This is a genomic window from Mesorhizobium sp. M7A.F.Ca.MR.245.00.0.0 (assembly GCF_003997415.1).
GTDB lineage: Bacteria > Pseudomonadota > Alphaproteobacteria > Rhizobiales > Rhizobiaceae > Mesorhizobium.
Window position 1 is genome coordinate 128,512 of sequence record NZ_RZTE01000005.1, and the last position, 56,139, is coordinate 184,650.

Genomic DNA, 56,139 nt, shown 5'->3' on the forward strand with positions numbered 1-56,139 from the left:
GACAAGCGCAAGATCGGCGACGGCGCCCGGCTTCAGCGTGCCGCCGGGCAGGCCGAACAGTTTTGCGGGAGCGGTGGACAGGGTTTCGATCAGCCGGAGCAACGGCACATCGCCATTGTGGTAGAGCCGCAGTGCGGCGCCCAGCAGCGTCTCCAACCCGATGGCGCCGGCCGCCGCATCGGCGAAGGGCAGGCGCTTGGTGTCGACATCCTGCGGATCATGCGAGGAGACGATGATGTCGATCGTGCCGTCCCTGACCGCTTCGATCATCGCCAACCGGTCTTCCTCGGCGCGCAATGGCGGCGTCAGGCGGAAGAAGGTGCGGTATTCGCCGACATCGTTTTCATTCAGCGACAGATTGTGGATCGCCACGCCTGACGTCACCGTCGCCCCGTCGGCTTTCGCACGCGTTATGGCGTTTGCCGCCATTGCCGTCGAGATCTTTGCTGCATGGTACGAGCCGCGTGTCAGCCGGGCCAAGGCCAAGTCGCGTTCCAGCGGGATGGATTCGGCTTCGCGCGGAATGCCGGAGAGGCCGAGCCAGCTGGCGTAGAGGCCTTCATTCATCACGCCGGATGAACCCAGGTCCGCATCCTGCGTCTCATGCACGATGGTGGCGCCGAAGTCGCGCGCATAGGTCAGCGCGCGGCGCATCACCAGCGCGCTCGATATGGTGTGGCGGCCATCGGTGAAGGCGACGGCGCCTGCTTCGCGCAGCAGGCCGAACTCGGTCATTTCGCGCCCGTCGAGGCCCTTGGTGATCGCCGCAGCAGGAAAGACGTTGACGATGGCCGTGTCCTTGGCGGTGCGCAGCACGAACTCGACCAGCGCCACATTGTCGATCACCGGGTCGGTGTCGGGCATCATGACGATGGAGGTGACGCCGCCGGCCGCCGCCGCGACACTTGCCGACGCGATGGTTTCGCGATGCTCGCCGCCCGGTTCGCCGATGAAGACGCGGCCGTCGATCAGGCCTGGAATGATCGCCTTGCCGGCGCAGTCGGCAACGGTGGCGCCCTCGGGCGCGCCCTGGTTTAGCGCCGCCCTGCCGGCGGCAACGATCTTGCGGCCGTCGACGACGACGGCGCCGACTTCGTCGATGCCGCGCGACGGGTCGATAATGCGGACGCGCTCGAAGACCGTTATGCTCATGCGCCGCGGCCTTCATGATTGCGGCGCGGGTCAAGCAGCGCTTCCATGACGGCCATGCGCACGGCGACGCCCATTTCGACCTGTTCCTGGATGACGCTCTGCGGACCGTCGGCGATTTCCGAGGCGATCTCGACGCCGCGGTTCATCGGCCCGGGGTGCATCACCAGCGCATCGCCCTTGGCCGCCTTCAGTTTTTCCGCATCGAGGCCGAAATAGCGGAAATACTCGCGCACCGAAGGCACGAACGCGCCTTCCATGCGCTCGCGCTGCAGGCGCAGCATCATCACCACATCGGCGTCCTTGAGGCCCTCGGCCATCGAGCGGGTGACGATGACGCCCATCTTCTCGATGCCGGTGGGCAGAAGCGTCGACGGTGCGACGACGCGCACCTGCGCGCCGAGCGCGTTGAGCAGCATGATGTTGGAACGTGCCACGCGCGAATGCAGGATGTCGCCGCAGATTGCCACGATGAGCTTCGACAGCGGGCCCTTGGCGCGACGAATGGTCAGCGCATCGAGCAGCGCCTGTGTCGGGTGTTCATGCGCGCCGTCGCCGGCATTGACGACGGAGCAGCCGACCTTCTGCGCCAGAAGCGCGGCCGCACCGGCCGATTGGTGACGGATGATCAATATGTCGGGCCGCATCGCATTCAGCGTCATCGCCGTATCGATGAGCGTTTCGCCCTTCTTCACCGAAGAACTCGCAACCGACATGTTCATCACATCGGCGCCGAGCCGCTTTCCGGCCAACTCGAACGACGACTGCGTGCGCGTCGAGGCTTCATAAAAGAGGTTGATCTGTGTGCGGCCGCGCAGCGTCGAGGTTTTCTTCTCGGACTGCCGCGAGATCGCGACCGCTCGGTCCGCCCTGTCGAGCAATAGCTCGATGTCGGCGGGGGAAAGGTCGCGGATGCCCAGAAGATGGCGATGAGGATAGGGGGACGAAGCGTCGGTCATCTCAAGGCGCTGCTATAGGGTGGAGACTTTGCGGCTGCAAGCGCCAGCTTTGCATTGCAGCCGTTCTCCTCAATTTTTTGGTATAGATGGCCGATTGTATCGGCCGGTATTTTCATCGCGCGCGCTGCATGGCTTGGCTATATCTAGCCGACAGCCTCGGATTCGTGGCTTTCTGACGATAGAAGGATTGGGCGTGACCGACGACGTGACGAACCAGCCGCCGCCGCTGACGGGCGGCAACGCCTGGCGGGGCGATCCGTTGCTGATCCAGCTCGCGGAGCGTTTTTCCGATCCGGTGCGCAAAGATCTCGACGGTCTCGGCCGCTTCGTGCTGACGCAGGAGGCGCAGGAACTGGCGCGCCTCGCCAATGTCGAGACGCCGAAGCTCAGGACGCATGATCGCCAGGGACGGCGCATCGACGTGGTCGAGTTCCATCCCGCCTATCACGCCTTGATGCGCCGCTCTGTGGCCAACGGGCTGCATTCCTCGGTGTGGGAGAACGGCGACACCGAGATCGGCCGCCGCCATCAAGTCCGTGCCGCCCGGTTTTATCTGACGGCGGAGCTGGAGACCGGGCATCTGTGCCCCATCACCATGACCAACGCTTCGCTGGCGGCCTTGATGGCCAGCCCGAAACTGTTTCGCGAATGGGCGCCGCGCGTGACGACGCGCAAATACGACCAGAGCCAGAAACCGCCGGTCGAGAAGACCGGGCTGACGCTCGGCATGGGCATGACCGAGAAGCAGGGCGGCACCGATGTGCGCGCCAATGTGACGAGGGCGGAACGCGCCGGCAGCGGTTTTTATCGTCTGACGGGGCACAAATGGTTCATGTCGGCGCCGATGTCGGATGCGTTCCTGGTGCTGGCGCAGGCGCCGGAGGGGCTGTCGTGCTTCCTCGTGCCGCGGGTTCTCGGTGATGGTTCGGGCAACGGCTTCCGCTTTCAGCGACTGAAGGACAAGCTCGGCAACCGTTCCAACGCCTCCTCCGAAGTCGAATTCGTCAATGCCATCGGCGAGATGGTCGGCGAACCCGGTGCCGGTGTGAAGACGATCATGGACATGGTCACCCTGACCCGGCTCGATTGTGCCATCGCCTCGTCGGCGATCATGCGCGCGGGCCTCGCCGAGGCCGTTCACCACGCCCGCCATCGCCAGGTGTTCGGTTCGACCCTGATCGAGCAGCCGTTGATGCAGCGCGTTCTGGCCGACATGGCGCTCGACGTCGCCGCCGCCACCGCGCTGTCGTTCCGGTTGGCGCGCTCCTTCGACGAGGCGGCCAGCGATCGCGGCGAGGCGGCGTTTGCCCGGGCCATGACGCCGGTCGTCAAATACTGGGTCTGCAAGATCGCGCCCCCGCTGCTCTATGAGGCGATGGAGTGCCTCGGCGGCAACGGCTACGTCGAGGAGGCGCCACTCGCCCGCTACTATCGCGAGGCCCCGGTCAACGCGATCTGGGAAGGCTCGGGCAATGTCATGGCGCTTGATGTGCTGCGCGTGCTCGGCCGTGCGCCCGGCCTGTTCGAGGATGTGCTGGCCGGCATCGACCGTGATCTCGGCGCCGGCGGACGCGGCACGATCGGCGTTCTGAAGGCGGCGATGCAGGTTGCTTCAACCGACGAAGGTTCGGCCCGGCTGCTGACCGAGCAGCTGGCACTGTCGGCTGCGGCGGCGGAATTGCGCCGTTTGGGGGCCGGGCGGATCGCCGACGCTTTCGTCGAGACGCGTTTGGCCGGCCAATGGCGCAACACCTATGGCATGGTCGACTCGCGCCACGATGCACGCATGATCATCGACACGCTCTATCCGCCGGTGAACTGAGCGGCGAGCATCGCAAAAACCGGCGCCATCCACAGTTTTGACGCGTTGGCGGGCATCCTCACGCGTATGGCTGATCACCGTTAACCTTAACAAATGGTTTCCGTTGCGATGGCGGACGGCAAGGCCCACTGTCCCGGCGCGAGCAGGGAATGGTTCAGATTGGCCGTCTCTTGCTTTGCGAAGCAGGAACACCGATGCGACAGGTACTGACCTCTTTTCTGGCCTTGCACTGGGCGATTGTTTTCGCCCTGCTTGCGCTCATCTGCATCGACGGAAACCGCGGTGTGGCGGCGGGACTCGGCGTGCTGGGCACCACAATCGAGGGTACCCGCTTCGTCGACCTCGACAATTTCGTTGTCGTGGCGCCGCTCGCCACCGCATTGCTTGTCGTCGCGGTTCTGTTTTTCTGGGCCTTTGTCGAAGCCCTGGTCAACGACGCGACCAGTCCCGGCGCCGACAGCGTCGCCCGCATCGCCTTCATCAGCGCGTCCGGCATGTTGTCGCTGATCGTCATCGGAGGTGCCGCGCAAGGCATCAACGGGCTGTTCATGGCAGTTGCCGTGCAGCTGACGGCACTTCTGGCGTCCTACGTCGCCATGCTTGCCGAGCGGCGGTCCGTGGTTGCGGCAGCGGCTTCCGGCGAAAGCGAGATCCATGCCGTCGCGCATGACATGGCAAAAGCCGCGGCTCACAATTCGCTGCTCTCACTCATATCAGGCCGAACGGTCTCCAAGACCGGCTCCAATCACAGGGGAGGCCGCTGATGCGTTACATCTTCGGGTTCTGGGCGGCGCCGATGGCGATTTTCTGGGGCTGGTTCTATCTGTCGGCCAATGACATCAATTTCGGCTACACGATGCTCAGCCGACAGATGCACGACTTCTTCTTCCAGCTCTATGGTCAGATGCTCGGCATCGATCCGGCGATCATTCCCGGCATGGTGGCGAAGACGTGCGTCTTCGACGGGTTGCTGCTGATGGCGCTTTGGGCTTTCCGCCGTCGCCGCGAAATCGCCGGCTGGGTCAAACAGCGGTGGGCGGGTCCGGTTCCGTTCGAGCGGATGCGTGGAGCGACTGAAGCCGGTCCAAAACTCCCTGCAGAATAAACGCGGCTGCCGCCGAATCGATCTTGCCGGCGCGCTTGCGGCGCGAGAAATCCATCTCGATCAGCGTCCTTTCGGCCGCGACCGTCGATAGTCTCTCATCCCAGAGCACGAAGGGCAGGTCGCTCATCTGGGCCATGTTGCGAACGAAGGCGCGCGATTTCTGCGCACGCGGACCTTCCGAACCGTCCATGTTGATCGGCAGCCCAATCACCACCGCGCCGGCATTCTCCTTATGCAGCAAGGCGAGCAGCACCGCCGCATCGAGCGAGAATTTCCTTCGCATGATGACCGGGCGCGGATGGGCGAAGGAAAATCTCTGGTCCGAGACCGCGACGCCGATCGTCTTGTCGCCGAGGTCAAGTCCCGCCAGCGTCTTGCCGCCGGTCAGCCGCGCCGGCAATTCCTCGATCGTGATAATGCCCACCGGCCGTCCTTCGCATTTCACCACCACGTGTTTTGTCAAACGCGTGGTGGACACAGTAACCCTTTGATCTCGGGGCCGTCGGCGTTCTATCCTTTGGCAAGATAAAAATCGAGGAATGCATTCATGAAACTGACCTGGTACGGCCACTCGGCCTTTCGCATCGAGACCGCTGATGCCAAGATCCTCATCGATCCTTATCTGATCGGCAATCCGTCCTGGAAGGGCGGCTGGGAGGGACCGGCGGAGGGAATCACGCATGTACTGCTGACGCATGGCCACAGCGACCACATCAGCGGCGCGCTGGAAGTGCTTGGCAAAAGCGGCGCCCAGCTAGTCGCCAATTTCGAGATCTGCATGTACCTGGTCGGCAAGGGCGCCAGCGACAAGAAGATCAACCCGGGCAACATCGGCGGCACCGTCGATTGCGGCGGCTTCACCACCACTTTCGTCCAGGCGCTGCATTCATCCTCGTTCCCCGGCGAAGGTGGCCAGAACACCTATCTCGGCAATCCGGGCGGCCTCGTCCTGCATTTCCCGGAAGACAAGACGCTCTACCACATGGGCGACACCGACATCTTTTCCGACATGGCGCTGATCAACGAGTTGCACGAGCCGAAGATCGGCATTGTGCCGATCGGCGACCGCTTCACCATGGGAGGCGCGGTGGCCGCACTTGCCTGCCGGCGCTTCTTCAAGTTCGACACCGTGGTTCCCTGTCACTTCGGCACCTTTCCGATGATCGACCCGACCGCCGACAAGTTCGAGGCCGGCCTGGAAGGATCCGGCATCAAGGTGGCTTTGCCCAAGATTGGCGAGACGATTACGATTTAGAAGCAGCCAAAATGGAATAAAACCATGGCTTTGAGGCAATCTTTTTGCGTTTCCATACTGGTCGCGGCGTCGCCCGCGCTCGCCGCGGATGATTTCATCGAAGGCGTCTACCTTCAGTCCGAGGAGCTTTGCAAACAGGCCAAGAAGGACACGCTGCAAACGCTGATCGACGCCGGCAACATCGTGCTTTCGGCATACGGCCTGCAAAGCGTCGAATACAATTGCGAGTTTCTGCAGATCAGCAAGGCGACGGCTTCGCCGAGCTGGGCGGTGACGGCCATCTGCCAGGAACCGGGTTATGTCTTTCCCGACGTTCTCTCGGTGACGCAAATGAACGCGAAGCAGATCGATCTCGTGTCGGTTCGGCCCGTCGACGACGAAAGCGAAGCAAGCGGCAACAGCGGCAGCTACTATCTGTGCGAAGGCGTTGCCCTGCCATAGACGTATTCTGAGCCGATGAGCGGGCCGTCGGCACAGCCTGGTCTCTCGCACGATGCATGTTGCGCAGCGCGCGCGGCGCCGCTATAGCCCGAACTGGTTTTCCCCGAGGCAAAAACATGTCCGTAGATCTTCAGACAGTGAAGCGCGTCGCGCATCTCGCCCGCATCGCGGTGAGCGAAGAGGATGCCGAACGGATGACCGGCGAGCTGAACGCCATTCTGGGCTTCGTCGAGCAGCTGAACGAGGTCGATGTTTCCGGTGTCGAGCCAATGACCTCGGTGACGCCGATGGACATGAAGAAGCGCAGCGATGTCGTCACCGACGGCGGCAAGGCGGCCGACATCGTCGTCAACGCGCCGGCGACCGAAGAGAATTTCTTCCTCGTGCCGAAGGTCGTGGAGTAAGTCCGCCGATGGCAATCGAGATCGCCATTGAGACGCCGCTCCAGGACGACCTGCGCGGGCTGGTCACCGAACTCAACGAGACCTTGCTCGAACTGACGCCGCCGGAGCATTGCTACCATTTGACGGTTGAGCAGATGGCCGGTCAGGACACGACGGTTTTCATCGCCCGAGATAAAGGCCTGGCCATTGGCTGCGGCGCGCTGAAGCGTCATGACGGCGCCATTGGCGAGGTCAAGCGCATGTATATCAGGCCGTCGCATCGCGGCCAGAAGATCGGCGCGAAAATCGTCGAGCGGGTCGAGGCGCTGGCGCGCAACGAGGGACTGAAGCGACTGGTGCTGGAGACGGGCGATCGTCATCCCGCGGCGTGGACAGTCTACGAACGCGCCGGGTTTTCGCGTTGCGGCCCGGTGCTGGATTATCCCGATTCTGAGTGGTCGGTGTTTTACGAAAAGAGCCTTTGATGAGCGACCTGACCCAGCTGACGATTTCACAGGCCCGCGCCAAGCTGCGCGGCAAGGAAATCACCGCGACCGAGATCACCGAGGCCTATCTCGGCGCTATCGAGCGCGCCAATCCGGCGCTCAATGCCTATGTCGCCGTGACCGGCGACAAGGCGCGCGACATGGCCAAGGCGTCCGACGCCAGGCTGGTCAAGGGCGAGGGCGGTGCGCTGGAAGGCATTCCGTTGGGGATCAAGGACCTGTTCGGCACCGAAGGCGTCCACACGCAGGCTTGCAGCCATGTGCTCGACGGGTTCAAGCCGCGCTACGAATCGACCGTTACGTCAAATCTGTGGGCCGACGGCGCCGTTATGCTCGGCAAGCTCAACATGGACGAGTTCGCCATGGGTTCGTCCAACGAGACGTCCTACTATGGTCCGGTCATCAATCCGTGGCGGCGCTCGCGCCTCGATACTGCGGTGATGCCGACGACGCATCAGGGCGACGGCGGCTTCGTCTCGGCCGGCGGCACGAGGACCGTGCGCAGCCTGGACAATGCGCAGTTGGTGCCGGGTGGCTCTTCTGGCGGGTCGGCCACGGCAGTCTCCGCCTTCCTGTGCGCCGGCGCGACCGCGACGGATACTGGCGGCTCGATCCGCCAGCCGGCCGCCTTCACCGGGACGGTCGGCATCAAGCCGACCTATGGCCGCTGCTCGCGCTGGGGTATCGTCGCGTTCGCCTCGTCGCTCGATCAGGCCGGCCCGATCGCGCGCGACGTACGCGATGCCGCGATCCTGTTGCAGTCGATGGCCTCGGTCGATCCGAAGGACACGACGTCGGTCGACCGGCCGGTGCCGGACTATGAGGCCGCGATCGGCAAGCCGATCAAGGGCATGAAGGTCGGCATTCCCAGGGAATACCGCGTCGACGGCATGCCCGAAGAGATCGAGGCGCTGTGGCAGAAGGGCATTGCCTGGCTGAAGGACGCCGGCGCCGAGATTGTCGACATTTCCCTCCCGCACACCAAATACGCGCTGCCCGCCTATTACATCGTGGCGCCCGCCGAGGCTTCGTCCAACCTCGCCCGCTATGATGGCGTCCGCTACGGCTTGCGCGTGCCGGGCAAGGATATCGTCGACATGTATGAGAAGACCCGCGCCGCCGGTTTCGGCCGCGAGGTCAAGCGCCGCATCATGATCGGCACCTATGTGCTGTCGGCCGGCTACTACGACGCCTACTATCTGCAGGCGCAGAAGGTGCGCAATCTGATCAAGCGGGATTTCGAGACGGTCTTCGCCGCCGGCGTCGATGTCATCCTGACCCCGGCAACGCCGTCCGCCGCCTTCGGCGTCGCCGATGAGGACATGGCTGCCGATCCGGTCAAGATGTACCTCAACGACATCTTCACCGTCACCGTGAACATGGCCGGCCTGCCGGGCATCGCCGTGCCCGCCGGGCTCGACGCCAAGGGCCTGCCGCTCGGGCTGCAGCTGATCGGTCGGCCGTTCGACGAGGAAACCCTGTTCCAGACCGCCGCCGTCATCGAGCAGGCCGCAGGCACGTTCCAGCCGGAGAAGTGGTGGTAGGGACGTCGCTCGTCTAGCGGATGCCCTGAAAGTCGGAATCGATTTTCGGAAGGATGCTGCGCAAATCAAAGTGTTAGCGTCCTTTGAGCGCCCACGCCCGCGCGGCGCTGCAATGGGGTGAGCGATGTTCTTCTACCTGTCCAAGATATTCTGGTTCTTCATCCAGCCGCTGAACCTGGCGATCTTCCTGCTGCTGGCGGGATTGCTCGCGGCCATGATAGGGCGCCGGCGGCTGGCGGCCACCGGCAGCGTGCTGGCATTTCTGGTCCTTGCGTTGTTGGCGTGGACGTCGCTCGGCGCCATGATGCTCAATCCGCTGGAAGAGCGCTTCGCGCGCCCGCCGCTGCCGGCAAAGGTCGACGGCATCGTCGTGCTCGGCGGCGGCTTTGAGGGCGCCATCAATCTGGCGCGCGGCGGCTATGAGTTGAACAGCAGCGGCGATCGGATGGTCGAGACCGCAGTTCTGGCCCGGCGCTTTCCCACCGCCAAGGTGGTCGTCTCCGGCGGCACCGGCGCGTTGTTTCTCGATGGCGAGGGCGATGCCGCAACCGCGCCGCGCCTGCTCACCGCGCTTGGCGTGGCCGCCGATCGTCTGATCCTGGAGAACAAATCCCGCAACACCTATGAGAACGCGGTCTTCACCAAGGAGTTGGTCACGCCGAAGCCCGGCGAGACCTGGCTGCTCGTGACCTCAGCCTTCCATATGCCGCGCGCCAAGGCGCTGTTCGACAAGGCTGGCTTCGCCACCGTTCCCTGGCCGGTCGACTATCGCACCTCGGGCAAAGAAGGCATCGGGCTGTTCCGCGATAATCCGGCCGACTCACTGCAGGCCACCACCATGGCCATCCGCGAATGGATCGGGCTTTTTGCCTATTGGCTGTCTGGCCGGATCGATCAGCCTTTTCCAGGCGGCTGACCGATCACCGCCTGCCTGGCGGCCGAGAAGAACTGGCGCCGCACCAGAACGGCCAGCAGCAACAGCGTCGACAACACGAACACCATGGGGTCGACGAACCAGCCGAGATAACCGATCGAGAAGAACACCCCGCGCAGGCCGGAGTTGAAGTGCTTTCCGGCCAGCATGTTCATTTGCGCCGCACGCCACACCGCCGTTTCGGTGACCGGATTGCGTGAGGCTTCGCCATGCGGGATCGGCACGGCGCCGATCAGGATCGTGCAATAGTTGAACAGCCGGTACGCCCAGCCGAATTTGAAGAACGAAAACGCCAGGATCAGCACCAGTCCGAACACCTTTATCTGAAAAGCCGCGCGCGACGGCGCGCCACCCAAGGGCAGGTCGCTGAGCACTTCAAGAACCCGGTCGGACGCGCCGAGCGAGGCAAAGCAGCCGCCGATCGCGATCAGCGAGCTGGAGGCGAAGAAGGCGGTGCCTTGCTGCAGCCCGCTCATAATGGCGGTGTCGACGATGCGGATCTCGCGCTCGGCCATGGTCCGCATCCAGGCTTGCCGCTGTGCATTCATCGCCGTCGTCAGCGACATGCGGCTGACCAGCTTGCCGTCGGAGGCGAACGTGTGCAGCAGCCACGCGACGAGGAAGAAGGCCAGCGCCGCGAGATCGGCTGTCGAAAGATCGAGGGAATCGCCCATGGACTGAATTTATCACATTCAGCGCAATCGCTTCGATGTCCGCATACAGCGATCGTACCAATGTCGCTGCCGGAGCAAACAAGGTCGGCGGGTGCAGCGCCGCGATTTCCAAAAGAGCGGAAACATCGTGGGAATTCCTATATGTAGTCCTCGACCTGACTCCAGGAGACAACGCCGCGTGTTCCTTTCGGTTTTCGACCTGTTCAAGATCGGCATAGGACCGTCGAGTTCGCACACGATGGGGCCGATGACCGCCGCTGCGCGGTTTCTCGACGAGGTCGCGGGAAATGACTGGCCGCGTCCGGCGGGCGTCAAGGTTGACCGGCTTGGCGCAAGCCTGCACGGGTCACTCGCCTACACCGGTATTGGCCACGGCAGTGATCGCGCCGTCATGCTCGGCCTTGCCGGCCTGACGCCGCAGACGGTCGATCCCGACCAGGCCGATGGCATTGCCAGCCGCATCGCCGCCGAAAAGCGCATTTCGCCTCCCGGCCATCCCTCGTATCGCTTCGATCCGGCCACCGATCTGGTGCTGGACCGCAAGACGCCGCTCACCGGCCACGCCAACGGCATGGCGTTCTACGCCTATGACGCCGGCGGCCGCCTGCTGCTCAAGCGGATCTATTATTCGATCGGCGGCGGCTTCGTGGTTTCCGAAGAAGAACTGCAGCGGATGAAAGCCAAGGGTTCGGTGACAACCGAAGGCAAGAAAGTGCCTTATCCATTCAAGAATGCGGTCGAGATGCTGGCCATGGCCGGCAAAAGCGGTCTTTCCATCGCCGACATGAAACGCGTCAACGAGGAGACGCAGATGACGCGCGAGGAGCTCGACGCCGGCCTCGACGGAATCTGGAGCGCCATGAAGGGCTGCATCGACCGTGGCCTGTCGCAGGATGGCATCATGCCGGGTGGGCTGAAGGTGCGCCGCCGTGCCCGCATGCTGCACGATAAGCTGCAGGAGCAGTGGCAGCAGAACAAGCCCAATCCTTTGCTCGCCAATGACTGGCTGTCGATCTACGCCATGGCCGTGAACGAGGAAAATGCCGCCGGCGGCCGCGTGGTCACCGCGCCGACCAATGGCGCTGCCGGCACGCTGCCGGCGGTGCTGCGCTACTGGCTGCATTTCCATCCCGAGGCGGACCAGCCGAGCATTCGTGATTTCCTGCTGACGGCTGCCGCCGTTGGCGGCATCATCAAGACCAACGCATCGATCTCGGGCGCCGAGGTCGGCTGTCAGGGCGAGGTCGGGTCGGCATCGGCGATGGCGGCGGCCGGCCTGTGCGCCGTCATGGGCGGTACGCCCGAACAGGTCGAGAATGCCGCCGAGATCGCGCTCGAACATCATCTAGGCATGACCTGCGATCCGGTTGGTGGTCTGGTTCAGGTGCCGTGCATCGAGCGCAATGCGCTGGGCGCGGTCAAGGCGGTGACGGCCGCGTCGCTGGCCATCAAGGGCGACGGCATCCATTTCGTACCGCTCGATGCGGCGATCGAGACCATGCGCCAGACCGGCCTCGACATGAACGAGAAGTACAAGGAAACCAGCCTTGGCGGGCTTGCAGTCAACGTCGTGGAGTGCTGAAGGCTGGCCTAAACCGCCACTGTGGAGAAGTCGATCCGGTCGTTGACGCGTTCGCGTGCGGGACTAACCTTAAGCGATGTCTCTCAATCTCATAAAACTCTGTGTCGGCTGCGACAGCGTCGAGGATCTCGAAGAGTGGATCGCCTTCCGCCTCGACGAGCGGCGGCGCGCCGGTGAGCCGGTCGAGCAGTATCACACCACCCGCATGATGCCGACGCGCGGCGCCGAGGTTACCGATGGCGGTTCGCTCTATTGGGTGATCAAAGGCAATGTGCAGTGCCGCCAGTTGATCACCGAAATCCGGCCGTTCACCGACAGTGAAGGCATAGGCCGTTGCCACCTGATTCTCGACCCCGAGGTTGTACGCACCGACTGGCAGCCGCGCCGGGCTTTTCAGGGCTGGCGCTACCTGAAACCGGCGGACGCGCCGCTCGATCTGGGCAAGGGCAAGGCCGGATTGATCGAGATGCCGCCGAAACTCAGGCGCGAGCTGGCCGATCTCGGTCTGCTCTGACCCCAGGTGGTATCACCGCCTGGCCCTTTGCACCGCCCGATGTGGGGCTTGCAAGCGATGTGGCAACGCCACATCTTGTTTTTCATGAGTGATAAGAAGCAGCCTGTGCCAGCGAGGACCAGTCCTGCGCTGGTCAAGCCTCAATCCAACGCCGGCGAGATCGACGCCTTCATTCGTCAGGCGAGGACACTTGCCGCGTCGGCGACCGGTTCGGGCAGGCTGATCCTTGCTCTCGACGCAACAATGAGCCGCCAGCCGACCTGGGATCTGGCTTGCGAGCTGCAGGGCCAGATGTTCGACGCCGTCGGCAAGGCCGGAACCCTCAGCGTGCAATTGGTTTATTTTCGCGGTCTCGAAGAGTGCCGTTCGTCGGCTTTCGTGAGCGACACCAATGCCTTGAAGCAGCTGATGACGCGGATCGAATGCCGTAGCGGCCACACCCAGATCGGCAAGGTCCTGACGCATGCGTTGAAACAGACGGCGGCCGCCAAGGTCAATGCGCTGGTCTACATCGGCGACGCGATGGAAGAGAATATCGATGATCTGGCCGAAAAGGCCGGCAGCCTCGGCCTTCATGGCGTTCCTGTCTTCGTGTTTCAGGAAGGCCATGATTCCGGCGCGGAAAAGGCGTTCAAAGAGATTGCGCGGCTTTCCAAGGGGGCTTGGTTCCGATTTGATCGGCGGGCTGCCGCGACCTTGGCAGGGCTGCTTTCGGCCGTCGCCGTGTATGCGACCGGCGGTTTGAAGGCGCTCGAAGCCAGGGGCAGGCCGGAAGACCGGCTGATGATCGAGCATCTGCGGGGCGGCGGAAAATAATGGGCGCAATCATCGCTTTTGTAGCGTTGCTTCTGCTGCTTCTCGGCGCGGTGACGATCTTTCTGCGTGCCGAGCCGGCGAAACTGGCGAGCACGCTGCGAACGCTCGGGCCGGCTCTTCTGGCACTTGTCGGCGTCGCCGTGCTTGTGGTCGGCCGTGAAGGCATCGGCGGCATGATTCTCACCGGGGCAATTGCCTGGTATGGTTCCATGCGAATGAAAGGCCAGCCGGCCGGCCTTGCCCCGGGCAAACGCTCGACGGTGCGCACGGCGGCATTGGAAATGGAGCTCGATCACGATACCGGCGGCCTCGAAGGACTGGTCCTGGCTGGCCGCCACGAAGGCAAGATGCTTGGCGCGATGGGGCTGGCGGAATTGCAACACCTCTACCGCGAACTCTCCAGCGACCCGGAGAGCCGACAGCTGCTAGAGACGTATCTTGACGGCAGATTTCCCGTCTGGCGCAAAAACGCTGAGACGAACGGTGGCGAAGGGCTGGGTGTTGCGCCAGGTCCGGGCGCCATGACTAAGGAGGAGGCCTACAAGGTCCTTGGTCTTGAAGCGGGGGCCGCCGCGGCGGATGTCCGCAAGGCGCACCGCCGCCTGATGCAGCGCCTGCACCCCGATGTCGGCGGCACGTCTTTCCTGGCGGCGCGGATTAACGAAGCCAAGGACGTCTTGCTCTCCAATCACAACTAGTCTCCTTCGACGCAGAATTTTTCCGGGAGATGGCTTGCACGCCGTCCTACTGCTGGACGGCGTAGCACTCGATGTTCTTCTTCTTCAAAGCGGTACAGGCCTTCCAGGCGGCGGTCTTCGAACCGAAGCCACCGAAGCGGGCGCGGTAGTAGGTGACGCCGTCCTTGTCGAAGGCGACAGTGAAACCGGAAGCGTCCGCCAGCACCTTGGGCGCCTGCTTGGTGGTCTTGTCGAGAAAGGCCTGGGCCTCGGACTGCTTGGGCGACGAGGCGACCTGAATGGCCCAGCCCGACGGCACCGACGCGGTGTTGACCGGGTCGACAGCCGCCGGCGTCGGCTCGGCATAGGCCGCTACCACCTGGGCCGTCGCGACCTGGGGGGCTGAAACGATGACGGTCTTGACCTTTCTGGTCTTGACGACGGGAGCTGCTTCCTCGGTCTGCGCGGTATCGTCTTCGGCGACCGTGGCGTCGTCGGCAACGATGGCATCGTCCTGCGCTATGACAGGCTTGTCGTCCGGTGTCGGAGCGTCATGCTTGGGCAGGAGAACCTTGGCGAGGGCGGTGATCGGGTTGTTGCCACCGGCCTTGGCGACCAGAGCGCCACCACCGCGAGTCGATGCCCTCGGCAGATAGGTGTTGATCAGGTTGGCCATCTGATTGTCACGGCTGCCGCCCGAGGTGCCGCCCATGACCACGCCGACGATGCGGCGATTGCCATCGGAAACCGATGAGACGAGGTTGAAGCCGGAGGCGCGGGTGTAGCCCGTCTTGATGCCGTCGACACCCTTGATGCGTCCAAGCAGGCGGTTGTGGCCGTTGATGCGCTTGCGTCCGTAGAGAAAGGAGCGCTGCGAGAAATAGCCGTAATACTGCGGAAAATGCTCGCGCAGCGCGATGCCGAGCGTCGCCATGTCGCGCGCGGTGGTGAACTGGCCGGGGTTGGGCAGGCCATTGGCGTTTCTAAATACGGTGCCGTTCATGCCCAATGCACGCGCCTTGGCGGTCATCATGCGGGCAAAAGTGGTTTCATTGCCGCCGAGCATTTCGCCGAGCGCGGTGGCCGAGTCGTTCGCCGATTTGGTGACGATCGACAGGATCGCGGTCTCGACCGTGACGGAACCGCCCGGCTTCACGCCAAGTTTCGTCGGCGCCTCGGCGGAGGCCTTGGCGGAAAACACCACTGGCGTGTTCCTGCTGATCTTGCCCTTCGCCATCGCTTCGAAGGTCAGGTACAGCGTCATCATCTTGGTCAGCGAAGCTGGGTAGCGCCTGCCGTTGGCATCTGCGGAGTAAAGCACCTTGCCGGTCTTGGCATCCACGACGATGGCCGCCTGCCTGGCCGCCAGCGACGAGGCAACGTCGCCAAAAACGAATGTCATCGCCAAGGCGACGATCATCATCGTTTTGAGAGGGGAGGTGGATTTGGAAACGATGCCCAACAACGCCTTACGCACTGGTACTTCCCTTGGATTTCTTCGTTGCGTTGGAGGCGGCAAAGGGTCCTGCCTCGCTTCCGGTCAAGCTACCGGCGCAGCGTTACCAATCCGTTTATGGTAACCGCCGCGTTCACCATTTTCTTCGGGCTTGAGGTTCTCTTTATTCGATTTTTAGCCATTGGCTGCGCAGGCGGGCCCGCAAGCCCGCGAAATCTTGACTTTTGTGCGGCGCACAATATATTATCTTGCATTGCACAAGGGCGCCCCGAAGAAGGACGCTTCAACCGTCAAGGGAATCGTGAAATGACCCAGACCTATGAGGACTTCAGCAAATACGGCAAAGAGTTCGCCGACACCGGATTGAAGAGCTTCGCGTCGCTGTCCAAGGGCGCGCAGGCGATTGCCACCGAGGCTGGTGAATACACCAAGAAGAGTTTTGAAACCGGCAGCGCCACTGTGGAGAAGCTGTTTTCAGCCAAGTCGCTGGAAAAGGCGATCGAGATCCAGTCGGACTACGCCAAGCAGTCTTATGAGGCGTTCGTCGCCGAGGCCACCAAGATCGGCGATCTCTATGCCGAACTCGCCAAGGAAGCTTACAAGCCATTCGAATCGATCGTTGCCAAGGCAAAGTAATTTTGCCCGGGCGAACTGATTTCGCCTGACGTGACCCCAGATTCAGCCTTTGAACCCGAAAAAAGCCCGGCCACGGAAACGCGGCCGGGCTTTTTTCGTGTCAATTTCCGTTCCAGGGCCTCGCGCCCCTTCACGATTGCGAAAATCGTCCAAGTTGGTGACCTAGCCATATTGTCAGCTAACCAGAAGGGCTTAAAATCGTACATCGAACACCTACATGTCGAACTCGCATGGGGAATCGAAAGAGGCAGGAATACGTGACTTCAGGTTTGACTGCCACGAGACGAGTGGTGCGAATGCAAGACGGCGACGGTAACCCCAATGGGGCCGGCCGTGGGACGGCCGTCATCACGCGCACCAAAACCAAGACCAAGAAGCCCAGCCTTTATCGGGTCCTCATCCTCAACGACGACTACACTCCGATGGAGTTCGTGGTTCACGTGCTGGAGCGTTTTTTCCAGAAGGATCGCGAAGCCGCCACACGCATCATGCTTCATGTTCACAATCATGGAGTGGGCGAGTGCGGGGTCTATACATTCGAGGTGGCCGAGACCAAAGTGTCCCAGGTCATGGATTTCGCCCGACAGAATCAGCATCCGCTGCAATGCGTGATGGAGAAGAAGTGAGGTAACATGCCGGCTTTCTCCCAAGGCCTGGAAAAGGCGCTTCACCAGGCGCTGACGCTCGCCAATGAGCGGCACCATGAATATGCAACCCTAGAACATCTGCTGCTCGCGCTCATCGACGACACCGAGGCGGCCGCCGTCATGCGCGCCTGCAATGTCGATCTCGATGAGCTGAAGCACACGGTTCTCACCTATATCGACACCGAGCTGGACAACCTCGTCACCGGTTACGACGAGGACTCCAAGCCGACGGCCGGTTTCCAGCGCGTCATCCAGCGCGCGGTGATCCATGTGCAGTCGTCTGGCCGCGAGGAAGTGTCGGGCGCCAACGTGCTCGTCGCCATCTTCGCCGAGCGCGAGAGCCATGCCGCTTATTTCCTGCAGGAACAGCAGATGACCCGCTACGATGCGGTCAACTACATCTCGCACGGCATTGCCAAGCGTCCGGGCGCGTCGGAGACACGCTCGCCGCGCGGTGCGGACGACGAGCAGGGCGGCCAGAACGGCGCCGAGCCGCAAGAGGAAGGCGGCAAGAAGAAGCAGCAGCAGGATGCGCTGACGGCTTATTGCGTCAATCTCAACAACAAGGCCAAGGCCGGCAAGATCGACCCGCTGATCGGCCGCGAGTCCGAGATCAACCGCACCATCCAGGTGCTGTGCCGCCGCTCGAAGAACAACCCGCTCTATGTCGGCGACCCCGGCGTCGGCAAGACGGCGATCGCCGAGGGTCTGGCCAAGCGCATCGTCGAGGGCGACGTTCCCGAAGTGCTGCACAATGCCACCATCTTCGCGCTCGACATGGGCACGCTGCTCGCTGGCACGCGCTATCGCGGCGATTTCGAGGAACGGCTGAAGCAGGTCGTCAAGGAGCTCGAGGATTATCCTGGCGCCGTGCTGTTCATCGACGAGATCCACACGGTGATCGGGGCAGGGGCAACATCAGGCGGCGCAATGGATGCGTCCAACCTGTTGAAGCCGGCGCTGTCGTCGGGTGCGATCCGCTGCATCGGCTCGACCACCTATAAGGAATTCCGCCAGTTCTTCGAGAAGGACCGTGCCCTGGTGCGGCGCTTCCAGAAGATCGACGTCAACGAACCGACCATCGAGGACGCCATCGAGATCATGAAGGGCCTCAAGCCCTATTATGAGGAGTTCCACAAGGTGAAGTTCACCAATGAGGCGATCAAAGCCTCGGTGGAACTGTCGGCACGTTACATCAACGACCGCAAGCTGCCGGACAAGGCGATCGATGTGATCGACGAGACCGGCGCCTCGCAGATGCTGGTGCCCGAAGCCAAGCGCAAGAAGACCATCGGCATCAAGGAGATCGAGGCGACGATCGCCACCATGGCCCGCATCCCGCCGAAGACGGTTTCGGCCGATGACGAGAAGGTGCTGCAAGGTCTCGATATCGAGCTGAAGCGCGTTGTCTATGGCCAGGACACTGCGATCACCGCGCTGACCTCGGCGATCAAGCTGGCACGTGCCGGCCTGCGCGAACCGGAGAAGCCGATCGGCTCCTACCTGTTCTCCGGCCCGACCGGCGTCGGCAAGACCGAAGTGGCCAAGCAGTTGGCCGCCTCGCTCGGCGTCGAGCTGATTCGCTTCGACATGTCGGAATATATGGAACGTCACACCGTCTCGCGGCTGATCGGCGCGCCTCCGGGCTATGTCGGCTTCGACCAGGGCGGTCTTCTGACGGACGGCGTCGACCAGCATCCGCATTGCGTGCTGTTGCTCGACGAGGTCGAGAAGGCGCATCCGGACCTGTTCAACATCCTGTTGCAGGTGATGGACCACGGCAAGCTGACCGACCATAACGGCAAGCAGATCGACTTCCGCAATGTGATCCTGATCATGACCACCAATGCGGGCGCGTCGGATGCGCAGCGCGCGGCGATCGGCTTCGGCTCGACCAAGCGCGAAGGCGACGATGTCGAGGCGATCAACCGGTTGTTCACGCCGGAGTTCCGCAACCGTCTCGATGCGATCATTCCGTTCGGTTCGCTGCCAGTGCCGGTCATCCACCAGGTGGTGCAGAAGTTCGTCATGCAGCTCGAGGCCCAGCTTTCCGAGCGTGGCGTCACCTTCGACCTGTCGGCGGATGCGATCGCCTGGCTCGCCGACAAGGGCTATGATGAGCGCATGGGCGCGCGGCCGCTCGGCCGGGTCATCCAGGAACACATCAAGAAGCCGTTGGCCGACGAGGTGCTGTTCGGCAAGCTCAAGAAGGGCGGCACGGTGCGTGTCACTGTCGAGAAGAAGGAAACCGGCGAGACCGGCCTGAAGCTCGAATCGCTCGCCGACGAGGCGCCGGTGAAGCCGAAGAAGGAAGAGCCGGAAGAAACGCCAAAACCCAGAAAGGCCGTGGCGAAGAAGCCGGCGGCCAAGAAGCTGGTGGCGCAGAAGCCCGAAGCCAAGGGCAAGGACGGCGGCAAGCGCAGTCTCGTCCCGCAACTGCCCAGAAAGAACTGACTTTGAGGAAAGTCGAAAAGCCCCGGAAACGGGGCTTTTTTCGTTTGCAAGGAGGAGGGGCATGAGCGGCCAGATCATCATCCTGAACGGTGCGCCGCGATCGGGAAAAACAAGCATCGCCAGAGCTGTTCAGGAGCGCTTCGATGGCGTCTGGATCAATCTCGGCGTCGACGTTTACGAGCAGGCTACGCCGGCACGCTATCGGCCCGGGATAGGATTGCGGCCCGGCGGCGAGCGTCCGGACCTTGAGGCCCTCGTGCCCGGATTATACGCCGCGCTCTACGAATCGATGGCCGTCCACAGCCGGCTGGGGCTAAATGTCGTGGCGGATATCGGCCATCACGACGCCTATTCGAGACCACTTCACATTGTGGCCGATTGCGCGCGCCGGCTTGTAGGTCTGCCGGTGCTGTTTGTCGGTGTTCGCTGCCCGCTGGAAATCATCATGGAAAGGCGTGCCGCCAGCGCGGCGGACAAGAGATATGTGACCGGCTCATCAGACGATCCGGTGCCGTTGCCCGTGCGCCTGTGGCAGGAGGAGGTCCACCGCCCAGGCGTGTACGATCTGGAAGTCGATACCTCGCTCCTGAGCCCGAAGCAGTGCGCGGATACGATCGCAGAGCAGCTTCGGCAAGCACCGTATCCAACAACGTTTCAGAAACTATCCAACCCATCCAGCGCGGCCCTTGAGCCGTTTTGACCGGCATGGCCGCCGCAGGCGGGTTCGTCCAGATCGGCGAATTTACAGCCTGCAAACGGCCGGCGATTGCATCGTGGAGCTCTCGATTTCAGCGGCCATGCGGTCCGGCACGAAACGGGTCAGCAAATATCCGCACGCCTTCCAGATCGCGATCATCAGGAATGCACCCGCATAGCCATCCAAGGCATAATGCCAGCCAAGCACGACGGAACCGACCATAATGACGCCGGCGAATAACCACATCACAAGACCGGCCAGCCGCGACCGCCGTGTTGCATAGAGGGCGAACAGCACTGCCATCGCAACGTGCAGGGATGGGAAGGCGGATATACCGACGCTGCCGGTGGTTAGGCCGGTATAGCCACTCCACAGCATATCCTGCGTGCTGAGCGCCCAGATCGGATAGACGCGATCGGCGACGGCAAGTGCTTGCATGAGGGGGTGAAAGTCGTTGCCGAACCCCAATCGCTCGTAAAAGCAGGGGCCAGCCGACGACAGGCCCATCGCGAGGAAGAAGCCACCCAGCGTCCACACCGTTATGAAGCTCATCAGGAACTGGTGACGCAGCTTCGTATCCTTGCGTGTGATGCACACGGTGAAAACCGCGGTGATGAGCACGACGAACCAGAAATTGTACGCGATGTTGATGATCTTCAATGCAAGCGGCGACTGGACGACAAACCACAACCATTCGTGCGGGGCTCGACCGAAATGCAGGATGCGATCGGCGTGAGCCAATGCTTTGTCCCATGCGAACGGAGAGAGGATTGCAATGGCTCCCTTCAACACACCGATCGCGGATATGAAGGCAAGACCCGCACCCAGGCCATTCAGGCTGTTGGCAATGCGTTCGGCATCGCCAAAGAATCTACCCAGTGACTTGAGGAAGGTGTGCAGCGGTTCGGTTTCCCGCTGGACCAGCGCAAGGTGGAAAAGCGTCCCAAGTGCAAGGGCTGAGCCGCAAATCCAGAAGGCGATGAAAAGATACTCGGCGTATTCCGCCAGAACGCCGAAATCCGGCATGTTTCCAGTGTGCCACCCGACTGCGCTTGCCAGAAGCAGCGCAGCGGTAGCCATAGCGTGCAGCAGCCGGTGTCGCCAAAAGGCATCCGCCAAGATGCCAGGAAAAGCACGTCCGACAATGGCCCCCGTCAGTGGGGCCGATGCCGCAACCGAATGTTCCATGGTTTTGAAGCCCACAGCTCGCCACGCCGCTACCATTTTACCGTGAGACGGTTCAATATTTCCTAATCAGACGATTAGAGTTGCAAACGGTTGAGTCCCGGCGCCGGCACGGCCGGGCACTAGACCGTCTTCTGGGCTGAACGGCGCTTGTCAGTTCGATATTCTCGACCCGGTCCGCCACATCGGCTGACCTCGCGTTTCTCAATTTTCGAGCGCAGTCCGGATCTTTTCGGCATTTTCGGTCAGCACCTCCGGCTTCTCCATCCCGCCCGTGTGCGGCTTCAGGGGAATGCCGTCGAAGCGCGGGATGACATGCACATGCAGATGATAGACGGTCTGCCCCGATGCCGGCTCATTGAACTGCATGATGGTGACGCCGTCGGCGCCAAAGGCCTTTTTCACCGCCAGCGCCACTTTCTGAACGACGCTCAAGAGATGGCCGAAAATTGACGGGTCGGCGTCGAGCAGGTTGCGCGATGGCGCCTTCGGCACGACCAGCGTGTGGCCCGGCCCCTGCGGCATCACATCCATGAAGGCGATGACTGCTTCATCCTCGTAGACACGGTGCGAGGGAATTTCGCCGCGCAGGATCTTGGCGAAGATGTTGTCGGTATCGTAGGCGGCCTCGGTCATGGCGAACGCTCCGGATTATGCCTTTCGTGTAGCGAAACCGTGGAAAATCGGCAAGACGATCGGCGAAGTCGGCGCTGCTCGTCAAGGCAGCCCTGTTGCTACTCCTCGAGATCCTTGCGGAACGGGGTGTGCTCTTCCAGATATTCGCTCATCCGCTCCACCTCGTGCCGTTCGCGCCTGAGATAGTCGGCGACGGCGTTGCGCAGGCCTGGGTGCGCAATGTAGTGCGCGGAATGCATGGTCACCGGCCGGTAGCCGCGCGCCAGCTTGTGTTCGCCCTGCGCGCCCGCCTCGACCACCTTCAGCTTGCGCTCGATGGCGAAGTCGATCGCCTGATGGTAGCAGACCTCGAAATGCAGGAAGGGATGGTCCTCGATGCAGCCCCAGTTGCGGCCATAGAGTGCGTCCGAACCGATGAAATTGATGGCGCCGGCGATATAGCGCCCATTGCGCCTGGCCATCACCAGCAGGATGTCGTCGGCCATGCGTTCGCCGATCAGCGAGAAGAATTGACGGTTGAGATAGGGCCGACCCCATTTGCGGCTGCCGGTGTCCATGTAGAAGGCGAAGAAATCGTCCCAGGCCTTCTCGGTGAGGTCCTTGCCGGTCAGCCGATCGATCGAAATGCCTGGGGCAAGCGCTTCGCGCCTTTCCTTCTTCATCGCCTTTCGCTTGCGCGAGGCAAGGGTGGCGAGGAAGTCGTCATAGGTCGAAAAGCCTTCGTTGAAGAAATGGAATTGTTGGTCGGTGCGGTGCAGGAAGCCTGCCGCTTCCAGCACCTCCACATCGCTCTCTTGCGCGAAGGTGACATGCGCGGAAGAGACGCCGAGTTTTTGCGTCACCGCCTTCAGGCCCGCCGCGAGACCGGCCTTCACTTTGGCGCTGTCCTCGCCTTTGCTGACCAGCAGGCGAGGGCCGGTGACCGGGGAGAACGGCACGGCACTTTGCAGTTTGGGATAGTAACGGCCGCCGGCGCGCTCGAAGGCATCCGACCAGCCATGATCGAACACATATTCGCCCTGGCTGTGCGATTTGAGATAACAGGGCACCGCGCCCAGCAGTCTGCCTTGCCCGTCCTCCAGCCTGAGGTGATGGCCCTGCCAGCCGGTGCGCCGCACGGCGCATCCAGAAACTTCGAGTGCGCTTAGAAAAGCGAAGGAAACCAAAGGATTGTAACTGGTTTCTGAATCTCCGCGCGCGGTTCCGGCAAAGCCGTTCCATTCATCACAGGTGAAGGCGCCAATGCCGGCGGCGACGCGGATCGAATAGTCCGCATTGGCCGTTTGTCCGTCACCCTCGTCGCCCTGATCCATGAGGCTTATTTAAGCTCCGTCCGGCCTGGTACAAGTCACGTTTCAGACACTCAGGCGACTTTGACCAAATCGGGCTCGAACCCCTCGAACGTCATCTGGTCGGCATATCTGAAGGTCAGGTCGACCGCCGGCTGGTCGTGCACCGTCCAGGTGATAACAGGCATTTTCAGCCTTTCGCGCACGAAGCTGACGAATGGGTTCGGCAGGTCGCCGGCCGCGTAGGAGGTGAAGGCGATGTCGTGCGCCAGCATGGCGAAATGCGCCTCGATCAGCCCGACGTCCTTGCCGTAGGCGGTGAGACCCCCGGGGATACCCGGCGCGTCTTTCGGAAAATCGCGGACCAGCCAGTGGTCGAACGACATGATCGCCGCCTTGCCCTTGTAGCGCTTGAGCATCTTGCCGACGCTTGCCACCAGGCCTTCGTCATAGCCGGGCGTGCCTTTCAACTCGACCACCAATGGCACGCGGCCGTCGACCAGGTGGAGCATTTCCTGCAGCGTCGGCACATGGTCCGCCGTGCCACCGACCCTGAGCGCCGCGAGTTCTGCTGCGGTGCGCTGCCAGACGAAACCATCCTGGCCGGTCAGGCGCTTGAGATCTCCGTCATGGATGATGACAGGAACGCGGTCGGACGACAGGTGGACGTCGCATTCGATGGCATAGCCGCGTTCGGCGGCCGCAGCGAAGGCTGACAGCGTGTTTTCCCAGCGCGTCTTGTTCATGTCGTGGAAGCCGCGATGGGCGACGGGCCGGGCGGTCAGCCAGGATAGGTCGGTCATATCTGTCCCCTGGCTCATTCGATTTCGAAGACGGCTTCGATTTCCACTGCGGCATTAAGCGGCAGGCAGGCGGTGCCGACGGCGGAGCGCGCATGCTTGCCACGCTCGCCAAGGGCCGCCACCAGGAAATCGGAGGCGCCGTTGGCAACCAGATGCTGCTCGACGAACTCAGGTGTCGAGGCGACGAAAACGGTGATCTTCACCAGACGGCTAATCTTCTCGAGGTCGCCGAGTGCTGCCTTGGCCTGCGCCAGGATGTTGATCGCGCAGTATTTTGCCGCATCCTTGCCACCTGCGGTATCGAGATCGCGACCTAACAGCCCGTTCGCCTGCAGCTTGCCGTCCTTGAGCGGCAATTGCCCGGCGGTGAACAGCAGATTGCCGGTCCGGCAATAGGGCACGTAGTTGGCGGCGGGCGCGGCGGCGACGGGAAGCGTCACACCCAGATCGCTTAGCCGCTTTTCGATTGTTTCACTCATGGTATTTCCCTATTGCTTGGTGACGCCGCGCCGGCCGGGCCGAAATTGCTATTTTTGCCTCGCTTCCGCCACGACTTTTTTTAAGCTGGACCATCTTTCCCTGCGGCCTGCCATCAGTCGCGACGATCGGAGTACCTCATGCGCGCAACGCGCCTCGCATTCCATGCCGTCCTGTTGTCGGGGGTCTTCTCGATAGCCCCTGCCTTCGCAGCGCCGGCGTTGCAAGCCCACCGCGCCGTCTACGATCTTACCTTGAAAAAAGCGTCCGATCAGTCCGGCATCACAGGCATATCCGGCCGCATGGTCTATGAGTTCAATGGCTCGGCCTGCGAAGGCTATACGGTGAAATTCCGCTTCGTCACCCAGATCGTCACCGCCGACAACACCAGGCTGACCGACCAGCAGACGACCACTTTCGAGGACGCCGAAGGCAAGACATTTTCGTTCGTGACAAAATCCTTCGTCGACCAGAATCTCGACAAAGAGGTCAAGGGCATCGCCACCAAAGAGACCAAGGGCCTGAAGGTCGACATCGACAAGCCTGAAAAGAACAGCGTCGAGCTGGCGACAACCCAATTCCCGACCCAGCATCTGGTCGAGCTGATCGGCAAGGCCGAAAAGGGCGAGAATTTTTACGAAACCAACCTGTTCGACGGTTCCGAAGACGCCAACAAGGTGATGACCACCACCGTCGTGGTCGGCAAGAAAACCGATGCCGACAAGGCCGACCCGGAAGCTTCGGCACTGGCAAAGCTCGCCACCGACAAATACTGGCCGGTCGATATCGCCTATTTCGACGACACCAACAAGACGGGCGAAGAGGTGCCGGAATACCGTATCAGCTTCAAGCTGCATGAGAACGGCATCACCCGCGATCTCGTCATGGACTATGGCGACTTCTCGATGACCGGCAAGCTGGTCAACCTGTCGCTGTTCGACCAGACGAAACCCTGTCCCGCCAAATAGTGCCGGTCTAGGCAGTTGATTTACCACGACACGGCGTGCTCGTAACGATCGACTTGAACGTGCCGCAATCGTCTCTCAACCTCTCCCCGGCGTCCAGGCGCGAGGGGGATCAGCTTGAGCAGGATCGATACATTCGTGGCGCCGCGGCCCAACCCGGCACTGATCGGGGCCATGACATCCGTCAACCGGATCGTCATGCTCCGCGGCATTCCCGGATTTCGGGATATCTTGCCGTTCAATCGCCTGGCCGGTCTGCGCGGCGTCTCAGATGTCCGCCATATCGACTTTCCCCACGCCGACCTTGAGCGGCTGAAGGCCAGTTGCGGGGCAGGGAAGGCGACCTTCATCACGCCCAATCATCCCGAGTTCTTCACCGACTGGATGATCGACAAGGAAATCGTGTCGCAGGTCAGCCCGCTCACGGCCTCATGGGCAACCAATGGTGTCGTCAACGGCCTTGGCCGGCTGATGCAGAAGTTCTGGCTGGCCAACAATTTGATCGCTCAGATTCCCGGCAATAGCGGGGCAGCCAAGGAACACTCGATCGCCTGGGCCTTGAAAGGCCATGGCGTGCTGCTGCATCCCGAAGGCGGCGTCGGCTGGCATGCCAATGTCGTTGCGCCTTTGCTGCCGGGTGCCGTCGAGATGGGGCTCGAGGCCCTCAAGCGCGGCCGGGCCACGGATCCCGATTTCAAGGTCTGGATCGCGCCAGTCGTCTGGAAGCTCGCCTTCACCGGGAATGTCGAAGCGGCGCTGGCGAAGGAATGCGCTTATGTCGAGAAAAGCCTGAAAATAGAACGCCTTGCGACCGACACGCTCCCGCAGCGCATCCACCATGTCTATTCGGCGCTGCTGGCCCGCGATGAAGCAGCATCGGGCATGCCATCCGGCGAAGGCGCAACCTATGCCGAGCGCCAGCAGGCGTTGGTTGCTGAACTCGGCCGCCGACTCGGCGAAAGCATCTCATTCGACGCTGCCATAACCGACACCGCAGAGCTTCTGCGGCGTGCGCGTCGCTGGCAACGCGAAAACACCGACGATACGGAACGGCAAAGCCAGGTCCGCGCGCTCGCCGATAGGGTTCAGAGGCTGCAGCGCATCGGACCCTGGGCCTGCGCCAATCCGCGCATCACCCAGGAGCAGATCGCCGAACATCTGAAGCGGATCCGCCACGACTATTGTCGAGGCGGGCTGCGCGACACGATAAACCGGTTCATTCCGCAGCCGGCCGGGCCGCGTTGCGCCCACATCCGGGTGCCGGAGGCACTGGGCTTGCATGAGCATGCGGGCTCGATCGACGATGCGGTTGCCGAACTGCACCGTCGCATGCAGGATACGGTCACCAACATTGTGGCCGAGCTTGCGGCCAATGGCGGCTTCATTTTCTATCCGAATCCATTCTATCGTCCCTGACATCCTGACGGGCCACGTGGCCCGCTGTGGTGGAGGATGGAAGGCAAACAGCAAGCTTCATGGCGGTCTATGTCGACGCAGCGATCTGGAACTGGGCCGGCCATCGCTGGTGCCATCTGTTGGCCGACGACACCGACGAGTTGCATCGCTTTGCCGCCCGGCTCGGCGTCAAGCGCTCATCCTACCAGGGGCCGCCCAAGACATCGGCGCCGCATTATGACATAACCGGCTTCGAGCGCGACCGTGCGGTGCGGCTCGGCGCCATCGAATGCAGCCGCGAGGAGATCGTCGCGGTCTTCCGGCGAGTGCGAGTGCCGAACGGGAAGATAAAGCGCTGACGGCAGGGCGCGGATCGTCGCACGCCGCATCACAGATCCCGCGGCGCTTGCGTTTATCGCGCATCCCCTCTATATGCGCGCTCATTCCACACACGGACTTTGGTGTCTGCCCGGGAGAAATCCGGCTGAAACCTCCGGTGGCGTTCGAGGACAAAGTCCAAAAATGCCTGTGTCCGTGGAGGCTAACCGGAAAGGAACTTTGAATGGCACTGCCTGATTTCAGCATGCGCCAGCTTTTGGAAGCTGGCATTCACTTCGGCCACCAGACCCACCGCTGGAACCCGAAGATGGCGCCCTACATCTATGGCGCCCGCAACAACATCCACATCATCGACCTGTCGCAGACGGTGCCTTTGCTGCATCAGGCGCTTAAGCAGGTTTCCGACACCGTCGCCAAGGGTGGCCGCGTGCTGTTCGTCGGCACCAAGCGCCAGGCGTCCGACATCGTCGCCGATGCTGCACAGCGTTCGGCTCAGTATTATGTCAACTCGCGTTGGCTCGGCGGCATGCTGACCAACTGGAAGACGATCTCGAATTCGATCCAGCGCCTGCGCAAGCTCGACGAGATGCTGGCCGGCGAGGCGCAAGGGTTGACCAAGAAGGAACGCCTGAACCTCGACCGCGAGCGCGAGAAGCTCGACAAGGCGCTGGGCGGCATCAAGGACATGGGCTCGACGCCCGACCTGATGTTCGTCATCGACACCAACAAGGAAGCGATCGCCATCCTCGAGGCCAAGCGCCTCGGCATCCCGGTCGTCGCCATCATCGATTCGAACTGCGATCCGGACAAGATCGACTTCCCGATCCCCGGCAATGACGACGCGGCCCGCGCCATCCAGCTCTATTGCGATCTGATCGCCAAGGCTGCGATCGACGGCATCGCCCGCCAGCAGGGCGCGCTCGGCGTCGACATCGGCGCTTCGGTCGAAGCTCCGGTCGAACCCGCGCTCGACCCGGCTCCGGCCCCGGCGTCGGAAGCTCCCGAAGCTTGATAATCAAAGGCCGGTTGCGGCCTTCATCTTTCTCATATTCTGGCACGCTAAACAGACGCACCATCGAATACCGATGGTGCGTCGGTGCATTTAAAACAAAGAGGCGACAATGAGCATTTCGGCTGCACAGGTCAAAGAACTCCGCGACTTGACCGGCGCGGGCATGATGGATTGCAAGGCCGCGTTGACCGAGACCAACGGCAACATGGAAGAGGCCGTCGACTGGCTGCGCAAGAAGGGTATCTCCAAGGCCGACAAGAAGGCTGGCCGCACCGCGGCTGAAGGTCTGATCGGCGTCGACAACGGCGTGCGCGAAGCTGCCGTCGTGGAAGTCAATTCCGAGACCGACTTCGTGGCCCGCAACGCCGCGTTTCAGGAAATCGTCGGCAACGTTGCCAAGGTTGCGCTGGCCTATGGCACGACGGAGGCTGTGGCCGCCGCAAAGTATCCAGGTTCCGACAAGTCTGTTGCCGACACCATCAAGGACGCTGTCGGCACCATCGGCGAAAACATGGGCTTCCGCCGCTCGGCCAAGCTCACCGTCCCGCACGGCGCTGTCGCTACCTACGTCCACAACGCGGTTGCCGACGGCCTTGGCAAGCTCGGCGTGCTGGTCGCGATCGAGACCACGGGCAATGAGCATGCAGCCAACGCCTTTGGCCGCCAGGTGGCCATGCATGTTGCCGCCACCAACCCTCTGGCGCTGACCGCAGAGCAGATCGATCCGGCCGCGGTCGAACGCGAGAAGGCGATCTTCTCTGACCAGGCGCGCCAGTCCGGCAAGCCGGAAGCGATCATCGAGAAGATGGTCGAGGGCCGTCTGCGCAAGTTCTACGAGGAAGTCGTGCTCCTGAAGCAGGCCTTCGTGCTCAATCCCGACATCACTGTCGAGAAGGCGCTGAAGGATGCCGAGAAGGACATCGGCGCCCCGGCCAAGATCACCGCCTACCTGCGCTTTGCGCTGGGCGAGGGCATCGAGAAGGAAGAGACCGATTTCGCCGCGGAAGTCGCTGCAGCGGTCAAGAAGTAAGCTGCCAAGCAGCTTTTCGGCTCAGGCAACTCGGCCGGGCGCTCGCGAGGGTGTCCGGCCGATTTCTTGTGTGACGTCGACAAAGGCGCGCAGCTTCGGTGCCATTGCCGCCCGGCGCGGAAAGTAGAGAAACAGGCCTGGTTCCTCGATTGCCGACTGCGGCAACACCTGGACAAGCCGACCAGCGGCAAGGTCGGCGCGCACCAGCGGCTCGAACACATAGGCCAGTCCCATTCCCGACAGCGCCAGGTCGATCGCGGCAAGCGAATCGGTGACGATGGCGGTGCCGCGCGTTTCCACGGCCACGTCCTTGCCGTCCTCCGTCAAATCCCAACGATAGACCGCGCCGGATCGCACCAGACGGTAGCCGATGCAATTGTGGGCGGCGAGATCGGCCAGGCTGTGCGGGCGGCCATGCCGGCCGATATAGGCTGGTGACGCCACGATGATCACCTGGAATGGCGGGGTCATCCGGATCGCGATCATGTCCTGCGCGATCATTTCGCCAAGTCTGATGCCGGCGTCAAAGCCTTCGCTGACGATATCGACCAATCCTTCATTGGCAAAGATTTCCACTGTCACATCCGGATAGCGCTCGGCCATGGCCGTCACCACCGGCGTCACCGCCATCGGGACGGCGATATGTGATACATTGATTCTGAGCAGTCCCGCCGGGCGACCCTTGATGCCGCGGATACGCTCCATCCGCTCGGCGATATCCTGCAGCGCGGGCTCGGCCGTCGCGACAAGCGCCTGACCGGCCTCGGTCAGCGATACGCTGCGGGTCGTGCGGGCAAAGAGCGGCTGGCCGATGCGCTCCTCCACAAGGCGTACAGCGTGGCTGACCGCCGAAGGGCTCATGCCGAGTTCGGCAGCGGCAAGCGCAAAGCCGCCTCGCCGCGCCACGGCGACGATAACGGGAAGGTGGCTGAGCAGGTCGCGATCCATTCGTGCATAATATCGCATAGTCCATGCGGATAATGCAATCTGTTCGATGTCGGCCTGTTGGCCCACATTGTCGCCAGCAAACCGGCGGCGGGCCGATGCGCAAAGGAGAAGAGACATGAATGCATTGAAGTATGCCACCTTCGCGGCGGGTATTGCGCTGGCGCCGGTCGATGCCGGCGTAGCCGAATCGTCCCGCGAAACCGCGCTCGCCGATGAGCGCGCCGTCATACGCATCGCCGATGCCATCGACCGCGCGGTCGATGCCCAGGATTGGCGGCTCGCCCGTAGTTACTTCGCGGACCGCGTCACCGTCGACTTCAGCAGCCTGAGTGGGCAGCCTGCGGCCACCATCGCGTCGGACGACCTGATCGGGACCTGGGCCGCCAACCTCAGGGGCAACAAGACCAGCCTGCACCTGCGCACCAACCATCAGGTCGCCATCGACGGCGACGCCGCGACTGTCTCCTCCAACGGCTACGCCTGGAACCGGATGGAAGGCAATGGCGAACCGCTATGGGAAGTCTGGGGCACCTACGAACACCACCTGACCCGTTCGGGAGCCGACTGGAGCGTGGACGGCTTCACATTCCGCATGACGCATGAACGCGGCAACCCGTGGGTCAAGACGACCCCCGGATAGGGTCGGCATTGAGATTGGATCAGGATCGGAGCGACATCATGACCATGCCCTTCTACACCCTTGGCAGCAGCGGGCTTCGTGTCACCCGGCTGGCGCTCGGAACCATGACCTTCGGCACCGAATGGGGCTGGGGCGCCGACAAGGAGACGGCCCGCGCCCTGGTCGATGCCTATGTCGAGGCAGGCGGCAATTTCTTCGATACGGCCGATGCCTATACCGGCGGCACCTCCGAGACCTGGCTTGGCGAGTTCGTTGCCGAACGCGGTCTGCGCGACAGAGCGGTGATCAGCACCAAGTTCAGCATGAATCTGGAGCAGGGCAATCCGAATGCCGGCGGCAACGGCCGCAAGAACATCATCCGCGCCGTCGAAGGCTCGCTGAAGCGGCTCGGCACCGATTATATCGACCTCTATGTCCTGCATGCCTGGGACAGGCTGACTTCACCGGAAGAGGTGATGCGGACGCTGGACGATCTGGTAGGCGCCGGAAAGATCCGCCATGTCGGTCTCTCCGACGTCCCCGCCTGGTACGCGAGCAGGGCGCAGTCCATCGCCGAGCAGCGCGGCTATGAACCGGTTTCGGCGCTGCAGCTCGAATATTCGTTGGTCGAGCGCAACATAGAGCATGAATTTGTGCCGTTCGGCACGCGCTATGGCGCCGGCATCATGGTCTGGAGCCCGCTGGCCAGCGGCTTGCTGAGCGGCAAATATCGTTCAGACACAATCAGCAACGCCGGCGGCAGGCTGGAGGCGATGCGCGGTTCGACCAATCCCGGCTTCCAGAAGTTCACCGACCGCAACTGGGCAATCGTTGCCGAACTGGAAAAGGCCGCAGGCGAGCTTGGCCGCGGCATGGCCCAAATCGCCTTGAACTGGGCGGCAACGCGGCCCGGTGTCGCTTCGGTGATCATCGGTGCGACGAGGCTCGATCAGCTCAGGGACAATCTCGGCGCGCTCGATTTCGAGATCCCCCAAGAGCTCCTGGCAAGGCTCGACGCAGTCAGCCTGCCGGTCACGCCGTTCCCGTACTCGTTCTTCGGTCCGGAAATCCAGGGCGGCCTTACCGGGGGCCAGGCCGTCGGCTACAAGCCGGCGGGCTATTTCCCCGACCTGCTCATGGAAGGTGCATTTGCCGGCGTGAGTTGACAAAAGGCGAGAGAATTCCGGGTCGGGCGCCGCGTGACATCGCGGCGCCCTTCGTGTATCGGAACGCCATTGTTTCGGTGGCGCGCCTGCGCGAGAGCAGCCACCCGGAACGCGCCACATGCAAATGAAGAGGCCCAGATGACGGTGAAGCCCCTCTACCGACGTGTCTTGCTGAAAGCGTCGGGCGAAGCGTTGATGGGCGAGCAGCATTTCGGCATTGACGTGTCAGTGGTGGATCGCATCGCCGGCGACATCGCCGAGGCGCGTGCATTGGGCATCGAGGTCGGCGTCGTCATCGGCGGTGGCAACATCTTTCGCGGCGTGGCCGTTGCCTCCAAGGGCGGCGACCGTGTTACCGGCGACCACATGGGCATGCTTGCCACGGTGATCAACTCGCTGGCGCTGCGCACGTCGTTGAACAAGATCGGCGTCGACGCCGTGGTGCTTTCGGCGATCGCCATGCCCGAACTTTGCGAGAGCTTTTCGCAGCGCCAGGCGACCGCCTACATGAACCAGGGCAAGGTGGTGATCTTTGCCGGCGGCACCGGCAATCCGTTCTTCACCACTGATTCGGCCGCCGCACTTCGCGCGGCTGAAATCGGCGCCGACGCGCTGTTCAAGGGCACTCAGGTCGACGGCGTCTACTCGGCGGACCCCAAGAAGGACCCGAATGCGACGCGTTTCGAGCGCATCAGCCATGGCGAAGTCATAAATCGCGGCCTTTCCATCATGGATACGGCAGCGATTGCACTTGCGCGCGAAAACAACATTCCGATAATCGTTTATTCGATCCACGAAAAAGGTGGTTTCGGCGATATTCTGAGGGGCGGCGGCCGCTGCACGGTCGTCGCGGACGATTGATCGGCGGCCTGACCCGAAAAGGGAAGCCGGTTTTCGAAAGTCCGATTCGAAGACGGCCCGAAGCAGTGAGCCCGCATTAGACGGGTCGAGGAGATAAAGATGAGTGGTGAGTACGACGATCTCAAGCGGCGCATGGATGGGGCTATTGCCGCGTTCAAGCATGATCTGGCCTCGCTGCGGACCGGTCGCGCCTCCAGCAATCTGCTCGATGCGATCCAGGTGCAGGCCTACGGCACCACCATGCCGATCAATCAGGTCGCCAACGTCTCGGTGCCGGAGCCGCGCATGATCTCGGTATCGGTATGGGACAAGTCGATGGTTGGCGCGGTCGACCGCGCGATCCGCGAATCCAATTTGGGGTTCAACCCGATCGTAGACGGCACCAACCTCAGGATTCCACTTCCCGAACTTAACGAACAGCGCCGCAAGGAACTGGTCAAGATCTCGCACACCTACGCCGAGAACGCCCGTGTCGCCGCGCGCCATGTGCGCCGCGACGGCATGGACTTCCTGAAGAAGGCGGAGAAAGACGGCGACATCAGCGAAGACGATCAGCGCAAGCGCTCGGACCAGGTCCAGAAACTTACCGACGAGACGATCAGCACCATCGACCACCTGCTTTCCGATAAGGAAGCTGAAATCATGCAGGTTTAGGGTCATGGCCGCCGGCTGACCCGAAAGCGAGAACATGGCAACGCCCGCGCATGTCGCGATCATCATGGACGGAAACGGACGCTGGGCCAAGGCGCGCGGCATGCCCCGTCTTGCGGGCCACCGTGCCGGTGTCGAGGCGCTGCGCAAGACGGTGCGCGCGGCACCTGGGCTCGGCATTTCCTACCTGACCGTCTATGCTTTCTCGTCGGAGAACTGGTCGCGGCCGAAGTCCGAGGTCAGCGACCTGATGGGCCTCTTGAAAATGTTCATTCGCCGTGACCTTGCTGAACTGCACCAGAGCGGTGTGCGGGTTAGAATCATCGGTGACCGGGCAGGGCTGCAGTCTGATATCAGGGGACTGCTCGACGAGGCCGAAACGCTGACGGCCGCAAACGAATCGCTGACGCTGGTGATCGCCTTCAATTATGGCGGACGAGACGAAATCGTTCGTACGGCACAAAAGCTTGCGGCGGCCGTGGCGCGTGGCGAACTCGACGCCGAGGCGATATCAGCCGAAAGCTTTGCCGGCGCGCTCGATACGCAAGGCATTCCCGACCCGGAATTGGTCATTCGCACCAGCGGCGAGCTCCGGCTGTCGAACTTCCTTCTGTGGCAAGCCGCCTATAGCGAACTCGTCTTCCTGCCTTGCTACTGGCCCGACTTCAGCCGCGAGCACCTTGCGGAAGCTTTGCGTGAGTTTGCTGGCCGCGAACGCCGTTTCGGCGGACTTGGGGGCCATGACGTCGCTTCGCGACCGGCCGCGGGATGAGCAATCTTCAACTGCGTATCGTTTCGGCGATCGTGCTCGCCATCATCACTCTCGGCTTGACCTGGATCGGCGGTTTGCCGTTCCGGCTGCTGTGTGCCGTGATCGTAGCGGCGATCTTCTATGAATGGACCCGCATGTCGCGGCCAACCGGGGCAACGGGCCTTGGTTTCCTGCCGGAAGCACTGCTGGTTGTCTTCATTGGCGCCTTGATTGGCGGTCTGGCCGCCTCCTGGCTGCTGCCGCTTGTGGCGGCCATCGTTGCCGCAACGGCGATAGCCGCCTCGGTTCGCAAGACCGGACAATGGGATGCGAGCGGCCTTGCCTATGCCGCGGTTTCAGGCCTGTCGCTCGCCTTGCTGCGCGATGGCGATCGTTCAGGCCTCATTGCCATCCTGTTCCTGTTCGCTGTCGTCTGGGCCACCGATATCCTTGCCTATTTCGTTGGCCGAGCCGTTGGGGGGCCGAAACTGGCGCCCTCTATCTCGCCCGGCAAGACGCGCAGCGGCGCACTCGGCGGCGCTGTCGGCGGCGTCGTCGCCGGGCTGGTCCTCGCCGCAGCTGCCGGTGTCGGCAATCTGGTATTGCTCGGCCTGATCGCGCTCGTGCTGTCGATTGTCTCGCAGGCAGGCGACCTGTTCGAATCCTGGATCAAGCGCCGCCATGGCCGCAAGGATTCGGGGGCGCTCATCCCGGGCCATGGCGGCGTCATGGATCGTGTCGACGGGCTTGTCGCAGCGGCATTCGCCCTATACGTCATCGGCTGGATTTCGGCGAACGCCGATCATCCGGCACAGGGTCTGTTTCCCGTTTGAGCGATGTCATTTCAGGGTCCTTTGCGCGGTGCGCCTTGGATTCGCCCGGATTGGTGTCACAGTCACGGCGCAGTCTGCGCCGTGGAAGAATTTGAGGGTTTGTCTTGAACGAGATTCTTCACGCGCTTTTCAGCACAGAAGGCTTTGTCCTCGGCACGCTGGTGCCATTCCTCTTCGTGCTGACCGTAGTCGTGTTCGTCCACGAAATGGGCCATTACCTTGTCGGGCGCTGGTGCGGCATCGGCGTCAGGGCCTTCTCGATCGGCTTCGGCCCGGAACTCTTCGGCTTCAACGACAGCCACGGCACGCGCTGGAAACTGTGTGCGATACCGCTTGGCGGCTATGTAAAATTCGTCGGCGACATGAACGCCACATCGAGCCAGCCCACGTCGGAAGAAATTGAAACGCTGACCGAGGACGAGCGCAAGGTCGCCTTTCACACTCAGCCGATCTGGAAGCGCGCGGCAACGGTGGTGGCCGGACCATTGTTCAATTTCCTGCTGACGATCGTCGTCTTTTCCGTGCTGTTCACCGCCTATGGCCGCTATGTCGCCGAGCCCATGGTGGCCGAGGTGACCGCCGACAGCCCGGCGGCGAAGGCCGGCATCCTTCCCGGCGACCGATTCGTCAGCGTCGACGGCAACAAGGTCGAAACCTTTGGCGACGTCCAGCGCCTGGTCTCGGGCCGTGCCGACGACGCAATCACCTTCGTCATGTTGCGCGACGGCCAGGAGGTCACTGTGACCGCGGCGCCGCGGCTGATGGAACAGGAAGACGCGCTCGGCAACAAGGTCAAGGTCGCCGTGATCGGTGTCGTCAACAACAAGGAACTCGGTCAGCCGAGGCTGATCACCTACACGCCGGTCGGAGCGGTCGCGGCGGCGGTCGAGGAAACCGGTCACGTCATCCAGCGCACGGGCCAGTTCCTGCAGCGCTTTGTTGTAGGGCGCGAAGACAAATGTCAGCTGGGCGGTCCGGTGAAGATCGCCGACATGGCGGGCAGGGCTGCGAAACTGGGATTCGAATGGCTCGTGCAGCTGGTTGCACTGCTATCCGTTGGCATCGGAATTCTGAACCTTTTGCCGATTCCCCCCCTCGACGGCGGTCACCTCTTGTTCTACGGGGTGGAGGCTGTCATTCGCCGTCCGGTGTCGGAACGGATGATGGAAATGGCCTATCGGGCCGGGTTGCTTCTGGTGCTGTGCTTCATGGGGTTCGTTTTTTGGAACGATCTGTTTGGGTGCTGAAATCATGAAGAAATTTGGCTTCTGCATGGACGATGTTGAGACGCCGTTTACCATGCAAGGGGATATGAGTGACGCGAAAGCCACGCCGCAGGGTTAAGTAAATACAAATTAACCAGAAGCCTTGCGTGTAGGGAAAATCCGGTTAATACGGTAGGGGAAATTACCGCACGTCCGGTTTTCTCGCCGTGGGGACTACGAGAAAAGGTTATTAAGCCCGATGAAGGCAGCATCCAAGTTTCTAAGCGCCGCGTCCGCGGTGACCCTGTCCGCGGCCATGGTCGTGCCAGGCGCGCTCGCAGTGCAGTTCGTTGCCACATCGGCGGCTGAAGCCGCTGTCGTCAGCAGAGTGGAAGTGAGCGGCAACCAGCGTATCGACGCTGAGACCATCCGCAATTACATCACCATCAAGCCGGGCAAGGCTTTCTCCAGTTCCGATATCGACGGTGCGGTCAAGGCACTGTTCGGCACTGGCCTGTTTTCGGACGTGCAGATCAACCAGGTCGGCTCGACGCTGGTGGTCAAGGTCGCCGAGTACCAGGTGGTCAACCAGGTGCTGTTCCAGAACAACAAGAAGCTCAAGGACAATGCGCTTGCGGCGGCGGTGCAGCTGAAGCCGCGCGGAACGTTCTCACAGGCGACGCTCGATGCCGACGTGGAATCAGTCAAGGCTGCTTACCGGCGCATTGGTCGCGACGATGTGACCGTGACCACGCAGGTTATGCAGCTTGGCGACAATCGCGTAAACGTTGTCTTCAACATCGTTGAAGGCGATCGCACGCAGATCGCGGCGGTCAATTTCGTCGGCAACAGTGCCTATTCCAGCCGCCGCCTGGCGGATATCATCAATACCAAGCGCTCGTCCTGGCTTTCCTTCGTCCTGCGCGACGACGTCTATGACGATGACAAGCTGCGCGCGGACGAGGAGCTGCTGCGCCGCTTCTACTACAATCACGGCTATGCCGACTTCCAGGTCGTGTCTGCTGTCGGCGAGCTCGACAGCGCGACGAACAAGTACACGGTCACCATCACCGTCCAGGAAGGCGACCGCTACACGTTCGGTGATGTCAGCGTCGAGAGCTCGATCCCTGAAGTCGACGGCAAGTCGCTGGAATCGGTGATCGAGACCCATAAGGGTGACGTCTACAACGCCAAGAACGTCGAAGATTCCATCATCGCGCTGACCGAGAAGGTGGCCGGTTCCGGCTATGCCTTCGCGCAGGTCACGCCGCGCGGCGACCGGAATTTCGAGAACCACACCATTTCGGTCGTCTACACGATCGACCAGGGCACCAAGGCCTATATCGAGCGCATCGAGATCCGCGGCAACGATCGCACGCGTGACTATGTCATTCGCCGCGAGTTCGATGTCAGCGAAGGCGACGCCTTCAACCAGGTGCTCATCCAGCGCGCGAAGAAGCGCCTGGAAAACTTGAATTACTTTGAGAAAGTCGACATCTCGACCGTGCCGGGCTCGCAGCCCGACCAGGTCGTGCTGGTGGTCGATGTGGTCGAGAAATCGACCGGCGAGTTCTCCGTGGGCGCTGGTTATTCGACCGGTGGCGACACGGCCGGTCCGTCGGTCGAAGGATCGGTGACCGAGCGCAACTTCCTGGGTCGTGGCCAGTTCATCAAGCTGTCGGCGGGCGGCGGCAAGAATTCACGCGACTACAGCCTGTCCTTCACCGAGCCTTATTTCCTCGGACGGCGCATCGCCGCCGGCTTCGACATCTATAAGTCGACGCGGGAGTACGACAACAATTACGATAGTGATACCACAGGTGCGACGATCCGTTTCGGCCTGCCGATCACCGACAGCATCACAACGCAGCTCGCCTACAATATCTCTCAGGAAAAATATACTGTTGACGACGGCTGCAATCCCACCGATGTAGACCCCAGTGGTACCTGCAATATCTCAACCGCAATCCTTGATGGCATAGCGCAGAGTCCTTGGATCAAGTCGTCGGTCAGTCTCGGGCTGGTCTACAACACCATCGACGACATGAAGAACCCGCATGAGGGTATCTATGCCAACACGACCCTCGAAGTGGCTGGTCTCGGCGGTGATGCCAAGTTCGTGAAGATTACGGGACGCGGCAGCATCTACCAGACGCTGTCGGAGCAGTACGACTTGGTTGGCCTCATTTCGGGCGGCGCCGGCCATGTCGAGGGTTATGGCAGTGACGGCCTGCGTATCTTCGATCAGTTCCAGAGCTCCGATCGCATGATCCGTGGCTTCGCCTATGGCGGTATCGGGCCTGTGGATCCTCTCACGGGTGACCATCTCGGCGGCACGACCTATTTCAACGCGTCGGCGGAGGCCCAGTTCCCGCTGCCGGTGATTCCGGAGAGCTTTGGCTTGCGTGGCGCAGTCTTCGCGGACGCGGCAACGCTCTATGGCAGCAAGGTTACGAGCGTTGCTCAGGAGTCGACGGACATGCAACTGCGTGCCTCGGTCGGCCTCGGCCTGATGTGGGCGTCGCCGTTCGGTCCGATCCGTATCGACTATGCGATCCCGGTCAAGAAGGAAGCGCGCGACGACGTGCAAGAATTCAACTTCGGCATATCGACCCGCTTCTGATCGGCGGCCAACGATGCTCCCGGGTCTTCAGGGTCCGGGAGAAATGTTCCGACCTAGCTGGATATAGCTTCTGGAATGACCGATCCGGTGTTCTTCGCGCCATCACGCCGGTATACGGCGGGCGAAGTCGCGAATCTGACCGGCTCGGTGCTCGTCGATTCCGGCCACTCCGATATTTCGATCGAAGCACTCGCGCCTGCCAGCGAGGGCGGCGAGAATGCGCTCGTCTTTGTCGACGGCAAGCGTAATTCCGCGCTGATGCCGTCGTTGCGGGCAGCCGCGGTCCTGTGCCCGGCGGAATTTGCCGGCAAGGCGCCGGCAAGCGTTGCCGTTCTCATTCATCCGCGTCCACAACAGGCCTTCGCGCTGATCGGGCGTCTGCTGTTTCCGAGGGCGGCGACACCAGGGCCAATGACCAGCGAAACCGGCGTCTCGCCGCACGCTCACGTCGATGCGACCGCGCATGTCGAAGCCGGTGCCGTCATTGAGGCCGGCGCGGTGATCGGGCCAGGCGCTTCGATCGGCAGCGGCACTGTCATCGCCCCGAATGCGGTGATTGGACAATCCTGCCAGATCGGCCGCGACGGCTATGTCGGTCCGGGCGCCAGCATCCAGTATGCCTTGATCGGCAATCGCGTCATCATTCATGGCGGCGCCAGGATAGGCCAGGATGGTTTTGGGTTCGTCGGCGGGGCCAAGGGGCCTGAGCGCGTGCCGCAGATCGGCCGTGTCGTTATCCAGGACGACGTCGAGATCGGCTCCAACACCACCGTCGATCGCGGCGCCATGTCCGATACGATCATCGGCCAGGGCACCAAGATCGACAATCTCGTGCAGATCGCCCATAACGTCCGCATCGGCCGCAATTGCATAATAGCCGGGCTTTCGGGTATTTCGGGTTCCGTGGTGGTGGGTGACAATGTCACCATGGGCGGCGGCGTCGGGCTTGCGGATCACCTGACCATTGGGACAGGGGCCAAGCTTGCCGCCAGAAGTGGATTTATGAGCAATGTCCCTGCAGGCGAGATCTGGGGCGGCTATCCGGCACAGCCGATGGCGGAAGCCATGCGGGAGATAGCCATGCTGCGCAAGCTCGCCAGGACCCGCAAACAGGGCGAGGGAGGCAATGGCTGACATGATCGCGTCGACGACGCTGGAGGCGGTCGACATTATGGGGCTGATGAAGCTCCTGCCGCACCGCTATCCGTTCCTGATGATCGATCGTATCGTCGACATCGATGGCGACGAATCCGCCATCGGCATCAAGAACGTGACCATAAACGAGCCGCATTTTCAGGGCCATTTCCCCGAGCAGCCGGTCATGCCGGGTGTGCTCATCGTCGAGGCGATGGCGCAGACGGCCGGCGCCATCTGTATCCGCAGCCTGGGTACCGAAAAGCCGTCGCTGGTCTATTTCCTGACCATCGACAACGCCAAATTCCGCAAACCGGTGGTTCCCGGCGACCAGTTGAAGATCCATGTCAAGAAAATCAAGAAACGCGGCAACCTGCTCAAATTCGCTTGTGAAGCCATGGTCGACGGCGCCAAGGCGGCCGAGGCCGAGATTTCAGCCATGATGGTCACCAGCGACTGACGATCGAGTGCTTATGAAAATCAAGACATCCATTCATGCTTCCTCCATTGTCGAGGAAGGCGCCCAAATCGGCCAAGGTGCACGCATCGGGCCGTTCTGCCATGTCGGTGCCGATGTGGTGATCGGCGACGACGTCGAACTGGTCAGTCATGTCTCGGTGATGGGCGCGACGTCGATCGGCGCCTCGACCAAGGTCTATCCGATGGCGACATTGGGCGCACCGCCGCAGAACACCAAGCACAAGGGCGGTCGCACCACCTTGGTCATCGGCAGGAACTGCACGATCCGCGAAGGCGTGACCATGCATCTCGGCACCGATTCCAGCCGCGGCGAGACGACGGTCGGCGACAATGGCAATTTCCTTGCCTACGCCCATATCGCCCATGATTGCGTCGTCGGCAACAATGCGACGTTCGCCAATGGCGCAACGCTGGGCGGCCACTGCGAGGTCGGCAACAATGTCTATATCGGCGGCCTGACCGCAGTGCATCAGTTTGTCCGCATTGGCGACAACGCCTTTCTCGGCGGCTGCTCCGCGATCGTCGGCGATGTCATTCCCTTTGCCATCGCGGTCGGTAACCGCGCCAGCCTGCGCGGTCTCAACATCATCGGCCTCAAGCGCTCCGGCCTGCCGAGGTCCGAAATCCTTCTGTTGCGCAAGGCTTACAGGATGATCTTCGATCGTTCCCGCACCGTTGGCGAGAACATCGAATTCGCCAAGGCGGAGTTCGCGTCGTCGCCGACCGCCATGAAGATCATCGATTTCATCACCAGTCGCGGCAAGCGGCATTATGCTGTGCCGTCGCTCAAGGGCGGCGATGGCGACGATGTCGATGACGAAGACTGAGACAGCGGCTGCGCGTCTTGATCTTCCGCCGGGCTCCAGGGTCGGCATCATTGCCGGCGGCGGCAGTCTGCCGGTCGAAGTCGCGGCCGGTTCGGCTGAACAAGGTTATCCGCCCTTCGTCATCCTGATGGAAGGCGAGGTCGACCGCATCGCGGAACTCTCCCGATACGATCACGAAAACCTCGCTCTGGAAGGTATAGGCTCGCTCGTCCCTTTGCTGCGGCGGCACCGGATCACCCATCTGGTGCTTGCAGGCGAGATCAAGCGCCGGCCGCGATTGCTTGCGCTGCGCCCCAGTCTCAGCCTGCTCGCGGTGATTCCTTTGGTCGTCATGGCGCTCGCGCGTGGCGACGATGGTCTTCTAAAGGTCTTGGCACGAGGCCTCGAAGCGCGCGGAGTAAAGGTCGTTGGCGCCCACGAAGTAGTGCCGAATCTTGTCGCCGCCGAAGGCGTGCTGACCAAGGCCGAACCGCGAAAATTGGACTGGCGCGATATTGAGGCAGGCCTTGCGGCAGCAAAGGCCATCGGGGCGCTGGATGTCGGCCAAGCGGCGATCGCGGTTGGCGGCCGGGCAATCGCGCTGGAAGGCATCGAAGGAACAGCCGGCCTGCTTGATCGTGCGAAGCTGCTGCGCGGCCACGGCCGTATTGCGGGCAAGACCCGCGGCGTCCTCGTCAAGTGCGCCAAGCCCGGTCAGGAACTGCGCGCCGATCTTCCATCCATCGGTCCGCAGACGGTCGAGGCAGCGCACGCGGCCGGACTCGCCGGCATTGCCGTCGAGGCGGGACGGTCGCTGATCCTCGAAGGTCCTGAAACCATCGCGCGCGCCAATGCACTCGGCCTGTTCGTCCTTGGCCTGCGTGCCGCCACGGAGCCGCGCAATGGCTGACAGGGCATTGAAGATCGCAATCGTTGCCGGAGAGGAGTCCGGCGACCTGCTCGGTGCCGACATAGTGCGCTCGCTCAGCCAGGCTGTGGGGCGCGAGGTGCAACTCGTCGGCCTCGGCGGCCGTCATTTGCAGGCGCTGGGACTGGTCTCGCCATTCGATGCCGGCGAGATCGCCCTCATGGGGTTCAGCGCCGTTCTACGCGACCTGCCGCGCCTGATGCGGCGGATCAGCCAACTGGCCAAGACCGTTGCCGACGAAAAGCCGGACTGCATGGTCACCATCGACAGTCCGGACTTTTCGTTGCGCGTCGCCAAAAAGGTGCGTGCGGCCAACCCGTCGATTCCGATCATCCACTATGTCTGCCCGAGCGTGTGGGCGTGGCGGCCGGGCAGGGCGGTGGCGATGAAGCCCTATGTCGACCACATCCTCTGCATCCTGCCTTTCGAGGTCAAGGAGCTCGAGCGGCTCGGCGGGCCACCAGGCACCTATGTCGGGCATCGCCTGACCCACGATGCGGGTTTGCTGGCCGCAGCCAAGGCGCAGGAACTACCGCGCGACCTTTCTCCTGATCGCGTCAAAACCCTGCTCGTCCTGCCCGGTTCGCGGCGTGGCGAGGTACGGCGGCTGCTCGACCCGTTCGGCGAGACGGTGTCGATTCTGCGTGCGCGTGGCCACCGCCTGCGGCTGCTGCTGCCGACCGTTCCGCATGTCGCCGACCTCGTCAAATCCTCCGTCAACCGCTGGGATGAAAAGCCTGAGATCATCGTCGATCCCCAGCGCAAATGGCAGGCTTTCGGCAAAGCCGATGCGGCGCTGATCGCGTCCGGGACGGTATCGCTGGAACTGGCGCTGGCCGGCGTGCCGATGATTTCCTGCTATAGGCTCGACCCGGTCGCGCGCGTCTTGGCGCCGCACCTCGTTTCCGTCTGGTCGGCGCTGCTGCCCAATCTGATATCGGATCGAGCGCTTATTCCGGAATTCTACGACGGCTACATCAAGCCGAACAATCTGGCCCGGCAATTGGAAGCCCTGTTCGCCGACAGCGGCATGCGCGCCTGGCAGAAGAATGGATTTGCAGAGATCATGCGGCGCATGGCGACGGACAGACCGTCCGGCGAGATCGCCGCGCAGGTGGTGATGCGGTATATCAAGAGAGGGAATAGTCAGTAGGGAGTAGGGAAGTTGACCGTGCCTACTGCCTACTGCCCGATCCCTACTCCCAGTTCACCGCTTGGCGATCGGCACGTAGTCACGCTCGGGTGCGCCGGTATAGAGCTGGCGCGGGCGGCCGATCTTCTGGCGCGGATCCTCGATCATCTCTTTCCACTGTGCGATCCAGCCGACGGTGCGGGCGACCGCGAACAGCACGGTGAACATGGTGGTGGGGAAACCCAGCGCCTTCAGCGTAATGCCGGAATAGAAGTCGACATTCGGGTAGAGCTTCTTCTCGATGAAATAGGGATCGGTCAGCGCGATCTTTTCCAGTTCCATGGCGATGTCGAGCAGCGGATCGTCCTTGATGCCGAGCTCGCCCAGAACCTCATGCGCCGTCTTCTGCATGATCTTGGCGCGCGGATCGTAGTTCTTGTAGACGCGGTGGCCAAAGCCCATCAAGCGGAACGGGTCGTTCTTGTCCTTGGCGCGAGCGATGAACTCGGGGATGTGATCGACATGGCCGATCTCGCCAAGCATGTTGAGCGCCGCTTCATTGGCGCCGCCATGCGCAGGCCCCCACAGGCAGGCGATGCCGGCGGCGATGCACGCGAACGGGTTGGCGCCCGACGAGCCGGCGAGACGAACGGTCGAGGTCGAGGCGTTCTGCTCGTGATCGGCGTGCAGAATGAAGATGCGCTCCATGGCGCGCGCCAGCACCGGGTTGATCTTGTATTCCTCGCACGGCACGGCAAAGCACATGTGCAGGAAGTTGGCGGCGAAGTTCAGTTCGTTCTTCGGGTAAATGAACGGCTGGCCGATGTGGTATTTGTAGGCCATCGCCGCGATCGTTGGCATCTTGGCGATCAGCCGCATGGAGGCAACCATGCGCTGGTAGGGGTCGGAGATGTCGGTGGAGTCGTGGTAGAAGGCCGACAGCGCGCCGACCACGCCGCACATCACCGCCATCGGGTGCGCGTCGCGGCGGAAGCCGGTGAAAAAGCGCGACATCTGCTCATGCACCATGGTGTGGCGCGTCACGCGGTAGTCGAAGTCGTCCTTCTGCGCCTTGGTCGGCAATTCACCGTAGAGCAGGAGATAGCAGACCTCGAGGAAGTCGCCATGTTCGGCCAACTGGTCGATCGGATAGCCGCGATGGAGGAGGATGCCGGCGTCGCCGTCGATGAAGGTGATTTCGGACTCGCAGCTTGCCGTCGAGGTGAAGCCCGGATCGTAAGTGAAGGCGCCGGTGGTTGAGTAGAGCGAGGCGATGTCGATGACATCAGGCCCGACCGAACCACTTCGCACCTTGAATTCATGGGTCTTGCCGGCGAATGCAAGCGTTGCCGTGGCCTCCTGGATCTTGCCGCCCAAATCCATTTTTTTCGCAGCTTCGGTCATTGCAAACTCCTTCTTGTTTCCTCATGCCGGCAAAGGCAAAATTCTGCAGAGCGACACGTCGAAAAATCACCGCAATGCGCGTATTCGCCACCGCATTTCAGGAGGTGCGTGCCAGATTGGGCCAAGGCCTAATGTTGCACTGCGAAACCCGCCTTTCAATGCCAATCTTGGGCCAGTTTGCTCCTAATCGATTTGATCTGAGATGCGCGCCAGGCTTTCCTCGCGGCCGAGCACGGCGAGCACATCGAACACGCCCGGCGAGGTGCTTTTGCCGGTCAACGCAGCGCGCAAAGGCTGGGCCACCGCGCCGAGCTTGTGACTGCCGGCCGCTGCCACCTCGCGTATCGCCGCCTCCGCCGAGGCGGCTGTCCAGTCACTCGCAAGCCTGTTCAAAGCTTCGTGAGCACTGCGCAGGATCTTGCGGGCATCGTCGGTAAGCAGAAGGGCCGCCTTGTCGTCGATCGGCAGGGGGCGCGTGGCGAACAGGAAGGCCGCGCCATCGACGAGCTCGACCAGCGTCTTGGCGCGCTCCTTCAGGCCCGGAAGCGCTGCCAGCAACTGCGCCTTGGTGCTGTCGTTCAGGCGCGCGGCGATCGCCGGGCCGCCTTCGAGATAGGGCAGGGTAGCGATGAAGATGTCGAACAGTTGGGCATCGCTCATGCGGCGCATATGCGCGCCGTTGATCGCCTCCAGCTTGGCGAAGTCGAAGCGCGCCGCGCCCTTGTTGACATCGCCGATATCGAACCAGGAAATCATATCCTTGATCGACATGATCTCGTCGTCGCCATGGCTCCAGCCAAGGCGCGCCAGGTAATTGAGCAGCGCCTCCGGCAGGTAGCCCATGGCGCGATAGGCCTCGACGCCAAGCGCGCCGTGCCGCTTCGACAGCTTGGCGCCATCGGCGCCGTGGATCAGCGGGATATGCGACATGGACGGCACGTTCCAGCCCATGGCGTTGTAGATCACGGTCTGGCGAGCGGCGTTGGTCAGATGATCGTCGCCGCGAATGATATGGGTGACTCCCATATCATGATCATCGACGACGACGGCATGCATGTAAGTGGGATTGCCGTCAGAACGCAGGATGATGAAGTCATCGAGATCCTTGTTGGGAAAGCGCACCTCGCCCTGGACACGGTCATGGACGATGGTCTCGCCGTCGGTCGGCGCCTTGATACGAATGGCGCCCTTGACGCCTGCGGGCGCCTCAGAGGGGTCGCGGTCGCGCCAGCGGCCGTCATAGCGGGGCGGCAGCCCCTTGGCTCTGGCGGCCTCGCGCATGGCCTCCAGTTCGGCCGGCGTGGCATAGCAATAATAGGCCTTGCCCATGCGCACGAGCTCCTCAGCCACCTCGCGGTGGCGCGGAGCACGCTCGAACTGCGACACCGGCTCGCCGTCCCAGCTCAGGCCAAGCCAGGAAAGCCCGTCGAGGATGGCAGCCGTCGCGGCTTCATTGGAGCGTTCGCGGTCGGTGTCCTCGATGCGCAGCAGCATCGTGCCGCCAGTGTGCTTCGCATACAGCCAGTTGAACAGCGCCGTGCGCGCGCCGCCTATGTGCAGATAGCCGGTGGGCGAAGGGGCAAAACGGGTGACGACCTTGTCGGACATGGAACTCTCGGAAACCATCTGAAGCGGGGTGCGGTTGCGCGGGCTTTCGCGCGCCCGGCGTTCATGTAGCATAGGGTGTCGAGGGCGCAAGGGGCAGACCCGATGGCTGGACGAGGCTGGGGCTCGGATCAGGGCGAGGACGCTGCCATCGGCGTCAGCGAACGGTCCCTGTTTGCGCCTCGGCCAGCCCCATTGCCGCCGCCATCGCCCCTTGTGCCGGATCCCGGCAAGGCGCCCTTGCAAGCGGATGTCGCCGCCTCTGTTCCTGTTGCCGAAACCGGCAGGATCGTTCGCGTGCGCCGGCAAATCAGCCTGACATCACTGCCTCGCCTGCGCCACAGCGTGAACACGGCGGCGAGCCTGGAACTCGACCGGGGCGTGGCCTTCCTGCTGGTGCCGGTCTGCCTGGCGATCGGAGCGATCGGCTATTTTTCGCTGACGGCTGAACCCGACTTTGCGAGACCTGTCGCGGTTGTCATCTTGACGGGGATCTGTGCGCTGGTCTCGCGCTCATGGCCAAAGACCCATCTGTGTTTCATGGCGGCGCTTTTGTGCGCCCTAGGACTGCTTGCTGCCAAGGTCGAGACGTGGCGTGCGGGCACACAAATGTTGGGCTCGGAAATCTCGACGCAGGTGACCGGCCGCGTCGTCTCGCTCGACCGGATGGAAACTGGCCGTATCCGGCTGACCATCGACGTGACGTCGACCGCAAGACCGAAACTGCGCTATGCGCCGGAACGGGTGCGGCTTTCGGCACGCAAGATCCCGGCTGACGTGACCGCAGGCTCCCTCATCACTGGATATGCCAAGCTTTTGCCGCCGACCGGGCCGGTGCGGCCGGACAGCTATGATTTCTCCTTCGACAGCTATTTTGCCGGCATCGGCGGCAGCGGGTTCTTTCTCGGCAACCCCAAGCTTGTCGTCAGCGATGATGGCGACATGCCGCTGCCGGCCCGAATTTCCTCTAGCGTGGAAAATGCCCGCGAGGCCATCGCCGACCATATCAGGGCGAGCGTCGGCGGCGCCGAAGGCGAGATCGCCGCGGCGCTGATCGTCGGCGTGCGCGCCGGCATTCCCGATGACATCAATGAGGCGATGCGACGTACCGGCATCTACCACATCATCTCGATTTCGGGACTGCACATGGGGCTGGTCGCAGGCACCATCATGGGCTTGCTGCGCGGCGCCTTCGCCTTGTTTCCCGACTTTTCCGCGCGTCGCCCGGTCAAGAAGTATGCCGCCGTCGCCGCACTGTTCTCGATCGCGGCCTATCTCATCATCTCTGGAGTCGTCGTTGCCGCCGAGCGCAGCTTCATCATGCTGGCGGTGATGCTGATTGCCGTGCTGTTCGATCGAGCAGCACTCACCATGCGCAATCTGGCGATCTCGGCGATCGCCGTCATCGTGGTGTCGCCGCATGAGGTGGTCGGCCCGAGTTTTCAGATGTCGTTCGCCGCGACCGCGGCTCTGGTCGGCGCCTATGCCGGCTGGGCCGATCACCGCGCGGGAAAAGCAAGACCGCCGCCCCCAAAGCGATCCATGCCCGGTTTCCTGACGCGAAAGTTCGTGCTCGCGGCAACCGGCCTTGCCATGACCTCCATCATCGCCGGCAGCGCCACGACGCTGTTTGCCATCTGGCATTTTCAGCGTGTGTCGCCGCTCAGCCTGTTCGCCAATCTGGCGGTTATGCCGATCGTCACCGTCGTCATGTTCCTGGCTGTCGCAAGCGCGCTGCTGATGCCTTTCGGATTGGATTGGCCGGCCCTCTACCTGATGGGCAAGGGTCTGACGGTGATGATCGCCATATCGGGTTGGATCTCCGAACGTTCGCCTGTCGATGGGGTTGGGCTGATTTCGCAGCAATCTGTCCTGCTGGTGACAATTGCCCTGGTCATCGCGACGATGGCGACAACTTGGCTGCGGCTCGCTGCTCTGCCATTCGCGCTGGCAGGCTTGCTGACCGTCTCGGATACGCGCACGCCGGATGTGCTGATCTCGGAAGACGCCCGGCTGGTGGCGTTGCCGATCGGTGGCGGCGAGCTTGCCGTCAGCCGGGAACGGCCGAACGAATTCACCGTCGACAACTGGAAACGCGCCCTGACATCAGAAACCATCGTCGTGCCAGAGGTGTTCGACAAGAGCGATGGGCAATTCGACGTCGCGGACGCCGTTGAGCTACCGCCGGGATCGCCGTTCTATTGCTCATCAGGCGTTTGCGTGGCCAGGCATATGTCCGGTGCGATCATTGCCTATGTCGACGACCGCAAGGACACCTGGAAAGCCTGCGGCTTCGCCGAGCTGATCGTCATCAATGACGCCACCGCCTATGACGCCTGTCGCAATCCGCTGGTTCTCGTCATCACCAAGCGGCAACTGGCTCGCAAAGGCAGTGCCGCGGTCTTCTTCGATCGCCAATCGGCGACCACACCGGCGACAATCAGCTTCGCGGTGGATAGCCCATATCGGCCCTGGCACACGCATCGCAAATACTCTCGTGAGGCGAGGGGGCTGGCACCCTTCAAGAAACCCGAGAAGCCAGCGGCCAACCCGCAGCCGCCTCAGTAGCGGCGGATGAGGCCGACGAGCTTGCCTTGCACCTTGACCCTGTCTGGGCCGAAGATACGGGTTTCATAGGCCGGATTGGCGGCTTCGAGAGCAATCGAAGCGCCCTTGCGGCGGAACCGCTTCAGCGTCGCTTCCTCTTGATCGACCAGCGCCACGATGATCTCGCCGGGGTTCGCCGTGTCGGCATTGCGGATGATGACGGTGTCGCCGTCGAAGATACCGGCCTCGATCATCGAGTCGCCCTTGACCTCCAGCGCATAGTGGGCGCCGCCCATGATCATGTCCGGCGGCACCGAGATCGAATGCGTCTGATGCTGGATGGCATCGATCGGCACACCGGCGGCGATACGGCCCATCACCGGTATCGACACGGCGGAGACCGCATCGTCATCATTGCCGGGCGAGGGCATCCGCGAAGGCGCCGGCTTGATCTGCCGGCCAAGAGCACCACCCTGACCGAGACTGCCCTGGATGACGCTTGGCGAAAACTTCTTTGCCGCGTTGAGGCCGGGCGCGATCGAGTCCGGCAATCGCAGCACTTCCAGCGCGCGTGCCCGGTTGGGCAACCGGCGAATAAAGCCGCGCTCCTCAAGTGCGGTGATCAGCCGATGAATCCCGGATTTGGAGGCAAGGTCGAGCGCCTCCTTCATCTCGTCGAAGGATGGCGGAATGCCGCTCTCCTTCAGGCGTTCATGGATGAACATCAGCAGTTCATGTTGCTTGCGTGTCAGCATGGCGGCCCCCAGATTACCTGAAACCAGAATCGAAAAACAAACCCAGAACAAACACTATCTGTTCCAGTTGTGTTCTGCAACCGTTTAAAGTTTAATGAATTTATTAAGGCTGCTGAAATTATCTGGCGCTTGCCAGCGGGTCGCAATCGACAGGCGCCAACCACGGCGATGCGCCTGCTCACATTGAAACCATTATGGTTAATGACCTGTGGCTCATACTCGACCCAAGGCTTGGCATCATCTGCCGATCGACCGCCACAAGGGACGCTATCAATCTTCGGGACGTTCGTTTGCCGTGAACGAAACGGAGCCAAAACGCCAACGTCTGTTGGCATTTGTGGCTGGAATTCAGCCCTCCGTCATCTGCCGGGCAGTGAGGGCGGCGACGGCAAATCGCGGAGATCGTTGCGTCAGGTAACGGCTTCCTTGACGGCGAAACGCTGGTCCTTCCATGCGCCCGTGCGCAGAATATCCTCCAGCACCGCAACCGCCAGCCACACATCCTTGTAGCCGACATAGAGCGGCGTGAAGCCGAAACGGATGGTCGATGGCGCGCGAAAATCACCGATGACGCCGCGCTCGATCAGCGCCCGCATGATTTGATAGCCGTGATCGTGAAGGAACGACACCTGGCTGCCGCGCCTGGTCGCGTCGCGGGTGGTCTCCAGCGTGAGGCCATAGGCGCCGCACTTTGCTTCGACGAGCTGGATGAACAGTTCCGTCAGCGCGACGCTCTTTTTTCGCAATGCCGCCATGTCGACGTCGTTCCAGATGGCAAGCGCGCCTTTGAACGCCCGCATCGACAGGACAGGCTGGGTGCCGCACAGAAAGCGGCGGATACCGGTGCCGGCAATATACCCCCGTTCGAAGGCAAAGGGCCGCGCATGGCCCCACCAGCCGCTGAGCGGCTGGCTGATATCGCCGTGATGGCGCTGCGCGGCATAGATGAAGGCCGGTGCGCCCGGACCGCCGTTGAGGTACTTGTAAGTGCAGCCGATGGCGAAATCGGCATTTGCCTGATCGAGCTCGACGGGCAGGGCGCCGGCGGTGTGGCATAGATCCCAGACGATCAGCGCTCCGGCCGCATGAGCCTTGCGCGTCAGCGCCGCCATGTCGCGCAGTTCACCCGATTTGTAGTTGACGTGGTTGACCAGCACCACCGCGACGTTTTCGTCGATCAGCTCTTCGATGGTGGGCGCGTCGACGCCCGCGAGGCGCAGCAGGACGCCGTCCCGTGTCGAGGCCACCCCTTCGGCGATGTACAGGTCGGTGGGGAAACTGTCACCCTCGGCGACGATGACCGACCGGCCCGGCCGCATCTCCAGCGCCGCATGCAGCACCTTGTAGATGTTGGTCGACGTCGTGTCGCAGACGACGGTCTGGCCGGCCGCGGCTCCAATCAGGCGTCCGAGTTGATCGCCGAGTTCGATCGGCATCTCGAACCATCCGGCCGTATTCCAGGCTCGGATGAGGTCCTGGGCCCATTCCTGGGTTGCCGCCTGCTGCAGCTCGCCGAAAACGGCATGAGACGCTGCCCCCAGTGAATTGCCGTCGAGATAGATCACCCCCTCCGGCAGAATGAAACGGTCGCGCATGGCCCGCAGCGGATCTGTGGCATCCATCGCTTCGACTGCGGCGAGATCAGGAAATCCACTCATGGTCAGTCAGTCCCCGGTTGTTCGCGAAGGGTGTTCCGCCGCCGCGCGTCGCTGTTTTCATTTCGACGATGTCAGAGCCGGGTGCGGACCGTCCACAGCTCCGGGAACAGCACCACCTCGAGCATCTTCTTCAGATACGAAGCACCCGACGTGCCGCCGGTGCCGCGTTTCAGACCGATGATGCGCTCAACCGTGGTGACGTGGTTGAAGCGCCAGCGGCGGAAATAATCCTCGAAGTCGACCAGCTTCTCTGCCAGTTCGTAGAACATCCAGTAGCGCTGCGGATCGCGGTAAATGGTTTGCCAGGCGACCAGCACCTCTTCATTCTCGGTTCGCGTCTCACGCCAGTCCGTGCGCCTGGCATCGGCACCGATGTCGAATCCGTTGCGCGCAAGCAGCAGCAGCGCTTCGTCGTAGAGCGATGGTTCGGTCAGGATCGCTTCCAGCTTTCCGCTCAGGTCGGGCCGGTGCTTGTGCGGCCCGAGCATGGCCAGGTTGCGGTTGCCGGCCATGAACTCGATGGCGCGATACTGCCAGGACTGGAAACCCGAGGACTGGCCGAGCGCGTCGCGGAACTCGGTGTATTCGCTCGGCGTCATCGTCCGCAGCACATCCCAGGCATTGTTCAGCTGCTCGAAGATCCGCGCAACGCGCGACAGCATCTTGAAGCTCGGCTCGAGCCGGTCGGCGCGGATGGAACGGATCGCGGCTCCAATCTCGTGTAGAGCGAGCTTCATCCAGAGTTCGGAGGTCTGATGCTGGATGATGAACAGCATCTCGTCATGCGCCGATGACAGCGGCGTCTGGGCCTCCAGCACTTTCTCCAGGTGCAGGTAGTCGCTGTAGGACATGCGCTCTTTGAACGACATCTGGGCGCCTTCGGACGCCGGATCGTACGGTTCGCTCAATTGATTTTCTCCGTGCGCAGCCGGAAGCGCTGGATCTTGCCGGTCTGGGTCTTGGGCAGAGCGGCGATGAATTTTACCGATCGCGGATATTTATAGGGCGCGATCATTGCCTTGACATGGTCCTGCAGGCGCTTGGTGGTGAGGGCGTCGGGCGCGACGCCCTGCGCTAGCACGACATGCGCCTCGACGATCTGGCCGCGTTCGGCGTCCTCGGCGCCAATCACCGCGCATTCGGCGACATCCGGATGCGACAGAAGTGCGGCCTCGACCTCGGGTCCGGCAATGTTGTAGCCGGCGCTGACGATCATGTCGTCGGAGCGGGCGGCGAAATGGAAGAAGCCGTCCTCGTCCTGCGTGAAGGTATCGCCGGTGAGGTTCCAGCCGTCGCGCACGTATTCCTTCTGCCTGTCATCGGCCATGTAGCGGCAGCCGGTCGGTCCGCGCACTGCAAGCCTGCCGGTCGCGCCGCGTGGCACCTCGCGCATCTCGTCATCGACGACGCGCGCCTCGTAGCCGCCCACCGGCTTTCCGGTCGACGCGGGCTTCATGTCGTCAAAACGGTTGGAGATGAAGATGTGCAGCATCTCGGTGGCTCCGATGCCGTCGAGGATCGGCTTGCCGGTCTTTTGCGTCCACTCTTCGAAAACCGGAGCGGGCAAGGTTTCGCCGGCCGAAACGGCGACGCGCAGCGACGACAGGTCGGCACCTTCATCCATGGCCTTCAGCATGGCGCGGTAGGCAGTCGGCGCGGTGAAAGAGATCGTCGCTTTGTAGGTCTCGATGATGTGGATCATGTTGGGTGGCGTCGCCTGCTCCAGCAGCGTCGCCGCCGCACCGAAGCGCAGCGGGAAGATGGCGAGCCCGCCGAGGCCGAAGGTGAAGGCCAGCGGCGGCGAGCCGACGAAGATGTCGTCCGGCGTCACCTCCAGAATTTCGCGGGCGTAGGCGTCGGCGATGATCAGCAGGTCGCGGTGGAAATGCATCGTCGCCTTCGGAACGCCTGTCGTGCCTGAAGTGAAGCCGAGCAACGCGACATCGTCGCGGCCGGTGTCGACGGCGGTGAACGTCACCGGCTTGTCGAGAGCGGCACGATCGAGTTCAGCATCATGGTTGGCGGTGCCGTCGAAACCGATGACCTGCTTGAGGAATGCGCTGTCCTTGGCGCAGGCGGTCATCTCGTCCATCAGCCTGGTGTCGCACAGCGCGACGGTGATCTCCGCCTTGTCGACGATCTTGGCGAGTTCGCCAGCGCGCAGCATCGGCATGGTGTTGACGACCACGGCGCCAACCTTGGTGGCGGCCAGCCAGCAGGCGACCATTGCGGGGTTGTTGGCCGAACGGATCAGCACCCGGTTGCCGGGCTCGACCCCATAATTCTCGACCAGCGCGTGGGCCAGCCTGTTCGTCCAGTCGGACAGTTCCTTGTAGGTGCGGCGGCGGCCATTGCCGATCAGCGCGGTGTGGTCGCCCAGGCCTTTCTCGACCAGCCTGTCGGTCAGTTCTACACCGGCGTTGAGGCGTTCGGGATAGTCGAAGCCGTCGAGCAGGATTTCAGGCCATTGCTCCGGCGGCGGCAGGTGATCGCGCGTGAACGTGTCGATATGCGCTGAAGGCCCAAGCATGTCGCCGCTCTCCTGTCTGCTGGACGGCCAGTGCGCGAGGCGCCTTGGCCGGATGTCGTGGATCCTAAGGTCCTGCTCTGAGGAGGCTTCGTACTGCCCATCGCACCTGCTGAGATGCGCCCAGAAAGGGTGAACATCTGCAGGTTTGGGCAGCACAGCAGACCTCCCATTGTCGGCTGTTCGTGCGGGCAGGATCGCACCAGTCGAAATTTGTTTCAAGCCTAAAATGTTTTTGCCCTGGAGCATTGACGCATGGCGTGGCGGTGGCCATTGCTAGCGGAACAGCGATGCCGTTTTTGGGGAAGGGCGCAGATGTTCGAACGTCACATCGTCGATTGGGATGATGCCTATGCCAACGGTGCGAATATCGCCGGCAGCGACCGATGGCCGGCCGCGTGGGTGGAGCCTGCGCAAGCGTTTCGTGACGCACTCTCGGCGCAGGGCCGGGCACGGCTCGACATCACCTATGGCGATGGGCGACGCAATCGGCTCGATCTCTTCCTCCCCAGCGCCACGCCCAAAGGGTTGGTGGTGTTCATCCATGGCGGTTACTGGAAGGCGTTCGACAAGAGTTTCTGGTCGCATCTCGCCAATGGTGCGGTCAGCAGCGGCTTTGCCGTGGCGATGCCGTCCTACACGCTGTGCCCGGACTTACGCATCGCCGGCATCGTCCAGGAGATCGGCGTGGCGATCGGCAAGGCGGCGGCAATGGTCGACGGGCCGCTGATGCTGACCGGACATTCGGCCGGCGGCCATCTTGCCAGCCGGATGGTGACGACAACCACGCCTCTGGCGGACGATGTGGCGCGGCGCGTGCGCCATGTCGTTTCGATTTCGGGTGTCCACGATCTGCGTCCGATCATGCGCACCGAGATGAACGCGACTCTGGCCATCGACGAAGATGAGGCGCTGGCTGAAAGCCCGGCGCTGCTGCGGCCCATGGATGGTGCCCGCATCACCTGTTGGGCCGGTGGCGGCGAGCGCGCCGAATTCCTGCGCCAGAATGCGCTGCTTGCCAACATCTGGACCGGCCTCGGCGCCACCACCGGCACCGTGGTCGAGCCTGACCGGCATCATTTCAGCATTGTCGACGGCCTTGCCGATCCGGCCCACCCACTGAGCCGCGCCTTGATATCGGGCTAGCACCGAGATCATTTTCCATTTTTTTATTAATGGTTTGTCTTGTTCTGCTTCAGCGCAGCATCAGTACGCTGCAGGCCTCGCCAGCAGCTGCTGCGGGGGCAAACGGCGCCCGCACGATCAGCCCGTTGGCGTCGGCCAGCATTCTCAGCATCGAGGAATCCTGGATACCGAACGGCGTCGCCACCAGCACGCCGTCATCTTCCCTGACCACGGCTCGGACGTAGTCCTGGCGCAAATCATTGGCCGGCATTGCGGCGCCCAACCGTGCCGGACGTATGTCCTGGCGATGATTGCGGCCGCCGAGCCGCGCCAGCAGCGGCTTCAGGAACAACTGCGAGCAGACCAGGCTTGCCACCGGATTGCCGGGCAGGCCGATGCACCTGATATCGCCGAGGCGGCCGAACATCAGCGGCTTGCCGGGGCGCATGGCGATCTTCCAGAAGCCGAGCGTCATGCCTTCGCCGGTCAGCACGTCGTGGATCAGGTCGTGATCGCCGACCGAGGCGCCACCAAGCGTCACGATGACATCCGCACCGGCCGCGACCGCTTTTTGCACCAGTTCGGCGATAGCCTCCTTGCGATCGGCGGCAATGCCGAGATCGAGCGCGCGGGCGCCGACCGAGTGCGCGGTGGCGGCGACGCCATAGGCATTCGATGAGATGATCTGGTCCGGGCCGAGATCACTGCCGGGCGGCAGCAATTCGTCGCCGGTGGCGATGATGGCGACCAGCGGCCGCTTCACCACGCTGACCCGAGGATGGTTGGCTGATGCCACCAACGACAGCGCCGCCGGGTCGAGCAAGCGACCTTTTTCCAGCAGCATGTCGCCTGTTGAAAAATCGAGCCCGATGCGGCGGATATTGCGCCATTGCGCCGTTGGCTCGGTCACTTCGATTTCGCCGCCGCCGAGGTCGCGGACATTCTCCTGGATGACGATGGTGTCGGCGCCTTCGGGCAGCGGCGCGCCGGTGAAGATGC

55 protein-coding genes (1 of these 55 only partly in view) are annotated in these 56,139 nt (G+C 62.4%); 37 read left to right on the top strand and 18 right to left on the bottom strand.

Annotated elements, in window-relative coordinates; translation table 11 throughout:
- Positions 1-1,152 (bottom strand): dihydroorotase (locus EOB80_RS08565; RefSeq protein ID WP_245466295.1); only part of this gene is annotated, 1,152 nt, incomplete at its 3' end.
- Positions 1,149-2,108 carry an aspartate carbamoyltransferase catalytic subunit gene (locus tag EOB80_RS08570; protein WP_127327334.1) on the bottom strand — a complete coding sequence of 320 codons (960 nt, stop codon included), beginning with the start codon at positions 2,106-2,108 and terminating at the stop codon, positions 1,149-1,151. The genes EOB80_RS08565 and EOB80_RS08570, both read right to left, overlap by 4 nt.
- A 193-nt stretch (positions 2,109-2,301) precedes the next feature.
- Between EOB80_RS08570 and EOB80_RS08575 the strand changes: the two genes are divergently transcribed.
- From EOB80_RS08575 to EOB80_RS08585, 3 genes are all read left to right on the top strand, one after another.
- A complete protein-coding gene (locus EOB80_RS08575; protein WP_127327335.1) occupies positions 2,302-3,930 on the top strand; it encodes a DNA alkylation response protein in 1,629 nt (542 codons plus the stop codon).
- Between the two features lie 194 nt (positions 3,931-4,124).
- The gene (locus EOB80_RS08580) at positions 4,125-4,694 is read left to right on the top strand and encodes a hypothetical protein (protein ID WP_127327336.1); all 570 of its coding nucleotides are present in this window, start codon (positions 4,125-4,127) and stop codon (positions 4,692-4,694) included.
- Positions 4,694-5,035 carry a DUF6105 family protein gene (locus tag EOB80_RS08585; RefSeq protein ID WP_127272493.1) on the top strand — a complete coding sequence of 114 codons (342 nt, stop codon included), beginning with the start codon at positions 4,694-4,696 and terminating at the stop codon, positions 5,033-5,035. Before EOB80_RS08580 ends, EOB80_RS08585 begins: the two co-directional genes overlap by 1 nt.
- On the opposite strand, the gene ruvX is transcribed toward EOB80_RS08585, so the two are convergent.
- Positions 4,953-5,459 (bottom strand): Holliday junction resolvase RuvX, encoded by a 507-nt coding sequence (gene ruvX / locus EOB80_RS08590; RefSeq protein ID WP_127321158.1) that lies wholly within the window; start codon positions 5,457-5,459, stop codon positions 4,953-4,955. The genes EOB80_RS08585 and ruvX overlap by 83 nt on opposite strands.
- A 123-nt stretch (positions 5,460-5,582) precedes the next feature.
- Here ruvX and EOB80_RS08595 point away from each other — a divergent pair, with 123 nt between their 5' ends.
- The 6 genes from EOB80_RS08595 to EOB80_RS08620 all read left to right on the top strand — a co-directional run bounded on the left by EOB80_RS08595 (position 5,583) and on the right by EOB80_RS08620 (position 10,080).
- Complete coding sequence (locus EOB80_RS08595; protein ID WP_127321157.1) at positions 5,583-6,290, top strand: metal-dependent hydrolase; 708 nt, start codon at positions 5,583-5,585, stop codon at positions 6,288-6,290.
- A 24-nt stretch (positions 6,291-6,314) separates the two neighbouring features.
- Positions 6,315-6,731: a hypothetical protein gene (locus EOB80_RS08600; protein WP_127321156.1), complete on the top strand. Its 417-nt coding sequence runs from the start codon at positions 6,315-6,317 to the stop codon at positions 6,729-6,731.
- A gap of 116 nt (positions 6,732-6,847) precedes the next feature.
- Positions 6,848-7,135, top strand: coding sequence for an Asp-tRNA(Asn)/Glu-tRNA(Gln) amidotransferase subunit GatC (gatC, locus tag EOB80_RS08605; protein ID WP_127272494.1), 288 nt, complete (start codon positions 6,848-6,850; stop codon positions 7,133-7,135).
- Between the two features lie 8 nt (positions 7,136-7,143).
- Positions 7,144-7,599 (top strand): GNAT family N-acetyltransferase, encoded by a 456-nt coding sequence (locus EOB80_RS08610; protein WP_127271852.1) that lies wholly within the window; start codon positions 7,144-7,146, stop codon positions 7,597-7,599.
- Positions 7,599-9,164, top strand: a complete 1,566-nt coding sequence (locus EOB80_RS08615; RefSeq protein ID WP_127321155.1) for an amidase family protein — start codon at positions 7,599-7,601, stop codon at positions 9,162-9,164. Before EOB80_RS08610 ends, EOB80_RS08615 begins: the two co-directional genes overlap by 1 nt.
- 124 nt (positions 9,165-9,288) lie before the next feature.
- A complete protein-coding gene (locus EOB80_RS08620) occupies positions 9,289-10,080 on the top strand; it encodes a YdcF family protein (RefSeq protein WP_127327337.1) in 792 nt (263 codons plus the stop codon).
- On the opposite strand, the gene EOB80_RS08625 is transcribed toward EOB80_RS08620, so the two are convergent.
- Positions 10,059-10,772, bottom strand: a complete 714-nt coding sequence (locus EOB80_RS08625; RefSeq protein ID WP_127327338.1) for a DUF599 domain-containing protein — start codon at positions 10,770-10,772, stop codon at positions 10,059-10,061. The two genes, EOB80_RS08620 and EOB80_RS08625, sit on opposite strands and share 22 nt — an antisense overlap.
- A 178-nt stretch (positions 10,773-10,950) precedes the next feature.
- Between EOB80_RS08625 and EOB80_RS08630 the strand changes: the two genes are divergently transcribed.
- The 4 genes from EOB80_RS08630 (at position 10,951) to EOB80_RS08645 (ending at position 14,382) form a co-directional block, all read left to right on the top strand.
- Positions 10,951-12,354 carry an L-serine ammonia-lyase gene (locus EOB80_RS08630; RefSeq protein WP_127269560.1) on the top strand — a complete coding sequence of 468 codons (1,404 nt, stop codon included), beginning with the start codon at positions 10,951-10,953 and terminating at the stop codon, positions 12,352-12,354.
- A gap of 76 nt (positions 12,355-12,430) precedes the next feature.
- Entirely contained in the window at positions 12,431-12,868 is a 438-nt protein-coding gene (locus tag EOB80_RS08635) for a DUF1489 family protein (protein ID WP_013531780.1), read from the top strand.
- Positions 12,869-12,952: 84 nt separating this feature from the next.
- The gene (locus EOB80_RS08640) at positions 12,953-13,684 is read left to right on the top strand and encodes a VWA domain-containing protein (protein WP_164762558.1); all 732 of its coding nucleotides are present in this window, start codon (positions 12,953-12,955) and stop codon (positions 13,682-13,684) included.
- Positions 13,684-14,382, top strand: coding sequence for a DnaJ domain-containing protein (locus EOB80_RS08645; RefSeq protein ID WP_127327340.1), 699 nt, complete (start codon positions 13,684-13,686; stop codon positions 14,380-14,382). The genes EOB80_RS08640 and EOB80_RS08645 overlap by 1 nt, the downstream gene beginning before the upstream one ends.
- A 46-nt stretch (positions 14,383-14,428) precedes the next feature.
- Here the strand turns inward: EOB80_RS08645 and EOB80_RS08650 are convergent, their stop codons facing one another.
- Positions 14,429-15,838 carry a D-alanyl-D-alanine carboxypeptidase gene (locus EOB80_RS08650; RefSeq protein ID WP_127327341.1) on the bottom strand — a complete coding sequence of 470 codons (1,410 nt, stop codon included), beginning with the start codon at positions 15,836-15,838 and terminating at the stop codon, positions 14,429-14,431.
- 285 nt (positions 15,839-16,123) lie between these two features.
- Between EOB80_RS08650 and EOB80_RS08655 the strand changes: the two genes are divergently transcribed.
- The 4 genes from EOB80_RS08655 to EOB80_RS08670 all read left to right on the top strand — a co-directional run bounded on the left by EOB80_RS08655 (position 16,124) and on the right by EOB80_RS08670 (position 20,254).
- A complete protein-coding gene (locus EOB80_RS08655; RefSeq protein WP_013531776.1) occupies positions 16,124-16,453 on the top strand; it encodes a phasin family protein in 330 nt (109 codons plus the stop codon).
- Positions 16,454-16,749: 296 nt separating this feature from the next.
- The gene (gene clpS, locus EOB80_RS08660; RefSeq protein WP_164762559.1) at positions 16,750-17,079 is read left to right on the top strand and encodes an ATP-dependent Clp protease adapter ClpS; all 330 of its coding nucleotides are present in this window, start codon (positions 16,750-16,752) and stop codon (positions 17,077-17,079) included.
- 6 nt (positions 17,080-17,085) lie between these two features.
- Complete coding sequence (clpA, locus tag EOB80_RS08665; protein ID WP_127258970.1) at positions 17,086-19,554, top strand: ATP-dependent Clp protease ATP-binding subunit ClpA; 2,469 nt, start codon at positions 17,086-17,088, stop codon at positions 19,552-19,554.
- A gap of 61 nt (positions 19,555-19,615) precedes the next feature.
- Positions 19,616-20,254, top strand: coding sequence for a chloramphenicol phosphotransferase (locus tag EOB80_RS08670; RefSeq protein WP_127327343.1), 639 nt, complete (start codon positions 19,616-19,618; stop codon positions 20,252-20,254).
- A gap of 42 nt (positions 20,255-20,296) precedes the next feature.
- On the opposite strand, the gene EOB80_RS08675 is transcribed toward EOB80_RS08670, so the two are convergent.
- The 5 genes from EOB80_RS08675 to EOB80_RS08695 form a co-directional block, all read right to left on the bottom strand.
- Positions 20,297-21,439 (bottom strand): phosphatase PAP2 family protein, encoded by a 1,143-nt coding sequence (locus tag EOB80_RS08675; protein ID WP_245466296.1) that lies wholly within the window; start codon positions 21,437-21,439, stop codon positions 20,297-20,299.
- Positions 21,440-21,640: 201 nt separating this feature from the next.
- On the bottom strand, positions 21,641-22,072 hold the full coding sequence (locus EOB80_RS08680) for an HIT family protein (protein WP_127327344.1): 432 nt from the start codon (positions 22,070-22,072) through the stop codon (positions 21,641-21,643).
- 98 nt (positions 22,073-22,170) lie between these two features.
- Positions 22,171-23,385: a GNAT family N-acetyltransferase gene (locus tag EOB80_RS08685; protein ID WP_127327345.1), complete on the bottom strand. Its 1,215-nt coding sequence runs from the start codon at positions 23,383-23,385 to the stop codon at positions 22,171-22,173.
- 50 nt (positions 23,386-23,435) lie between these two features.
- Positions 23,436-24,164 carry a glycerophosphodiester phosphodiesterase gene (locus tag EOB80_RS08690; protein WP_127269017.1) on the bottom strand — a complete coding sequence of 243 codons (729 nt, stop codon included), beginning with the start codon at positions 24,162-24,164 and terminating at the stop codon, positions 23,436-23,438.
- Between the two features lie 14 nt (positions 24,165-24,178).
- Entirely contained in the window at positions 24,179-24,643 is a 465-nt protein-coding gene (locus tag EOB80_RS08695; protein WP_127327346.1) for a RidA family protein, read from the bottom strand.
- A gap of 138 nt (positions 24,644-24,781) precedes the next feature.
- Between EOB80_RS08695 and EOB80_RS08700 the strand changes: the two genes are divergently transcribed.
- The 5 genes from EOB80_RS08700 to tsf all read left to right on the top strand — a co-directional run bounded on the left by EOB80_RS08700 (position 24,782) and on the right by tsf (position 29,382).
- Positions 24,782-25,609: a cell envelope integrity EipB family protein gene (locus EOB80_RS08700; protein ID WP_127327347.1), complete on the top strand. Its 828-nt coding sequence runs from the start codon at positions 24,782-24,784 to the stop codon at positions 25,607-25,609.
- A 114-nt stretch (positions 25,610-25,723) separates the two neighbouring features.
- On the top strand, positions 25,724-27,022 hold the full coding sequence (locus EOB80_RS08705) for a hypothetical protein (RefSeq protein WP_127327348.1): 1,299 nt from the start codon (positions 25,724-25,726) through the stop codon (positions 27,020-27,022).
- A 59-nt stretch (positions 27,023-27,081) separates the two neighbouring features.
- Entirely contained in the window at positions 27,082-27,360 is a 279-nt protein-coding gene (locus EOB80_RS08710; protein ID WP_027036667.1) for a DUF4031 domain-containing protein, read from the top strand.
- Positions 27,361-27,563: 203 nt separating this feature from the next.
- Positions 27,564-28,352, top strand: a complete 789-nt coding sequence (gene rpsB / locus EOB80_RS08715; protein ID WP_023812937.1) for a 30S ribosomal protein S2 — start codon at positions 27,564-27,566, stop codon at positions 28,350-28,352.
- Positions 28,353-28,461: 109 nt separating this feature from the next.
- Positions 28,462-29,382 (top strand): translation elongation factor Ts, encoded by a 921-nt coding sequence (gene tsf, locus EOB80_RS08720; RefSeq protein ID WP_127321483.1) that lies wholly within the window; start codon positions 28,462-28,464, stop codon positions 29,380-29,382.
- A 21-nt stretch (positions 29,383-29,403) separates the two neighbouring features.
- Here tsf and EOB80_RS08725 read toward each other — a convergent pair whose 3' ends face one another.
- Positions 29,404-30,330 (bottom strand): LysR family transcriptional regulator, encoded by a 927-nt coding sequence (locus EOB80_RS08725; RefSeq protein WP_127270207.1) that lies wholly within the window; start codon positions 30,328-30,330, stop codon positions 29,404-29,406.
- Positions 30,331-30,445: 115 nt separating this feature from the next.
- Here EOB80_RS08725 and EOB80_RS08730 point away from each other — a divergent pair, with 115 nt between their 5' ends.
- From EOB80_RS08730 to lpxB, 13 genes are all read left to right on the top strand, one after another.
- Positions 30,446-30,970 carry a nuclear transport factor 2 family protein gene (locus EOB80_RS08730; protein ID WP_127327349.1) on the top strand — a complete coding sequence of 175 codons (525 nt, stop codon included), beginning with the start codon at positions 30,446-30,448 and terminating at the stop codon, positions 30,968-30,970.
- A gap of 38 nt (positions 30,971-31,008) precedes the next feature.
- Entirely contained in the window at positions 31,009-32,115 is a 1,107-nt protein-coding gene (locus tag EOB80_RS08735) for an aldo/keto reductase (protein WP_127327350.1), read from the top strand.
- Positions 32,116-32,253: 138 nt separating this feature from the next.
- Positions 32,254-32,976 (top strand): UMP kinase, encoded by a 723-nt coding sequence (gene pyrH / locus EOB80_RS08740; protein ID WP_013531760.1) that lies wholly within the window; start codon positions 32,254-32,256, stop codon positions 32,974-32,976.
- A 99-nt stretch (positions 32,977-33,075) separates the two neighbouring features.
- Positions 33,076-33,630: a ribosome recycling factor gene (gene frr / locus EOB80_RS08745; protein ID WP_013531759.1), complete on the top strand. Its 555-nt coding sequence runs from the start codon at positions 33,076-33,078 to the stop codon at positions 33,628-33,630.
- A 34-nt stretch (positions 33,631-33,664) separates the two neighbouring features.
- Positions 33,665-34,399 (top strand): isoprenyl transferase, encoded by a 735-nt coding sequence (locus EOB80_RS08750; protein ID WP_127327351.1) that lies wholly within the window; start codon positions 33,665-33,667, stop codon positions 34,397-34,399.
- Positions 34,396-35,211 carry a phosphatidate cytidylyltransferase gene (locus tag EOB80_RS08755; RefSeq protein WP_127327352.1) on the top strand — a complete coding sequence of 272 codons (816 nt, stop codon included), beginning with the start codon at positions 34,396-34,398 and terminating at the stop codon, positions 35,209-35,211. The genes EOB80_RS08750 and EOB80_RS08755 overlap by 4 nt, the downstream gene beginning before the upstream one ends.
- A gap of 104 nt (positions 35,212-35,315) precedes the next feature.
- A complete protein-coding gene (gene rseP / locus EOB80_RS08760) occupies positions 35,316-36,458 on the top strand; it encodes an RIP metalloprotease RseP (RefSeq protein WP_127273216.1) in 1,143 nt (380 codons plus the stop codon).
- A gap of 217 nt (positions 36,459-36,675) precedes the next feature.
- The gene (bamA, locus tag EOB80_RS08765) at positions 36,676-39,039 is read left to right on the top strand and encodes an outer membrane protein assembly factor BamA (RefSeq protein WP_127327353.1); all 2,364 of its coding nucleotides are present in this window, start codon (positions 36,676-36,678) and stop codon (positions 39,037-39,039) included.
- Between the two features lie 75 nt (positions 39,040-39,114).
- Positions 39,115-40,173 carry a UDP-3-O-(3-hydroxymyristoyl)glucosamine N-acyltransferase gene (gene lpxD / locus EOB80_RS08770; RefSeq protein ID WP_027036658.1) on the top strand — a complete coding sequence of 353 codons (1,059 nt, stop codon included), beginning with the start codon at positions 39,115-39,117 and terminating at the stop codon, positions 40,171-40,173.
- The gene (fabZ, locus tag EOB80_RS08775) at positions 40,166-40,633 is read left to right on the top strand and encodes a 3-hydroxyacyl-ACP dehydratase FabZ (protein ID WP_127327354.1); all 468 of its coding nucleotides are present in this window, start codon (positions 40,166-40,168) and stop codon (positions 40,631-40,633) included. Before lpxD ends, fabZ begins: the two co-directional genes overlap by 8 nt.
- A gap of 13 nt (positions 40,634-40,646) precedes the next feature.
- Positions 40,647-41,480: an acyl-ACP--UDP-N-acetylglucosamine O-acyltransferase gene (lpxA, locus tag EOB80_RS08780; protein ID WP_127327355.1), complete on the top strand. Its 834-nt coding sequence runs from the start codon at positions 40,647-40,649 to the stop codon at positions 41,478-41,480.
- Positions 41,467-42,369: an LpxI family protein gene (locus EOB80_RS08785; RefSeq protein WP_245466297.1), complete on the top strand. Its 903-nt coding sequence runs from the start codon at positions 41,467-41,469 to the stop codon at positions 42,367-42,369. The genes lpxA and EOB80_RS08785 overlap by 14 nt, the downstream gene beginning before the upstream one ends.
- A complete protein-coding gene (gene lpxB / locus EOB80_RS08790; RefSeq protein WP_127322268.1) occupies positions 42,362-43,540 on the top strand; it encodes a lipid-A-disaccharide synthase in 1,179 nt (392 codons plus the stop codon). The genes EOB80_RS08785 and lpxB overlap by 8 nt, the downstream gene beginning before the upstream one ends.
- 54 nt (positions 43,541-43,594) lie before the next feature.
- Here lpxB and gltA read toward each other — a convergent pair whose 3' ends face one another.
- Positions 43,595-44,923: a citrate synthase gene (gene gltA, locus EOB80_RS08795; RefSeq protein ID WP_127327357.1), complete on the bottom strand. Its 1,329-nt coding sequence runs from the start codon at positions 44,921-44,923 to the stop codon at positions 43,595-43,597.
- A 183-nt stretch (positions 44,924-45,106) separates the two neighbouring features.
- The gene (gene gltX / locus EOB80_RS08800; RefSeq protein ID WP_127327358.1) at positions 45,107-46,531 is read right to left on the bottom strand and encodes a glutamate--tRNA ligase; all 1,425 of its coding nucleotides are present in this window, start codon (positions 46,529-46,531) and stop codon (positions 45,107-45,109) included.
- Between the two features lie 102 nt (positions 46,532-46,633).
- Here gltX and EOB80_RS08805 point away from each other — a divergent pair, with 102 nt between their 5' ends.
- Positions 46,634-49,096 carry a ComEC/Rec2 family competence protein gene (locus tag EOB80_RS08805; RefSeq protein ID WP_127327359.1) on the top strand — a complete coding sequence of 821 codons (2,463 nt, stop codon included), beginning with the start codon at positions 46,634-46,636 and terminating at the stop codon, positions 49,094-49,096.
- Here EOB80_RS08805 and lexA read toward each other — a convergent pair.
- From lexA to EOB80_RS08825, 4 genes are all read right to left on the bottom strand, one after another.
- Complete coding sequence (gene lexA, locus EOB80_RS08810; protein ID WP_127327360.1) at positions 49,090-49,830, bottom strand: transcriptional repressor LexA; 741 nt, start codon at positions 49,828-49,830, stop codon at positions 49,090-49,092. The two genes, EOB80_RS08805 and lexA, sit on opposite strands and share 7 nt — an antisense overlap.
- A gap of 410 nt (positions 49,831-50,240) precedes the next feature.
- Positions 50,241-51,488, bottom strand: a complete 1,248-nt coding sequence (gene kynU / locus EOB80_RS08815; protein ID WP_127327361.1) for a kynureninase — start codon at positions 51,486-51,488, stop codon at positions 50,241-50,243.
- A 71-nt stretch (positions 51,489-51,559) separates the two neighbouring features.
- Entirely contained in the window at positions 51,560-52,396 is an 837-nt protein-coding gene (gene kynA, locus EOB80_RS08820) for a tryptophan 2,3-dioxygenase (protein ID WP_127327362.1), read from the bottom strand.
- A complete protein-coding gene (locus EOB80_RS08825; protein WP_127327363.1) occupies positions 52,393-54,018 on the bottom strand; it encodes an AMP-binding protein in 1,626 nt (541 codons plus the stop codon). Before EOB80_RS08825 ends, kynA begins: the two co-directional genes overlap by 4 nt.
- Positions 54,019-54,330: 312 nt before the next feature.
- Between EOB80_RS08825 and EOB80_RS08830 the strand changes: the two genes are divergently transcribed.
- A complete protein-coding gene (locus EOB80_RS08830) occupies positions 54,331-55,161 on the top strand; it encodes an alpha/beta hydrolase (RefSeq protein ID WP_127327364.1) in 831 nt (276 codons plus the stop codon).
- Between the two features lie 49 nt (positions 55,162-55,210).
- Here EOB80_RS08830 and glp read toward each other — a convergent pair whose 3' ends face one another.
- Positions 55,211-56,139 carry the 3' portion of a gephyrin-like molybdotransferase Glp gene (glp, locus tag EOB80_RS08835; protein ID WP_127327365.1) on the bottom strand. 277 nt of this gene lie beyond the right edge of the window, so the window shows 929 of its 1,206 coding nt (coding positions 278-1,206); its start codon lies beyond the right edge, outside the window — the gene reads right to left on this strand; the stop codon is at positions 55,211-55,213.

Bases quoted from the DNA above. Each gene is read 5' to 3' on its own strand.
- EOB80_RS08570 (WP_127327334.1), bottom strand. From the start codon at position 2,108: ATGACCGACGCTTCGTCCCCCTATCCTCATCGCCATCTTCTGGGCATC.
- EOB80_RS08580 (WP_127327336.1), top strand. From the start codon at position 4,125: ATGCGACAGGTACTGACCTCTTTTCTGGCCTTGCACTGGGCGATTGTT.
- EOB80_RS08585 (WP_127272493.1), top strand. From the start codon at position 4,694: ATGCGTTACATCTTCGGGTTCTGGGCGGCGCCGATGGCGATTTTCTGG.
- EOB80_RS08595 (WP_127321157.1), top strand. From the start codon at position 5,583: ATGAAACTGACCTGGTACGGCCACTCGGCCTTTCGCATCGAGACCGCT.
- EOB80_RS08600 (WP_127321156.1), top strand. From the start codon at position 6,315: ATGGCTTTGAGGCAATCTTTTTGCGTTTCCATACTGGTCGCGGCGTCG.
- gatC (WP_127272494.1), top strand. From the start codon at position 6,848: ATGTCCGTAGATCTTCAGACAGTGAAGCGCGTCGCGCATCTCGCCCGC.
- EOB80_RS08610 (WP_127271852.1), top strand. From the start codon at position 7,144: ATGGCAATCGAGATCGCCATTGAGACGCCGCTCCAGGACGACCTGCGC.
- EOB80_RS08615 (WP_127321155.1), top strand. From the start codon at position 7,599: ATGAGCGACCTGACCCAGCTGACGATTTCACAGGCCCGCGCCAAGCTG.
- EOB80_RS08620 (WP_127327337.1), top strand. From the start codon at position 9,289: ATGTTCTTCTACCTGTCCAAGATATTCTGGTTCTTCATCCAGCCGCTG.
- EOB80_RS08625 (WP_127327338.1), bottom strand. From the start codon at position 10,772: ATGGGCGATTCCCTCGATCTTTCGACAGCCGATCTCGCGGCGCTGGCC.
- EOB80_RS08635 (WP_013531780.1), top strand. From the start codon at position 12,431: ATGTCTCTCAATCTCATAAAACTCTGTGTCGGCTGCGACAGCGTCGAG.
- EOB80_RS08640 (WP_164762558.1), top strand. From the start codon at position 12,953: ATGAGTGATAAGAAGCAGCCTGTGCCAGCGAGGACCAGTCCTGCGCTG.
- EOB80_RS08645 (WP_127327340.1), top strand. From the start codon at position 13,684: ATGGGCGCAATCATCGCTTTTGTAGCGTTGCTTCTGCTGCTTCTCGGC.
- EOB80_RS08655 (WP_013531776.1), top strand. From the start codon at position 16,124: ATGACCCAGACCTATGAGGACTTCAGCAAATACGGCAAAGAGTTCGCC.
- clpS (WP_164762559.1), top strand. From the start codon at position 16,750: ATGCAAGACGGCGACGGTAACCCCAATGGGGCCGGCCGTGGGACGGCC.
- clpA (WP_127258970.1), top strand. From the start codon at position 17,086: ATGCCGGCTTTCTCCCAAGGCCTGGAAAAGGCGCTTCACCAGGCGCTG.
- EOB80_RS08670 (WP_127327343.1), top strand. From the start codon at position 19,616: ATGAGCGGCCAGATCATCATCCTGAACGGTGCGCCGCGATCGGGAAAA.
- EOB80_RS08675 (WP_245466296.1), bottom strand. From the start codon at position 21,439: ATGGAACATTCGGTTGCGGCATCGGCCCCACTGACGGGGGCCATTGTC.
- EOB80_RS08680 (WP_127327344.1), bottom strand. From the start codon at position 22,072: ATGACCGAGGCCGCCTACGATACCGACAACATCTTCGCCAAGATCCTG.
- EOB80_RS08685 (WP_127327345.1), bottom strand. From the start codon at position 23,385: ATGGATCAGGGCGACGAGGGTGACGGACAAACGGCCAATGCGGACTAT.
- EOB80_RS08690 (WP_127269017.1), bottom strand. From the start codon at position 24,164: ATGACCGACCTATCCTGGCTGACCGCCCGGCCCGTCGCCCATCGCGGC.
- EOB80_RS08695 (WP_127327346.1), bottom strand. From the start codon at position 24,643: ATGAGTGAAACAATCGAAAAGCGGCTAAGCGATCTGGGTGTGACGCTT.
- EOB80_RS08700 (WP_127327347.1), top strand. From the start codon at position 24,782: ATGCGCGCAACGCGCCTCGCATTCCATGCCGTCCTGTTGTCGGGGGTC.
- EOB80_RS08710 (WP_027036667.1), top strand. From the start codon at position 27,082: ATGGCGGTCTATGTCGACGCAGCGATCTGGAACTGGGCCGGCCATCGC.
- rpsB (WP_023812937.1), top strand. From the start codon at position 27,564: ATGGCACTGCCTGATTTCAGCATGCGCCAGCTTTTGGAAGCTGGCATT.
- tsf (WP_127321483.1), top strand. From the start codon at position 28,462: ATGAGCATTTCGGCTGCACAGGTCAAAGAACTCCGCGACTTGACCGGC.
- EOB80_RS08725 (WP_127270207.1), bottom strand. From the start codon at position 30,330: ATGGATCGCGACCTGCTCAGCCACCTTCCCGTTATCGTCGCCGTGGCG.
- EOB80_RS08730 (WP_127327349.1), top strand. From the start codon at position 30,446: ATGAATGCATTGAAGTATGCCACCTTCGCGGCGGGTATTGCGCTGGCG.
- EOB80_RS08735 (WP_127327350.1), top strand. From the start codon at position 31,009: ATGACCATGCCCTTCTACACCCTTGGCAGCAGCGGGCTTCGTGTCACC.
- pyrH (WP_013531760.1), top strand. From the start codon at position 32,254: ATGACGGTGAAGCCCCTCTACCGACGTGTCTTGCTGAAAGCGTCGGGC.
- frr (WP_013531759.1), top strand. From the start codon at position 33,076: ATGAGTGGTGAGTACGACGATCTCAAGCGGCGCATGGATGGGGCTATT.
- EOB80_RS08750 (WP_127327351.1), top strand. From the start codon at position 33,665: ATGGCAACGCCCGCGCATGTCGCGATCATCATGGACGGAAACGGACGC.
- EOB80_RS08755 (WP_127327352.1), top strand. From the start codon at position 34,396: ATGAGCAATCTTCAACTGCGTATCGTTTCGGCGATCGTGCTCGCCATC.
- bamA (WP_127327353.1), top strand. From the start codon at position 36,676: ATGAAGGCAGCATCCAAGTTTCTAAGCGCCGCGTCCGCGGTGACCCTG.
- lpxD (WP_027036658.1), top strand. From the start codon at position 39,115: ATGACCGATCCGGTGTTCTTCGCGCCATCACGCCGGTATACGGCGGGC.
- fabZ (WP_127327354.1), top strand. From the start codon at position 40,166: ATGGCTGACATGATCGCGTCGACGACGCTGGAGGCGGTCGACATTATG.
- lpxA (WP_127327355.1), top strand. From the start codon at position 40,647: ATGAAAATCAAGACATCCATTCATGCTTCCTCCATTGTCGAGGAAGGC.
- EOB80_RS08785 (WP_245466297.1), top strand. From the start codon at position 41,467: ATGACGAAGACTGAGACAGCGGCTGCGCGTCTTGATCTTCCGCCGGGC.
- lpxB (WP_127322268.1), top strand. From the start codon at position 42,362: ATGGCTGACAGGGCATTGAAGATCGCAATCGTTGCCGGAGAGGAGTCC.
- gltA (WP_127327357.1), bottom strand. From the start codon at position 44,923: ATGACCGAAGCTGCGAAAAAAATGGATTTGGGCGGCAAGATCCAGGAG.
- gltX (WP_127327358.1), bottom strand. From the start codon at position 46,531: ATGTCCGACAAGGTCGTCACCCGTTTTGCCCCTTCGCCCACCGGCTAT.
- EOB80_RS08805 (WP_127327359.1), top strand. From the start codon at position 46,634: ATGGCTGGACGAGGCTGGGGCTCGGATCAGGGCGAGGACGCTGCCATC.
- lexA (WP_127327360.1), bottom strand. From the start codon at position 49,830: ATGCTGACACGCAAGCAACATGAACTGCTGATGTTCATCCATGAACGC.
- kynU (WP_127327361.1), bottom strand. From the start codon at position 51,488: ATGAGTGGATTTCCTGATCTCGCCGCAGTCGAAGCGATGGATGCCACA.
- EOB80_RS08825 (WP_127327363.1), bottom strand. From the start codon at position 54,018: ATGCTTGGGCCTTCAGCGCATATCGACACGTTCACGCGCGATCACCTG.
- EOB80_RS08830 (WP_127327364.1), top strand. From the start codon at position 54,331: ATGTTCGAACGTCACATCGTCGATTGGGATGATGCCTATGCCAACGGT.